48 protein-coding genes and 1 tRNA gene (1 of these 49 running past the window's edge) are annotated in these 57,671 nt (G+C 73.7%); 27 read left to right on the forward strand and 22 right to left on the reverse strand.

The window, feature by feature from the left end:
• The first annotated feature begins 417 nt into the window (after positions 1–417).
• From ACPYO4_RS11255 to ACPYO4_RS11270, 4 genes are all read left to right on the forward strand, one after another.
• Positions 418–3,087, forward strand: a complete 2,670-nt coding sequence (locus tag ACPYO4_RS11255) for a LuxR C-terminal-related transcriptional regulator (protein WP_425709329.1) — start codon at positions 418–420, stop codon at positions 3,085–3,087.
• Positions 3,084–5,762: a LuxR C-terminal-related transcriptional regulator gene (locus ACPYO4_RS11260; RefSeq protein WP_425709330.1), complete on the forward strand. Its 2,679-nt coding sequence runs from the start codon at positions 3,084–3,086 to the stop codon at positions 5,760–5,762. Before ACPYO4_RS11255 ends, ACPYO4_RS11260 begins: the two co-directional genes overlap by 4 nt.
• A 192-nt stretch (positions 5,763–5,954) precedes the next feature.
• On the forward strand, positions 5,955–7,610 hold the full coding sequence (locus tag ACPYO4_RS11265) for a sugar transferase (protein ID WP_425709331.1): 1,656 nt from the start codon (positions 5,955–5,957) through the stop codon (positions 7,608–7,610).
• A gap of 64 nt (positions 7,611–7,674) precedes the next feature.
• Positions 7,675–8,880 carry a DegT/DnrJ/EryC1/StrS family aminotransferase gene (locus ACPYO4_RS11270; RefSeq protein WP_425709332.1) on the forward strand — a complete coding sequence of 402 codons (1,206 nt, stop codon included), beginning with the start codon at positions 7,675–7,677 and terminating at the stop codon, positions 8,878–8,880.
• Between the two features lie 30 nt (positions 8,881–8,910).
• Here the strand turns inward: ACPYO4_RS11270 and ACPYO4_RS11275 are convergent, their stop codons facing one another.
• The gene (locus ACPYO4_RS11275; RefSeq protein WP_425709333.1) at positions 8,911–10,092 is read right to left on the reverse strand and encodes a hypothetical protein; all 1,182 of its coding nucleotides are present in this window, start codon (positions 10,090–10,092) and stop codon (positions 8,911–8,913) included.
• Positions 10,093–10,150: 58 nt separating this feature from the next.
• Between ACPYO4_RS11275 and ACPYO4_RS11280 the strand changes: the two genes are divergently transcribed.
• The gene (locus ACPYO4_RS11280) at positions 10,151–11,005 is read left to right on the forward strand and encodes a glycosyltransferase (RefSeq protein WP_425709334.1); all 855 of its coding nucleotides are present in this window, start codon (positions 10,151–10,153) and stop codon (positions 11,003–11,005) included.
• On the opposite strand, the gene ACPYO4_RS11285 is transcribed toward ACPYO4_RS11280, so the two are convergent.
• Both ACPYO4_RS11285 and ACPYO4_RS11290 read right to left on the reverse strand, forming a co-directional pair.
• The gene (locus ACPYO4_RS11285; RefSeq protein WP_425709335.1) at positions 11,002–12,387 is read right to left on the reverse strand and encodes an O-antigen ligase family protein; all 1,386 of its coding nucleotides are present in this window, start codon (positions 12,385–12,387) and stop codon (positions 11,002–11,004) included. The genes ACPYO4_RS11280 and ACPYO4_RS11285 overlap by 4 nt on opposite strands.
• A 2-nt stretch (positions 12,388–12,389) precedes the next feature.
• Positions 12,390–13,265, reverse strand: a complete 876-nt coding sequence (locus tag ACPYO4_RS11290; protein ID WP_425709336.1) for a hypothetical protein — start codon at positions 13,263–13,265, stop codon at positions 12,390–12,392.
• A 140-nt stretch (positions 13,266–13,405) separates the two neighbouring features.
• On the opposite strand from ACPYO4_RS11290, the gene ACPYO4_RS11295 reads away from it, so the two are divergent.
• A complete protein-coding gene (locus ACPYO4_RS11295; RefSeq protein ID WP_425709337.1) occupies positions 13,406–14,227 on the forward strand; it encodes a glycosyltransferase family A protein in 822 nt (273 codons plus the stop codon).
• A 71-nt stretch (positions 14,228–14,298) separates the two neighbouring features.
• Here ACPYO4_RS11295 and ACPYO4_RS11300 read toward each other — a convergent pair whose 3' ends face one another.
• Positions 14,299–16,122: an ABC transporter ATP-binding protein gene (locus tag ACPYO4_RS11300; protein ID WP_425709338.1), complete on the reverse strand. Its 1,824-nt coding sequence runs from the start codon at positions 16,120–16,122 to the stop codon at positions 14,299–14,301.
• A 154-nt stretch (positions 16,123–16,276) separates the two neighbouring features.
• On the opposite strand from ACPYO4_RS11300, the gene ACPYO4_RS11305 reads away from it, so the two are divergent.
• From ACPYO4_RS11305 to ACPYO4_RS11315, 3 genes are read left to right on the forward strand one after another with little or no spacing between them, the layout of a single operon-like run.
• Complete coding sequence (locus tag ACPYO4_RS11305; protein ID WP_425709339.1) at positions 16,277–18,565, forward strand: hypothetical protein; 2,289 nt, start codon at positions 16,277–16,279, stop codon at positions 18,563–18,565.
• Positions 18,562–19,488: a glycosyltransferase family 2 protein gene (locus ACPYO4_RS11310; RefSeq protein ID WP_425709340.1), complete on the forward strand. Its 927-nt coding sequence runs from the start codon at positions 18,562–18,564 to the stop codon at positions 19,486–19,488. Before ACPYO4_RS11305 ends, ACPYO4_RS11310 begins: the two co-directional genes overlap by 4 nt.
• A 2-nt stretch (positions 19,489–19,490) precedes the next feature.
• Entirely contained in the window at positions 19,491–20,399 is a 909-nt protein-coding gene (locus tag ACPYO4_RS11315) for a glycosyltransferase (RefSeq protein WP_425709341.1), read from the forward strand.
• Positions 20,400–20,407: 8 nt separating this feature from the next.
• Here the strand turns inward: ACPYO4_RS11315 and ACPYO4_RS11320 are convergent, their stop codons facing one another.
• A complete protein-coding gene (locus tag ACPYO4_RS11320; protein WP_425709342.1) occupies positions 20,408–21,265 on the reverse strand; it encodes a glycosyltransferase family 2 protein in 858 nt (285 codons plus the stop codon).
• Positions 21,266–21,384: 119 nt separating this feature from the next.
• Here ACPYO4_RS11320 and ACPYO4_RS11325 point away from each other — a divergent pair, with 119 nt between their 5' ends.
• Positions 21,385–22,284 (forward strand): right-handed parallel beta-helix repeat-containing protein, encoded by a 900-nt coding sequence (locus tag ACPYO4_RS11325; RefSeq protein WP_425709343.1) that lies wholly within the window; start codon positions 21,385–21,387, stop codon positions 22,282–22,284.
• 39 nt (positions 22,285–22,323) lie between these two features.
• Positions 22,324–23,559, forward strand: coding sequence for a glycosyltransferase family 4 protein (locus ACPYO4_RS11330; RefSeq protein ID WP_425709344.1), 1,236 nt, complete (start codon positions 22,324–22,326; stop codon positions 23,557–23,559).
• A 67-nt stretch (positions 23,560–23,626) separates the two neighbouring features.
• Here ACPYO4_RS11330 and ACPYO4_RS11335 read toward each other — a convergent pair whose 3' ends face one another.
• Positions 23,627–24,205, reverse strand: a complete 579-nt coding sequence (locus tag ACPYO4_RS11335; RefSeq protein WP_425709345.1) for a hypothetical protein — start codon at positions 24,203–24,205, stop codon at positions 23,627–23,629.
• Positions 24,206–24,354: 149 nt separating this feature from the next.
• On the opposite strand from ACPYO4_RS11335, the gene ACPYO4_RS11340 reads away from it, so the two are divergent.
• On the forward strand, positions 24,355–25,002 hold the full coding sequence (locus ACPYO4_RS11340) for an NADPH-dependent FMN reductase (RefSeq protein ID WP_425709346.1): 648 nt from the start codon (positions 24,355–24,357) through the stop codon (positions 25,000–25,002).
• A complete protein-coding gene (locus ACPYO4_RS11345; RefSeq protein WP_425709347.1) occupies positions 24,999–26,633 on the forward strand; it encodes an MFS transporter in 1,635 nt (544 codons plus the stop codon). Before ACPYO4_RS11340 ends, ACPYO4_RS11345 begins: the two co-directional genes overlap by 4 nt.
• Before the next feature lie 122 nt (positions 26,634–26,755).
• Here ACPYO4_RS11345 and ACPYO4_RS11350 read toward each other — a convergent pair whose 3' ends face one another.
• From ACPYO4_RS11350 to ACPYO4_RS11365, 4 genes are all read right to left on the reverse strand, one after another.
• On the reverse strand, positions 26,756–29,980 hold the full coding sequence (locus ACPYO4_RS11350; RefSeq protein ID WP_425709348.1) for a BTAD domain-containing putative transcriptional regulator: 3,225 nt from the start codon (positions 29,978–29,980) through the stop codon (positions 26,756–26,758).
• 37 nt (positions 29,981–30,017) lie between these two features.
• Positions 30,018–30,302 carry a hypothetical protein gene (locus ACPYO4_RS11355; protein WP_425709349.1) on the reverse strand — a complete coding sequence of 95 codons (285 nt, stop codon included), beginning with the start codon at positions 30,300–30,302 and terminating at the stop codon, positions 30,018–30,020.
• Positions 30,299–30,862 (reverse strand): hypothetical protein, encoded by a 564-nt coding sequence (locus ACPYO4_RS11360; protein WP_425709350.1) that lies wholly within the window; start codon positions 30,860–30,862, stop codon positions 30,299–30,301. The genes ACPYO4_RS11355 and ACPYO4_RS11360 overlap by 4 nt, the downstream gene beginning before the upstream one ends.
• Before the next feature lie 130 nt (positions 30,863–30,992).
• A complete protein-coding gene (locus ACPYO4_RS11365; protein WP_425709351.1) occupies positions 30,993–31,898 on the reverse strand; it encodes a LysR family transcriptional regulator in 906 nt (301 codons plus the stop codon).
• On the opposite strand from ACPYO4_RS11365, the gene ACPYO4_RS11370 reads away from it, so the two are divergent.
• Positions 31,813–32,733, forward strand: a complete 921-nt coding sequence (locus tag ACPYO4_RS11370) for an alpha/beta fold hydrolase (RefSeq protein ID WP_425709352.1) — start codon at positions 31,813–31,815, stop codon at positions 32,731–32,733. The two genes, ACPYO4_RS11365 and ACPYO4_RS11370, sit on opposite strands and share 86 nt — an antisense overlap.
• 88 nt (positions 32,734–32,821) lie before the next feature.
• Here ACPYO4_RS11370 and ACPYO4_RS11375 read toward each other — a convergent pair whose 3' ends face one another.
• From ACPYO4_RS11375 to ACPYO4_RS11395, 5 genes are all read right to left on the reverse strand, one after another.
• Positions 32,822–33,892: a tartrate dehydrogenase gene (locus ACPYO4_RS11375; RefSeq protein WP_425709353.1), complete on the reverse strand. Its 1,071-nt coding sequence runs from the start codon at positions 33,890–33,892 to the stop codon at positions 32,822–32,824.
• Positions 33,893–34,036: 144 nt separating this feature from the next.
• The gene (locus tag ACPYO4_RS11380) at positions 34,037–34,555 is read right to left on the reverse strand and encodes a MarR family winged helix-turn-helix transcriptional regulator (protein ID WP_425709354.1); all 519 of its coding nucleotides are present in this window, start codon (positions 34,553–34,555) and stop codon (positions 34,037–34,039) included.
• A 360-nt stretch (positions 34,556–34,915) separates the two neighbouring features.
• Entirely contained in the window at positions 34,916–36,118 is a 1,203-nt protein-coding gene (locus ACPYO4_RS11385; protein WP_425709355.1) for an ABC transporter permease, read from the reverse strand.
• Complete coding sequence (locus ACPYO4_RS11390) at positions 36,115–37,125, reverse strand: ABC transporter ATP-binding protein (RefSeq protein ID WP_425709356.1); 1,011 nt, start codon at positions 37,123–37,125, stop codon at positions 36,115–36,117. The genes ACPYO4_RS11385 and ACPYO4_RS11390 overlap by 4 nt, the downstream gene beginning before the upstream one ends.
• Positions 37,126–37,340: 215 nt before the next feature.
• The gene (locus ACPYO4_RS11395) at positions 37,341–37,943 is read right to left on the reverse strand and encodes a TetR/AcrR family transcriptional regulator (RefSeq protein ID WP_425709423.1); all 603 of its coding nucleotides are present in this window, start codon (positions 37,941–37,943) and stop codon (positions 37,341–37,343) included.
• Positions 37,944–38,065: 122 nt separating this feature from the next.
• Here ACPYO4_RS11395 and ACPYO4_RS11400 point away from each other — a divergent pair.
• The 3 genes from ACPYO4_RS11400 to ACPYO4_RS11410 all read left to right on the forward strand — a co-directional run bounded on the left by ACPYO4_RS11400 (position 38,066) and on the right by ACPYO4_RS11410 (position 40,742).
• Positions 38,066–38,137: transfer RNA gene (locus ACPYO4_RS11400), tRNA-Gln, on the forward strand.
• A 77-nt stretch (positions 38,138–38,214) separates the two neighbouring features.
• Positions 38,215–39,771: a bifunctional UDP-N-acetylglucosamine diphosphorylase/glucosamine-1-phosphate N-acetyltransferase GlmU gene (glmU, locus tag ACPYO4_RS11405; RefSeq protein WP_425709357.1), complete on the forward strand. Its 1,557-nt coding sequence runs from the start codon at positions 38,215–38,217 to the stop codon at positions 39,769–39,771.
• Positions 39,768–40,742, forward strand: coding sequence for a ribose-phosphate diphosphokinase (locus tag ACPYO4_RS11410; protein ID WP_425709358.1), 975 nt, complete (start codon positions 39,768–39,770; stop codon positions 40,740–40,742). Before glmU ends, ACPYO4_RS11410 begins: the two co-directional genes overlap by 4 nt.
• A 159-nt stretch (positions 40,743–40,901) precedes the next feature.
• Here the strand turns inward: ACPYO4_RS11410 and ACPYO4_RS11415 are convergent, their stop codons facing one another.
• A complete protein-coding gene (locus ACPYO4_RS11415; protein ID WP_425709359.1) occupies positions 40,902–41,660 on the reverse strand; it encodes a dienelactone hydrolase family protein in 759 nt (252 codons plus the stop codon).
• Positions 41,661–41,967: 307 nt separating this feature from the next.
• On the opposite strand from ACPYO4_RS11415, the gene ACPYO4_RS11420 reads away from it, so the two are divergent.
• The 10 genes from ACPYO4_RS11420 to ACPYO4_RS11465 all read left to right on the forward strand — a co-directional run bounded on the left by ACPYO4_RS11420 (position 41,968) and on the right by ACPYO4_RS11465 (position 52,826).
• Entirely contained in the window at positions 41,968–42,630 is a 663-nt protein-coding gene (locus ACPYO4_RS11420; protein ID WP_425709360.1) for a 50S ribosomal protein L25/general stress protein Ctc, read from the forward strand.
• Positions 42,631–42,717: 87 nt separating this feature from the next.
• A complete protein-coding gene (pth, locus tag ACPYO4_RS11425) occupies positions 42,718–43,320 on the forward strand; it encodes an aminoacyl-tRNA hydrolase (protein ID WP_425709361.1) in 603 nt (200 codons plus the stop codon).
• Between the two features lie 105 nt (positions 43,321–43,425).
• Positions 43,426–47,085 (forward strand): transcription-repair coupling factor, encoded by a 3,660-nt coding sequence (gene mfd / locus ACPYO4_RS11430; protein WP_425709362.1) that lies wholly within the window; start codon positions 43,426–43,428, stop codon positions 47,083–47,085.
• A 26-nt stretch (positions 47,086–47,111) separates the two neighbouring features.
• A complete protein-coding gene (locus ACPYO4_RS11435) occupies positions 47,112–47,579 on the forward strand; it encodes a hypothetical protein (protein WP_425709363.1) in 468 nt (155 codons plus the stop codon).
• A 51-nt stretch (positions 47,580–47,630) separates the two neighbouring features.
• Positions 47,631–48,167 (forward strand): hypothetical protein, encoded by a 537-nt coding sequence (locus ACPYO4_RS11440; protein WP_425709364.1) that lies wholly within the window; start codon positions 47,631–47,633, stop codon positions 48,165–48,167.
• A gap of 217 nt (positions 48,168–48,384) precedes the next feature.
• Entirely contained in the window at positions 48,385–49,665 is a 1,281-nt protein-coding gene (gene eno, locus ACPYO4_RS11445) for a phosphopyruvate hydratase (protein WP_425709365.1), read from the forward strand.
• Positions 49,666–49,878: 213 nt separating this feature from the next.
• On the forward strand, positions 49,879–50,643 hold the full coding sequence (locus ACPYO4_RS11450; protein ID WP_425709366.1) for an FtsB family cell division protein: 765 nt from the start codon (positions 49,879–49,881) through the stop codon (positions 50,641–50,643).
• Position 50,644: 1 nt separating this feature from the next.
• A complete protein-coding gene (locus ACPYO4_RS11455) occupies positions 50,645–51,160 on the forward strand; it encodes a DUF501 domain-containing protein (protein WP_425709367.1) in 516 nt (171 codons plus the stop codon).
• Between the two features lie 34 nt (positions 51,161–51,194).
• Positions 51,195–52,142 (forward strand): exopolyphosphatase, encoded by a 948-nt coding sequence (locus ACPYO4_RS11460; RefSeq protein ID WP_425709368.1) that lies wholly within the window; start codon positions 51,195–51,197, stop codon positions 52,140–52,142.
• Between the two features lie 186 nt (positions 52,143–52,328).
• Positions 52,329–52,826 carry a hemerythrin domain-containing protein gene (locus ACPYO4_RS11465; protein ID WP_425709369.1) on the forward strand — a complete coding sequence of 166 codons (498 nt, stop codon included), beginning with the start codon at positions 52,329–52,331 and terminating at the stop codon, positions 52,824–52,826.
• Between the two features lie 35 nt (positions 52,827–52,861).
• Here ACPYO4_RS11465 and ACPYO4_RS11470 read toward each other — a convergent pair whose 3' ends face one another.
• The 6 genes in view from ACPYO4_RS11470 to ACPYO4_RS11495 are tightly spaced (each overlapping or abutting the next) and all read right to left on the reverse strand, a layout consistent with a single transcriptional unit that may run on beyond the window.
• Entirely contained in the window at positions 52,862–53,269 is a 408-nt protein-coding gene (locus ACPYO4_RS11470) for a cation:proton antiporter (protein WP_425709370.1), read from the reverse strand.
• Positions 53,266–53,523, reverse strand: a complete 258-nt coding sequence (locus ACPYO4_RS11475; protein WP_425709371.1) for a monovalent cation/H+ antiporter complex subunit F — start codon at positions 53,521–53,523, stop codon at positions 53,266–53,268. Before ACPYO4_RS11475 ends, ACPYO4_RS11470 begins: the two co-directional genes overlap by 4 nt.
• Positions 53,520–53,882: a Na+/H+ antiporter subunit E gene (locus ACPYO4_RS11480; protein ID WP_425709372.1), complete on the reverse strand. Its 363-nt coding sequence runs from the start codon at positions 53,880–53,882 to the stop codon at positions 53,520–53,522. The genes ACPYO4_RS11475 and ACPYO4_RS11480 overlap by 4 nt, the downstream gene beginning before the upstream one ends.
• The gene (locus ACPYO4_RS11485) at positions 53,879–55,525 is read right to left on the reverse strand and encodes a monovalent cation/H+ antiporter subunit D family protein (protein WP_425709373.1); all 1,647 of its coding nucleotides are present in this window, start codon (positions 55,523–55,525) and stop codon (positions 53,879–53,881) included. Before ACPYO4_RS11485 ends, ACPYO4_RS11480 begins: the two co-directional genes overlap by 4 nt.
• Entirely contained in the window at positions 55,522–56,001 is a 480-nt protein-coding gene (locus tag ACPYO4_RS11490) for a cation:proton antiporter subunit C (RefSeq protein WP_425709374.1), read from the reverse strand. The genes ACPYO4_RS11485 and ACPYO4_RS11490 overlap by 4 nt, the downstream gene beginning before the upstream one ends.
• A protein-coding gene (locus tag ACPYO4_RS11495; protein WP_425709375.1) for a DUF4040 family protein crosses the window boundary here: on the reverse strand, positions 55,998–57,671 show its 3' portion. It continues 1,170 nt past the right edge of the window; 1,674 of the gene's 2,844 nt are visible here — the last part of the coding sequence; its start codon lies beyond the right edge, outside the window; the stop codon is at positions 55,998–56,000. The genes ACPYO4_RS11490 and ACPYO4_RS11495 overlap by 4 nt, the downstream gene beginning before the upstream one ends.

The following is a 57,671-nucleotide window of genomic DNA, read 5'->3' on the forward strand; positions in this document are numbered from 1 at the left end:
TGTCGCGTTGACACCGGTGGGTCTCGGAGGTTTCCTGTCGATGGCACCTCCGGCTGGTCGGAGTGGTCCGAGGACGATCGTCAGGCTGTCGACGACGACGCTCCCGGCGCCCGCCGTCCCGACGGACGGCGGAGCGACCGGGCGCCCGGCGGGAGCCCCCGGACCGCGAGCTTCCGACCCGTCGGAGGGCAGGATCGTCGGGTTCGGCGGTGGGCGTCCCTCGGGGGCTCGCACCGACCGGTCGTGCCGATGCTGCCGGCCGCGGACTCCCCCACCGCGGGTGCGTGCCTCCCCTCGGAGACGCAAGGAGCACATCGACATGAAGCTTTCATTCCTCCTCGCCCCTGACGTGCCGCCTCTGTCGCAGACCCTGCGGCGGATCGCGAGCCTGACACGTCGGCCGAGAGGCGAGGAGTCATGCCGCTCGCACATGCATGGCTGAATCCTGACTCGGACGGCATCTGGAGCGACGACCCGCGATCCGCGGTGGACGAGGTCCTGCGCGCGGTGCAGGTCGAGCGCGTCGGCGCGGTGCTCGTCGGCACGCCGGAGGACCGTCGGGCGGTGACGCAGGCGGCCGTCGACGAGCTGCGCGCCGAGCGCCCGGTCCATCACCTGCACGGCAGCGCGTTCGTCGCCGACCTGCCGTACGGGGCGCTGTCGATCCTCCAGGCGCGCTCGGGCGTGGGTCCGGAACCGACCTGGTACCGCATGGCCAAGGTGCTCGGCGAGTACCTGGCACCGGTCGGCGAGGAGCCGGCCGTGGTCATCCTCTCCCAGCCCCGCGAGATGGACCCGAGCTCCGTGACGGTGCTCGCTCAGCTGGCGCACCAGCGTCGGGTGGTCCTCCTGGTGCAGTGCGACCGGATGATCGACGTGCCGCCCGACCTCGCGGTCCTCGCGCGCTCGGGCGACCTCGCTCAGGTCGCCGTGCGTCCGCTCACGCCCGCCGGGACGCGGGCGCTGCTCGTGGACCACCTCGGCGGGGAGGTCTCGCGCGTGGCGGCGACCGTGCTGTGGCGCTACGGCGGGGGACATCTCGGCCGGCTGCGCAGCATCGCCGACGACTGCGTCGGGTCCGGCAGGCTCCGGGAGGTCGACGGTCGCTGGGTGCTGACCGACGGTCCGCTCCACGGCGGACGGGGCGTGCCCGGCGAGGACGTCGTCCTCAGGCGGATGCCCGACGAGCGCCGTGCGCTGCTGGAGCTGCTGGCGACGCGCGGCCCGGTCGAGACCGGCGAGCTCATCAGGAACGGTCACGGCTCTGACCTGGACTCGCTGCAGGCGCAGGGCATCGTCACGGTCCGGCGCACGCCCGCCGGGACGGTGGCGGCGGTCGAGCCCGTGTGGCGCGACCGTGTCGTCTCCGCACTGGACCCGGAGAGCAGGTCCCGGCTCGAGCGCGAGGCGTCGGAGCAGGACGGGCCGGCCCGGCTGCTCGAACGGGCCGAGGACCGGCTGGCCTCGGCCGATGCGGCGGGTGCCCTGCGCCTGCTGGACCGGGCACGGGTGCCGGGCCGCCCGCCGGGAGGGGCCGGCACGCCGGAGGGCGCCGGCACGCCGGGGGGAGCCCGCACGCCGGGGTCCGCCGCTGCGGCCGGGCCCGACGACGTGCACGGACACCTGGTCTGGGCCCGGGCGCGGGCGCTCCTGGCCCTCGGGGAGGTCGGCCGCGCGCAGGACGAGGTCGACGCCGCCGCGGACGACGACTCGCCGTGCCTGCTCGTCCTGTCCGCGACGATCGCGGCGCTGGTCGGGGACCGCTCGAGGACCGAGGACCGACTGCGGCGGACCGCGGACCCGCACCCCGGGGTCCGCCTCGATCCCGGTCGCCCGGGCCGCAACCAGGAGTCCGTGCGACTGCGTGGCGAGGCGACCCGCGCCGAGATCCTCTCGCTCACGGACGACCAGGACGGTGCGCGGGCGGCCGCGGCACGGGTCCACGCGGAGCTGTCCACCTACCGTCGCCGCGGGGTCCTCGACAGCGTGATGGGTCCCTACGACCGGGCGGCGATCGCCGCGTCGCTGCTCGAGACCGCGCTGAGGTGCGGCGACCTCGCGACCGCCCGGGGCCTGGCCGACGCGATCCTTCTCGCCCGGCACGGCAACCCCCAGGCGGTCCTCGACGCCGAGCTCGGGCTCGTGGTCCTCGACCTGCTCTCCGGCCGTCCGGACGAGGCCGAGGCGTCGGCCACCGGTCTCGTCGAGCAGGCAGCCGCGGTCCACGACCCGCAGGGCCGGGCGGTGGCCCAGGCCCTGGTCGACTGCTGCCGTTCACTCAACCCGCGCGCGGACCAGGGTCCCGCGCCTCGCCGGCCGGCCGGCCGCGCGACCGAGCCGCCGGACACGCACCGGGCGGTGCCGCTCACCTGGGGCCGGTTCGGCTGGTTCGCCGAGCTCGCGCGCGCGGTGGCGGGTACGCCTGCCCCGGGCGACGACGCCGCGCCCTCCCGTGTCGACGACGTCGCGTCCGCCCGGGTCGACGACGCGCCCGCGCGGCTGGGCCGGCTCGCCGACCGGGCGGGCCACGAGGGTCTCGCCGTGGTCGAGATGTACGCCCTGCTCTCCTCCGCGCTGCTCGGGGACGCCACGGTGGCCGGACGGCTGGGGAGCGCCGTCGCCCGCACCCGGGCGGTGGTGTCCGGTCCCGGCGCCGAGCTCGCCGTGGGGGTCCGCGAGAACGATCCGGGGCGCACCCGCGCCGCCCTGACCGCGATGGCCGCCATCGGGTACCTCGCCTGGAGCTACGGCGCGCCGACGTCGGTGGTCGCCACCCTGCCGGCGGCCGACGCCCGGCGGCTCGCCGAGGTCGTCGCCAGGACCCGCCCGTTTGGCGCCGAGCGCGGCGGGTCCGACGAGCCCGGATGGCTGCGGTCCCTCACGCCGCGCGAGCGCGAGATCGCCGTCATGGTCGTCGACGGGCTGTCGAACGCCTCGATCGCCCGACACCACCGCATCTCGGTCCGGACCGTCGAGGGGCACCTCGGTCAGGTCTACGCCAAGCTGCACGTCCGCGGCCGATGGGGCCTGAGCCGGCTCGCGACGGACCGGCCGGTCCTCGAGGAGGCCGGGGCACAGCGGACATGACGGCACTCGACCACACGCTGTGGGACGCCCACATCGGCGTGCTGCACGAACGGCTGAACGACGTCGACCGGGCCGGCGTCGTCGTCGTCGGCGCGCCCGGGTCCGGGACGACGTCCCTGGTGCAGGTGCTCCTGCGGGACGGGGGCGGACCGACCGCGCTGACCGTGCAGTGCGGTCCCGCGCTCGTGGACGTCCCCTACGGCGCGCTGTCCCCGTACCTCACCGACCTCGAGGTCGTGCAGGGACCGGTCGACGTGCTGGCGGCCGTGCAGCGGCACCTGGACGGGATCGCGTCCCCCGCGCAGGACGGGAGCCGGCTCCGACCCGTCATCGTCGTGGAGGACTGCCAGTTCCTGGACGCGGCCAGCGCGTTCGTCCTCGCGCTCCTGGCCCAGAACCGCGAGGCCGTCCTGCTCGCCACCAGCGTGGGCCTGCGCGGGGAGTCCGGCCTGGGCGCGCTGGTGGACACGGGCCTGCTCGCCGCCGTGACGATGCCCGCCCTGGGGCTCGCGGAGACCAGCGCGCTGTGTGCGTCCGTCGTCGGGGCCCGACCCACCGGCGGCGCGGCCGCGACGATCCTCGGCATGACGGGCGGGATGCCCGGGCTCGTCGTCGCGTTCCTGGCGTCGGCGGACGAGCAGGGCATCCTCGTGGGTGCCGACGGCGAGACCTGGACGAACGGGGGCCCGGACCGGTGGACGCTGCTCCGACCGGCCCCCTCGGTCGACGAACGGCTCGTCGGCGTCGTCGAGGGGATGCAGTCCGAGCTCACCGACCAGCAGCAGACGGCGGTGACCATGCTGGCGCTCGTCGGACGCATGCCGGCCGCCGAGCTGCGCGCGGCGGTGGGGGACCAGGTCCAGGACCTGTGGGACACGCACGTGGTCCGCGGCACCCCCGAGGGGGACGTGGAGCTGAGCGCGGAGCTGTACGGCGAGGTCATGCGCTCGATCACGCCGCCCGGACGGGGTGCCGAGCTCATGGCGCGGCGGCCGGCCTCGGTCGCGGGGCCCCCGCGACGGCAGCCCGCGCGATCCGTGGCCCGGGCCGTCGAGAGCGGGCTGCCCGTGCCCGACGAGGACCGCGTCGCGGCCGGCTACGAGCTCCTCGCGAGCCGGGACCTCGCCACCGCCTGGTTCCTGGCCGCGCGGCCGGCGGACGCCGCGCACGAGGAGAGCGTGGTGCTGCGTGCGGAGGTCATGCTCGCCGCCGGCCGAGCGATGTCCGGTCGGACCGACCTCGTCGAGGTGGCCGACCGCACGCAGGACGTGCACGTGTTGTCCGAGGTGCTGGCCGCGCTGGCGATGGACCGGGCCCAGGAGGGGGCGTCGACGACCCCGTGGGCCGCGCTGAGCGAGGTCTGGCTCGAGCGGCAGGACCGCGCGCTCCGGGCCGGGCGCACGGCGCCCGCCGCGACCGGCTCGCTCGCGGCGTGGTGGTCGGCGCTGGACCGCGTCGACGTCGCCGACGAGTCGGCCCGGCTTCTCGACCTGAGCTCCGCGGTCGCCACGGACCCTGAGGCCCCGACGGTGATGCGTTGCGTCGCGCACTGGGTACGAGGATGCCTGCTCACGCGGGCGGGGCGCCTCGTCGACGCCGCGGACGACGCCGCGCAGGCCGACGCGCTGGTGGCGGGGGACGCACGGGTGTCGGCGCTCCTGGGCGTGCACGCGGTCGTGCACCTGGTGGAGGCGCTGCTGCTCGTCGGGGACGTCGACGGTGCCGCCCGGGTCGTGGCCGACCGGCGCGGCGGGTCGGCGTACCGGAGCCACGCCTGGGCCGGCACCCTGCAGTCCCTCGACGGGTTCGTCGAGCTCGCTCGCGGCCGCGTGCGGCCGGGTGGCCACGTGCTCCGCGACGCGGCGTCGGACCTCGACCAGTGGGACCCGGTCCGCCTCCGGCCCCTGGTCACCGCCCTCGAGGGAGCCTCCGCCGCCCCGCCCGTCGGCGCACCCGCGGGCGGCACGTCGCTCGTGGACCGCGTCCGGGACGCGGGGCCCCACGGTCGGACCGAGCGCCGGCTGCTCGCGTCCGGCGTCGCCGAGGTCGTCGACGACGCCGGGCGGGAGCACGCGCCCGGGAAACCCCCGGCGTGGGCGCGGATCGTCGCTGACGCGGAGGTCGCCGCGCACCCCGCCGTCGCGCTGGAGATCCTGCTCGTCGCGTCCGCCGTCCGGGACCCCGACACCGCGGACGACGAGCTGGTCGCGGCCATCCACCGGGCGGGCCTCCTGCTCGACGGGCCACGGGCCGACCTCGTCGTGCGTGCCCACGACCCGGCGATCGCCGGGGACCCCGTGCGCCTGTCCCAGGTGGCTGAGCAGGCCATGACCGAGGGCTTCCCGGTGGTCGCGGCGGACGCGTGGGCACGCGTGGTCCGGCTCCACGACCGGGCGAACGACCTGCGGCGGCGCGGCGAGGCGTTGCGGCACCTGCACGGGGTCGTCGGAGAGCTCGGCGGGGTGCCCGGCCGGTACGTGCGGTCGGCGCTGGACCTGGGGGCGCTGACGCCCCGGGAGCTCGAGATCGTCCGGCTCACGCTCGAGGGACGTCGGAGCGGCGAGATCGCCAGGACCCTCGTGGTCTCGCCCCGGACCGTGGAGGGGCACCTCTACCGGGCCTTCGCCAAGCTGGGCATCAGCGACCGCACCGAGCTCCGGGACGTCTGGCCCTGACCCGTCCAGGTGGTCGGTGCGCATCGACCACGTGGTTCCACGTGGTCCCCGGGGGGGGCGAGCGAGTACCGCCCACCGATGTACGGGCGACCGGCCGTTCCTAGCGTCGAGGACGGACCGACGGACCCGCCGTCGGAGACCCGGCGCAGCGCCCCCCACGCGCGCCGGTGCTGCCACCCCCCGGAGGCCCCCGTGCACTCGCAGTCGACGACGACCCACGACCGACCGAGGTCGGCGCGCACCGGGACGCTCGGCGCCCTCGGCGCCCGCGTCCTCGAGGTACCCACGCCCGCCACCGTCCCGCACACGGACGCGGGACCCGCGCCCGAGGTCCTGAGCCCGGCCCCTGCGGCCATGAGCCCCCTGCGGCCCGACGTCGCACCGGACCCGCCCGACGTCCACCGCCGCGTCGACTGGTCGCGGCGCTACCGACGACGGGTGCACGCCACCGACCTCGGCGTCATCCTCCTGGCCGTCGCCTGGGGGACGTGGGCATCGGGCGACGTCGCCGCCGGGGCCACGGTCGCCCTCGGAGTCGGGCTCGTCCTGGTCTGGAGCCTGGCCCTGCAGCTGTTCCGCACGCGGTCCCCGCGCCGGATGGCGGTCGGGGCCGAGGAGTACAAGCGCGTCGTCGGTGCGACCGCCGCCACGGCCGGCATCGCCTGCTCGGTCACGGTCCTGCTCGGCGCGGACCTCTCCGCGCACGCGCGCCCGCACCTGACGCTCAGCCTGCCCGTCGGGCTGGCCGCCCTCGTGGTGGGCCGCTGGGTGTGGCGGACGTGGCTGCACCGGCTGCGCCTGCGCGGCGTCGCGCTGTCGGACGTCGTCGTCGTCGGTCAGCCGGCCGACGTGGCGTACGTGACCCGTCAGATCGCCCGCCGCTCCGCCGTCTGCTACCGCGTGGTCGGCGTCGTCCTCGACGTCCCCACCGACCCGCCGGCGGGGCCGGCACCCGAGGACGCCGGGACCGGCGACCCCGACCGGGACGGCCCGCCGGCGCCCCCGACCTTCTACGGCGTCGAGCGCGTCCCGCAGGCGGTGACCGAGCTGGGGGCCGACTCGGTGGTCGTCGCCGGCCCGCTGCGTGCAGGCACGAGCGCCATCCGCACGCTCGGCTGGTCCCTGGAGCGGACCCGGACCGAGCTCGTCCTCGTGTCCTCCCTGGTCAACGTCGCCGGTCCGCGCATCACCATGCGCCCCGTCGAGGGCCTGCCGCTCCTGCACGTGGACCAGCCCCGGTTCGAGGGCGGCCGCCACGTGGTCAAGCGGGGGCTCGACATCCTTGGTGCGGGCGCGGGCCTGCTGATCGCCTCGCCGCTGCTCCTCGCCGTCGCCCTGATGGTCAGGTGGGACTCGCCCGGCGGAGCGTTCTTCTCCCAGACGCGGACCGGCCGGTACGGGCGGCCGTTCCGGATGGGCAAGTTCCGCACCATGGTCGCCACCGCCGAGCAGGACAAGGCGGCGCTCGCGGCCCGGAACGAGGGCGCCGGCCCGCTGTTCAAGCTGAAGGACGACCCCCGGGTCACCCGCGTGGGTGCCGTGCTGCGCCGGCACTCGCTCGACGAGCTCCCGCAGCTGTGGAACGTCCTGCGCGGCGACATGTCGCTCGTCGGCCCCCGCCCCCCGCTGCCGGAGGAGGTGGCCACCTACGAGGGCCACACCGGCCGTCGGCTCTACATCAAGCCGGGCCTCACGGGGCTCTGGCAGATCAACGGCCGGTCGAACCTCGACTGGGAGGAGAGCGTCCGCCTGGACCTTTACTACGTCGAGAACTGGTCGGTCACCGGCGATCTCATGATCATGTGGCGCACCGTCAAGGTCATGGTCAGACCCGACGGCGCGTACTGATGAGCATCTCGGCAGACGGCGTCGGCGGCGACCGTCGGCGCACAGCACAGGGGGAGGGGTTCCGATGGAACAGACGGCGACGACGGTGGACCGGATCGGCGTGACCCGGCCGTGGCTGGGTGCCGAGGAGGTCGCGGCCGTCACCGACGTCCTGGCCTCCAGGTGGCTCGCCCAGGGGCCGCGGACGGCCGACTTCGAGGGCGCGTTCAGCCGGGCGCAGCGCGTGCCGCACGCGGTCGCGACGTCGTCGGGCACCGCGGCCCTGCACCTCGCCCTCACGGTGGCGGACGTGGGACACGGCGACGACGTCGTCGTCCCGTCGTTGTCGTTCATCGCCACCGCGAACGCCCCGACCTACGTGGGGGCCCGGCCGGTCTTCGCCGACGTCGACCCGACGACCGGCAACGTCACCGCGCGGACCGTGGAGGCGGCGCTGACCCCGGCGACGACCGCGGTGATCGTCGCCGACCAGGGCGGCGTCCCGGTCGACCTCGGCCCGCTGCGCGAGCTGTGCGACCGATACTCCCTCGTGCTGGTGGAGGACGCGGCCTGCGGGGCCGGCTCGACCTACGCCGGTGCGCCGGTGGGTGTCGGGGCCGACGTCACCACCTGGTCCTTCCACTCGCGAACGCTCGTCACGACCGGTGAGGGCGGGATGCTCACCACGTCCCATCCCGAGTGGGCGGCGCGGGCGCGCAGGCTGCGCGAGCACGCCATGGACGTCTCGGCCGCCGACCGGCACGCCGGCGTGCCGGCCGCCGACGCGAGCTATGCCGAGGTCGGCTTCAACTACCGCATGACGGACCTGCAGGCCGCCGTCGGTCTCGTCCAGCTCGAGCGCCTGCCGGAGATGGTGCGACGACGCCGGTCCCTGGCGGCCGACTACCGCAGCGTCCTCGACAGCCTGCCGGACCTGCGCTGCGTGGCCGACCCCCCGTACGGGACCACGAACTACCAGTCCTTCTGGGTCGAGGTGCTGCCCGGCTTCCCGATGGGGCGCGACGACCTGCTGGCATGGCTGGCCGCCGACGGCATCTCGGCCCGGCGCGGTGTCATGGCGACGCACCGCGAGCCGGCGTACGCGAGGCGCACGGTCCCCGCGCCCCCTCTGCCGGTCACGGAGCGGCTGACGGACTCGACCGTGGTCCTGCCGATGTTCCACACCATGACCGCGGGCGAGCTCGGGCGGGTGCTCGACAGCGTGGTGGCGGCGGCCAGGTCGGCGGGCCGGTCGTGGTCACCGGACGACCGGACGAACGGCGCGCTCTGATGTTCCGCGTCACGCGGGTCCGGGCCCTGCTCAGGCCGTGCGACCCTCGTTGGAACCCGATGCGGGGCCGGCGCCCGGGGCCGAGGAGGGGCCGGGTGCGGATCTCGAGTCGGCCGGGTACGACCCGGTGTAGGTCGCCGGTACTCCCGACCACAGGGCCGACCAGCGATAGGCCAGGATGTCGTCGAAGGCGGCTCGGTCGAAGGTTCCTGACGTGCTCGCCCGTCGGTAGCTGACCATGGCCACCCGGAGCGCCAGCAGGCTCCGCCGAATTTCGTCGTCCAGCCGGTTCTGCGCAGTGCCGCCGGGGGCGAGCGCGTGAAGATCGTCGTCCAGGTCTCCGGCGAGGAACCGGTCCAGCACGTGTCCTCTCGCCATGACCACCACCCCGACCGGGTAGTAGAAGACCGGGTCCAGGCGGATCCTGCCCAGGTCGATGAGTACGGGGGTCCGGTCGGACCGGATGATCAGGTTCTTCACGTTGGCATCGGTGGCGGAGGGGACGAGCGGCCAGGCGCGCGACCACGCCTCGATCCTGGATGAGGAGAGCAGCTCGGCCACCTCGCCCGGCGGGCTGCCCCGCGCGACGGCGGCCCGCGTCGTCGCGACGGGGTCACGCGAGTCGCCCTCTCCCTCGTGCGTGCCCAGCTCGGCGTACCGGCGCACCAGGTCGCGGACCACCCCGAGCTGATGGTCGGGCTCGAGATCGAGGAAGTGGTCGCCGTGGACGAACTCCTCGACGAGCAGACGGCCGCCGTCCCGCACCTCGAATGCGGGCGTCACCACGTGCGTCTCGAAGCGGCGTCGGAGGCTGACGTAGTCGTCGTCGATCCGGCGCGACCCGTAGGTGCGCGCGACCCGACCGTGCTCGGGCGCCAGGAGCACCAGGCCCCCGTCGTCGGCCGACACGACGATCGAGAAGCTCCCCCCGCGGCCCCGCCCCACCCGGAGGACAAGGGGCGGGAGGAGGCGGTGGGCCGCGTTGACGATCAGCGCGCGCGGCGTGCCGGAGCGTGCGTCGAGCTTGCTCTGTCGCAGGTGACGAGGCAGGACGGCGCGCCAGTGACGCCAGATGCTCTCACCCGCGCGGAGGTAGAGCCCGGGCCGCAGCAGGTGCTCCGCGGTCCGGGCCAGCTCACGGGTCCGTCGCCGCGCGCCGCGCGTACGAGAGAGCCGTTCCATCCTCGTGGCCCAGCCGGCACGCAGCATCATGGGGGACCCCTTCCTGCGTCTTTGCCCGACGATGGGCAGAGTCTGGCAGCATGGTGACATGAAGGGCCACACCGTCCCGGCCGCCTCGGTGATCGTCCCTGCTCACGACGAGGAACGGTCGATCGGGCGTCTGCTGACCGGGCTGACCGCGTCGGCTGACGGGCGCCGGCTCGAGGTCGTCGTGGTCTGCAACGGGTGCACCGACGCGACGGCGGAGCGGGCGGCTGACTTCCCGGGCGTGACGGTCGTCGAGATCCCGCAGCCGTCGAAGCACCTCGCGATGCGTGCGGGCAGCGAGGTCGCCTCGGTCTACCCCCGCGTCTACGTGGACGCCGACGTCGAGATCGGGGCCGACGCCGTGCTGCGGCTCGCCGACGCGGTACGCACGGGACCGCTCCTGGCGCGCGCCCCCGGGCGGCGCGTCCCGCTGGACGGCGTCGGCCTGCTGGCGCGCTCGTACTACGAGGTCTGGCAGGAGCTGCCCCAGGTGCGCGAGGGGCTCTTCGGACGCGGCGTCATCGCGCTGTCCGAGGAGGGGCACCGGCGATATGCGGAGCTCCCGCCCGCGATGTCGGACGACCTCGTGATCTCCGAGCTCTGCGCCCCGCACGAGCGTGGGGTGGACGAGTCCGTGACGGTGGTCGTCCGGCCGCCGAGAACGGTCCGGGACCTGCTGCGCCGCCGCATCCGGGTGCGCACGGGCAACGCGCAGGCCGACGCCGGTCGGCTCCGGCGCGCCGACTCGCGCACGCGGCCGGCCGAGCTCCTGCGCCTGGTCCGGCGCAGGCCGGCGCTCGCACCCAGGGTGCCGGTCTTCGTGGCCGTCACCGGGCTCGCCGCGTGGCGGGCGCGGGCCGCAGTCCGGCGGGGCGACTTCAACACGTGGTTGCGGGACGAGAGTAGCCGTGCCTAGCGACTCGCGGTCGGGGAGGACATCGCTGCCCGGAACCGCTCCGCGGGCATGGGCAGCGGGTGGCCGCTGGCCACGCCGTGGCGCCAGATCGCCCCGGCGACGCCCGTGAGCACGAACGTCATGACCGTCACCTGCTCGAAGCTGAACAGGTCGAAGAACGTGCCGGAGATGGCGATCGCGACGATCGACGCCAGCACGGCCTGGCCCCGCGAGGAGTACTCCGGGTGGGATGCGCGCCGTACGGCGCCCCGCGCACTCGCCATCGCGAGCAGGAAGAAGGCGATGGTGGCGGCCAGCAGGGGGACGCCCCCCTCGACGAGCGCCATCAGGTACTGGTTGTCGAGGAAGAAGTACTCCTCGGGCCGGAAGGTGCCCAGGCCGTGGCCGAGGACGGGTTGCTCCCTCCACAGCTCGTTGACGAGGGCGTAGTCCTCGGTCCGGCCGGTGATGCTGTCGTCGGTGGACGCGCCCCCGAAGATCGCCACCACGGTTCCGAGCAGCCCCGGCACGGCGGCCCGGAAGACGGCGAGCCCCGCGAGCGCCAGGACGAGCACGGTGAGCCGCTGCCGGTTGTCGAGGCTGACCGCGTAGATCCCGACGGCGAGGATCGCCACCAGTACTCCTGAGCGCGAGACGGACAGCGGGATGCTGACGACGAGGACGGCGACGGCGATCGCCGCGAGCACCCGGGCCTGACGGGTCGCCGCGAACCTGGCCATATGCATGCCGAGCGGCAGGGCGGCCCCGCTGATGACCCCGAGCTCGATCGCGTGGCCGGCGGCACCGCTGATCCGCGTGAACCCCCCTCGTGATCCGCCGCCGCTGGGATCGTCGCTCTGCAGAGGAGGTACCTGCAGCAGCCCGGCCCAGTCGAAGGGCACCACGAACTGGGCGATCGCGATGAGGCCGCCGATGGTCGCCCCCACCAGGAGTCCGGCCAGGAGGAGGTCGGCCCGGCGCGAGTCCGCCAGCGTCGAGATGCCCACGGCGAGGATGGCGAGGGGGAACAGCACCAGCGCGAAGCGCAGCGTCCCGGCCGCCTCCAGCTCGCTGAGGTCCCGGACGAACGCGCCGCCGAGCCCGGCGAGCAGACCGATGATCAGCAGCCAGGTGCCGGCCTCGGCGGGTGCGACCCGCCCGGGTGCCAGGGGGCTCCGACGGGGGCGCCGCGCGATCCAGCCGAGGACGACCATGCTCGCGATCCAGAAGACGAGCAGGCGAGCCGGCCACCCGTTGGACCTGAGCGGTCCGGCCAGGACGAGCGAGCCCGGGATCACCAGCGCGACGACGGGAAGGGCCAGCAGGGCACCCCACGGTCCTTGTGGGCGCCTCTCACGAGACGACCGCCGGGCGGAGGTCGGCGGCTCCTGGTGGACCGTCACGGTCAGTCCTTCGGTGTGGTGGGTGCCTTGCCGGAGCGCGACCGCCGCCGCGCTCCGGTCTTGGCACGGTTGGTGCGCGCTCCGGTGCGCGCTGCGGTGGGCGCTGCGGTGGGCGCTCCGGACCGGGCTCCGGTCCGGGCGCGGCCGGTGCGCGTCTGCTCGTGCGCGTCGTCGTCCCGCAGGTGGTCGCCACCGTCCGGCGCGCCGTCGTTCTCGCCCTGCTCCGTCGCGGCCCGGCGCCGCCGGAGCCGGGCCGCCAGGAGGGCGTCGAGTCCGACGACGACGACGGCGGTGAGCCCGCCCCCGAGGGCGGCGATGGCCCCTGCGCCTCGCAGTCGGCTCGGGGTGACGTCCTCGACCGGGCCCGCCGGCACCGCCGGGGCGATGCGGTACCGGGTGACCTCGGGTGCGCCGGCCTCGGCCTGGAACTCGTCCAGCACGACGGATGCTTCGGCGACGACCGTCTCCAGGAGGTCGTGGACGGCCTCCTCGCTGGGGGCGGTGGCCTCGATGTGGATCATCGGCTGCTCGCTCGAGCTGTTGGCCTCGAACTCCTGCTCCAGGCTCTCGTCCAGGCCGAGGCGCTCCTCGAAGGCGGAGCTGTTGATGTTGCGGGCCAGGACGGCCACGGCGAAGCGTGAGCCGCCCTGTCCGGAGTACGGGTTGTCGGGCTCCGACGGGTCCTCGGTCTCGTCGACCGGCGACCCCACCTCTGGTTCCTCCGGCAGGCTCGGCAGCACCACGACTGACCGGGTGGACATGTAGAGGGGTTCGACCGCCGCGTAGGACCGATAGGCGAAGAAGGCGACGAGGAGCAGCAACGGGATCGTGAGGTACCAGCGTCGGATCATCGCCCCGGCTATCGAGAACAGGTCCATACGAGCGATGCTCCTAAGATGGGTGACTCCGCCGACGGAGGCTCGGTCCCCACACGAGGGGGAGACGGGTGACTCCGCCGGTGGAGCCTCGATCTCCCTACGAGAGGGCCGGGCCGATGCGATCAGACGTCGATGTGCTGATGATTACCTACAATAGCCCGGAGCATGTTCGGCGGACCCTGCCCCATCTGCTCGATACGTGCGACGAGAGTACCCGCGTGTGGCTCTGGCACAACGGGGACCACGAGGAGACGCTCGAGGTGGTGCGGTCGTTCGCCGCCGACCCGCGGGTCCACCGTTTCCACCACAGCCGCGAGAACGTCCGGCTCCGCCCGCCGACCAACTGGCTGTGGCAGGAGAGCGACGGAGCCTTCGTCTCGAAGGTCGACGACGACTGCATGCCCGAGCCGGGGTGGATCCAGCAGCTGCGGGACGCCCATCGTGCCGACCCGCAGTTCGGGGCGATCGGCTGCTGGCGCTTCCGGGACGAGGACTTCGTGCCGGAGCTGGCCGAGCGCAAGATCCAGACGTTCGCTTCAGGTGTCAGCCTGCTGCGCAACCACTGGGTCCAGGGCAGCGGCTACCTGCTGCCCCGTGCGCTCGTCGAGCGGCACGGTCCGATCAGGGACGGCCAGTCCTTCACCCGTTACTGCATCGAGCTCGCGAGGCACGGCGCCGTCAACGGCTGGCTCTACCCCTTCGTCCGGGAGGAGAACCTGGACGACCCCCGCTCGCCGCACACCCTCTTCCCCGACGACGAGAGCTTCCACCGTCGCATGCCACTGACCGCGCAGGCGCTCGGCATCTCCACGGTGGCGGAGTGGGCCCAGCAGGAGCACGAGTCGGCTGTCGCTGTCCAGGCCGCGTCGCTGGACTTGCGGGAGTACTCGGGGTGGCGGTTCAGGCGGCGCAACCTCGTCAAGCGGGTGCAACGACGGCTGCGGGGCCGGGGGTCGTGGTGACCGGCCAGGCGTAGCCGCGGGGGTGGGCGGCCGCGCCCGTCCGGGCCGGTCGGCTCCGCCGCGGGGCCCGGTCAGCTCTGCCGACCGCCCGACAGCCGGGTCACCTCCTGGTAGAAGGCGCTGCTGGACGCCAGGACCGAGGGCGCGTCCATGCTCTGCAACCGGCCGTCGACGAGGACCATCACCCGGTCGCACATCGACAGTGCCGAGGGGCGGTGGCTGACCAGGATGATCGTCACCGACCCGCGCAGCTGGCTCAGCGAGTCGTTGACCAGGGCCTCGGACCGCACGTCCAGCGCGCTGGTCGCCTCGTCCAGGATCAGCACCTCGGGCGATCCGGCCAGGGCGCGGGCCAGGCACAGCCGCTGACGCTGACCGCCGGAGACGGCGGAGGCGCGCTGGCCCACCACGGTGTCGTAGCCCTGCGGCCAGGACATGATCTCCTCGTGGATGTTGGCCCGTGCGGCGGCCGCCTCGACGTCCTCGGTGGTCAGGTGCGGGCGGAAGAAGCGGATGTTGTCCGCGACCGTCCCCCAGACGAGCTGGGGGGCCTGGGGCACGTAGGCCACCCGCTGCCGCCACTGGTCGCGCCGGAAGTCGCGCACGTCGGTCCCGTTGACCTCGACCCGACCGCCGGTGGGCTCGCGCAGCCGCAGCAGGAGCTGCACGACGGTCGACTTCCCGGCCCCGGAGGGTCCGGCGACGCCGATGGCCTCGCCGCGGCCCGCGGTGAAGCTGAGGTCGGTCAGCGTGGGCCGGTCGGACCGGTAGCTGTGGTGCACCTGGTCGAACCCGATCGTGCGGATCTCGGGCAGGTCGTTCTCGCCGTCCTGCTGGGGGTTCGCCTCGTACCTGTGCAGCGCCCGGGCGAGCCGCTCCATGAAGGGGATGCGTTCGTCGAGGCTGGTGACCGCGGTCTGGACCTGCTGCGCGTAGGTGAGCGTGCGGAACAGGATGAGCACGACGGCCCCGAGGGTGGCGATCTGCCCCACCCCGGTCAGGGAGACGGCGAAAAGCGCCAGGATGAGCAGGAGCAGGGCCGCGCTCTGGAAGACCGCGGGCACCGCCGCGGACAGGAACCGGGTGCGCAGCAGGGGCCGGCGCACGTTGTCGATCGTCTCGTAGACCCCGGACCGGTAGGTGTCCGAGGCGCCGAAGACCTCGGTCTCCTCGGCCACGAGGACGATCTCCTGGACGCCCTTCGAGTACTCGATGTTCTCCCCGCTGAGCGCCTTGGCGTGCCGCCTCAGCCGGCGCGCCAGCGGGCGCAGGGCGAGGAAGAGGACCAGGGAGCTCGCACTGAGGGCGAGGGCCGCGGTCAGGTTGAGGACCAGGGCGGAGACCAGCATCGTGCCGAAGGTGAACAGCGCCGAGAAGCCGTTGCCGATGTTGACGATGGCCAGGCTGGTCGAGGTGATGTGGGCGTTCATCAACGACTGGAAGTGCCCGTCACGCTCCGACGCCTTGATCGGCCAGGCAGCCTGGGTGAACGCGTCGAACAGCCGGCGTCGCAGGTCGGCGGTCGCGTTGGCCCCGAGCCGGGCGGGGATGTAGGCCAGCAGCAGCTGCAGCCCGGCGCGCACCAGCGCCAGCCCCACGCCGGCGAGCAACGTGACCTCGACGCCCGACGAGAGCGTGATCGGCCCGAGGCCGAGCGTGACCTCGGACTCGCCGGTGGACAGCGCCGCCGCCACCGCGGCGATGAGAGCGAGGAGGCCCGCCTCGCTGAGCCCGGCCAGCACCGACACGGCGACCAGGGCCGTGAGCAGGAGCCCGGACCCACGGAAGAAGGGCGACAGCTCACGCCACGCACGTCGGGCGCGCCGCGCCACGACGAGCCGCCCGCCGCCGCCCCGGTCCGAGGGCTGCGCAGGTTGTGGGGGAGAGCTCGTCACGGGGTGCCTCCTGGGGGGACGGAACGCCCATCGGAAGGTGAGCGTAGCCCTCCCGCCACCTCCGGGCGGCCGTCCCGGCCGGACGCTCCCGCCTGACGCCGCGTGAACGCCGCAAGGGCCTCTCGAGGGTGGTCGGCTGTCGTAGAGTGCGTCCGTGACGCTCGAGCGGCTCGTGACGCCGGCGTCCCGGGTGCTGGACGTCGGGGTCCATGACGAAGGAGTCGCGGACGCCCTCGCCGCCGTCGGGGCGCATCGCTACCTCGGACTGGTGCTGCCGCAGGACCAGGCCTTCCTCGACGACGTCCCCGACCGGTACGCCGGTCGCTTCCATCGTGTCGTCGCGCCGGAGCAGGCCTTCCGCCACGACACCGACCTGCTGATCCTGCGGGCACCCGTCGCCCGTGCGGTGTGGGGCCTGAGGGACCTCTCCCACGTGGGTCGGATCGCCGTCGAGCTGACCTCGCCGTCGGCCCGGGTGGAGACCTGGGGTGCGCTCGCCGTTTCGCGGCTCCTGCGCCGGGTGCGCCTGCTGGGGGTCCGCACGTGCGGGGAGAGCCGGTTCCTGGTCTACGAGGCCCAGCCGGTCCGACGGCCCCGACCACGGCACTACCTCTCCGAGGCCGTCGGCGTGCCCGGGCTCATCCGGCGGCTTCAGCAGGAGGGGCTGGACTATGTCGTCCTGCGCTGGTTCGACCAGCTGCCGGACCTGGCCCCGGGCGAGGACCTCGACCTGATGGTCGCGGACCGGCACCTGCACCGGCTGCACGAGATCCTCGCCGAGGAGCCCGGCACCATCCCGGTCGACATCTACAGCGAGACCGGCCTGGAGGGGGCCGACTACCGGGGGATGGCCTACTACCCGCCCCGGCTGGCCACGCGGATGCTGGAACGGGCGGACACGCACGTCAGCGGGGCGAGGGTGCCGTCCGCGGAGGATCACCTCCACTCGCTGGCCTACCACGCGGTCTACCACAAGGGCCCCGCCTCGGGCCTGGCCTCCGCGCTCGTCGCCCAGGAGCCGCGGCCCGACCACGACTACGCGGCGACGCTCGCAGAGGTCGCGGCCTCCCTCGGCCGGGACTTCCCCACGGGGCTGGAGGACGTGGACGCGGTGCTCGAGGAGCAGGGTTGGCGGCCACCGCTGGACACGCTGCGCAGGCTCGCCGAGGACAATCCCTGGGTCCGGCGGCGGTTCTTCCCCACGGCCGACCAGCAGCCGGCGGAGCTGCCGGAGCCGACGGTGTTCTTCGTCCGTGAGCGCACGCTCTCGGTCCTGGACGAGGCCGAGGTGCTCGGTGTGATCGAGTCCCTGGAGTTCGAGATCCTCGCGGTGCGCGAGCTGTCCGGGGCGGCCCGTCAGGCCTCGGTGGAGCTGGTGCGCGGGGGGAACTGGGGGCGCGGGCCCTACCCCCTCAGCGGCGGGGACCCGGTCCTCGTCGTCGTCGCCGTGCACTACGGCCCCCGACCGCCGAACAGCTCGCTGCTGGCGCGGTACCCACGGCTGACCAACGGCGACGTGCTGCAGGTCAAGGTCGACATGCGGGAGCTGGTGGAGGCGCGCGTCGGTGCCGCGCAGTCGTTCAACCCCGTGCACTCCTCGGACGACGAGTTCGAGACCTGGGAGTACCTCTCCCTCGCCCTGCCCGAGGAGACGGCCGAGCTCAGGGCGCAGGTGGCCCGCCGCCGCGACGACTACCGGACTGGCGTGCCGGTGGTGGATGTGCTGCGTCGAGGGCGCCGCGCGAAGGTGGAGGTGGTCGAGCGTGAGGACGGCCGGCGGGTGCTGCGCAAGACCTTCGCCCCGCACGGAGCGCGACACCTGGAGCGCGAGGTCGCGACCATGCGCGAGCTGGGCCCGGTGGTCGCCGCCGTCCCCACCCTGCTGGACGTCGGCCCCAACTGGTTCGAGACCGAGCTGTTCGACAACGGCCTCGCCGACCTGCCGGACCGTCCGGACGGCCGGCTCGTGCCGCTGCGGGTCGCCCACGACATGATGCGGGTGCTCCGCGAGGTCCACGCGCGCGGCTTCGACCTGATCGATGCGAAGCCGCAGAACTTCCTCCTCGAACCCGGCGGCGAGCTGCGGCTCGTCGACTACGAGTTCAGCCACCGCTACGACGGGCAGGCTCCCGACTTCGACCAGATCTACGGCTTCGTCGGACCGCCGCAGGACTTCACCGGTGACGTGCCCGTCGGCGAGATGTCCTACGAAGCCGGCTGGCAGCCGTTCCTCGGCCTGCCCCGGGCCTCCCTGCTGGGCGACCCGACCTGGCGCCAGCACCTGCACCGTGCCACCTTCCGTGCCCGACGTCTGACCCGGCTGCCGGTCAGGGTGGCGTCCACCGGGCTGCGTCGGGGGCGGTCGTGGCTGGGGGCCGGGCGGGCCCGGGCCGGGGCCTCCTACCGCCGGTGGGCCCGCGAGCGGGCCAGGGGCGCGCTGTGAGCGCCCGGCTCGACGTCGTCATCGTCACCTACCGCAGCGCGGACGACATCCGTACCTGCCTGGCGTCGGTCGAGCCCGCCCTGGAGAGGTTCCCGGACGCCCGCATCATCGTCGTGGACAACGGGTCCGACGACGACGTCGCGGACGCCGTCTCCGGGATCTCGGACCGGCTGACCCTGATCCTGCGGGACGACAACGACGGCTTCGCCGTGGGCTGCCACGCCGGGGCCGAGGCGTCGACGGCGTCCGCCCTGCTCTTCCTCAACCCCGACGCGGTCGTGGACGCTTCCGCGATCGACACCCTGGTCCGGACGTCCGACAGCCATCCGGGGGCCGGCATCGTCGGGGGGAGGTCCGTGCTGCCGGACGGCGGGACGGACCACCAGTCCTGGATGGGACGGCCGACGATGTGGTCGGCTCTGTGCTTCGCCTCCGGTGCGTCGAGCGTCTTTCCCGGCTCCCGTGTCCTCGACCCCGAGTCCGGCCGCGACTGGCTGGAGACCTCTCGGGCGGTCCCCGTCGTCAGCGGCGGGATGATGCTCGTGGAGCGCGAGGTGTGGGACGCGCTGGACGGCTTCGACCGGAGCTACTTCCTCTACGGCGAGGACGTCGACCTCTGCCTGCGGGCCCGCCGGGCGGGCTGGTCGCCCCGGGTCACGCGGGAGGCGATCTACAGCCACGAGGTCGGTTCCTCCTCGGCCGGCTCCAACCGCCTCCCCCTCGTCCTGCGCGGACGGGCGACCACCTACCGCCGGCACTACCCCCGCCCCCTCGGGGCGCTGGCCGCACAGCTGCTGGTCGCCGGCACCGGCCTGCGCGCCGTGGGGGCGAGGTTCCGTCCCGCCGGTGGTCGGCGAGCTCATCCCGCGCAGCACTGGCAGGAGAGCTGGCGACGTCGTCGAGAATGGCGAGAGGGCTGGTGAGCATGAGTACGCACCCGACCGTGAGCGTGGTCGTTCCCGTCTACAACGACGTCCCGGCCCTGCGTCGCTGCCTGGCGGCGCTGCAGCGTCAGGACTACCCCGCCGACCGCGTCCAGGTGCTGGTGGTCGACAACGCCTCGAGCGAGGACGTGTCCGCCGCCGTGCCGGAGGACCCCCGGTTCCGGCTGCTCCACGAGGCCCGCCGTGGCTCCTACGCCGCGCGCAACACCGGGGTGCTCGAGGCGACCGGCGAGGTCCTCGCCTTCACCGACAGCGACTGCGTGCCCCGCCCCGACTGGCTGCGTCTCGGCGTCGCAGCGCTGCACGCCGATCCCCGCCCCGACGCGATCGGAGGCGCCATCGAGATCTTCTTCCCGCACGGGCCGCACCGGCGCACCGGTCCGGAGCACTTCGAGGCCCACAACGAGTTCCAGCAGCGCAGGTACGTCGAGGAGTGGTCGTTCGCCGCGACCGCCAACGTGTTCGTCACCCGGGAGGTCTTCGACCGGGTGGGACCCTTCGATGCCAGACTGAAGTCGGGAGGGGACACCGACTGGGGGACCCGCCTGGTCGGCAGCGGTGGCCGCCTGGTGTTCGCACCGCAGGTGGTGGTGGACCATCCTGCCCGGAGCACCTGGCGGGAGCTGGGGCGCAAGTCGGTACGGGTCGCGAACGGCATCGCCGACCGGACCCAGCACCTCGGTCGCGGGGCGCTGGCGCGCCGGGCCTGGCGGGAGGCGCGGGGCGGGATGTCGATCTGGCTGCGCGTCTGGGGCGGGTCCCGACCGGCCCCGACCGACGCCCCGGGCCGGGTGCGGTACGCCGCCGCGTTCAGCTACGTGCGGGCGTTGCGCGTGGGCGTGCACCTGCGGAGGATGGCGCGCCGGCCCGGGCCACCGGCTCAGAGGTAGGGCGCGGATCAGAGGTAGAGCACGCGGTGCCGGACGCTGCCGTCGACCCGACCCGCGGCGCCGGCGGCCTGCTCCACCCACCACCAGCGCAGCCGGGGGGAGAACGGGACCCCGGGGAGCGCGACGGCCAGGCGGGCCCAGCGACCGGCCACCCCGACCAGGCGGGGTTGCGGCATGCCCTGCGGGCCGTAGTCACGGAACAGGCGCCCGCGGGACTGGTTGGCCTTGAAGGCCTTCACCGCCACCGACCGGAGCGTGGAGCGGTGCCGGTAGTGGACCACGGCGTCGGGGGCGTAGCCGAGGCTGAACCCCGCCAGCTGCAGCCGCCAGCAGAACTCGGTGTCGTCCGAGCCGTACGTGTAGTCCTCGGCGAAACCGCCGACCGCCTCGAAGGCGGAGCGACGGACTGCCAGGTTCGCGCTGATCGACCTCGGGAGGAACCCGGCGACGACCGGGAGACGGTCGGGATGCCGGGGCATGTAGCCGGGCCGCTCGCCGTTGAGCAGGTCGTTCTCGATGCCGCCGCCGACCGCGTCGTGCTGGTCCAGGGCGGCGATCATGGCGCTCACCCACCCCGGGGACACCTGGTCGTCCGCGTCGCAGAACAGGAGCAGGTCGGCCGAGGCCTCGGCGGCCCCCCGGTTCCGCGCCGCGCTCGTGCCGGGGCGCTCGGCCGTGACGACCCTCAGCGGGAGGGTGGCGGCGAAGGACTCACAGACCTCGACGGTCTGGTCGGTGGAGCCGTTGTCGACGACGACGACCTCCCAGTCGGCGTCGATCTCCTGGCGGGCGAGCGCACCGAGCTGCGTGCCGATCGTCCCGGCCTCGTTCAGTGCCGGGATGATCACACTGGCCACAGGGTCCACGACGGCGAACGTAGCAGCCTCCGGTCGGCGGACCGTTGACCCCGGACTTGCGGCACGCTTGACTAGGTGGTAGGTCCAGCGCGTCCGGGCCGACCGAGGTCCGACCCCAGGGAGCCGACATGGCTGCTTCGCATCGACGAACGGGTGGGCTTCTGGCCGTCACCACCGCCCTGTTCCTGGCCGCGTGCTCGTCGTCCGACGCGCCGGTGGAGCCGCAGGCCGTGCCCGACTCCGCAGAGGACGTCGCTGTCGACGCCGAGCCGGAGATCCCGCCGCCGACGCGGGCCGACTTCCCCGACGAGACGACGACCGGTGTGCCCGAGGGGATCGAGCTGGAGGAGTCCGGATCACTCACGATCGACGAGGACGGAGCGGTCGTCGAGGGCCTGGAGATCACGGGGACGGTGACGGTCGAGGCCGACGACGTGACGATCCGCAACACCCGGATCCTCAACACCGGACACTTCCCGATCCGGGTCTCCGGCGGCAGCAATCTCGTGGTCGAGGACTCCGAGATCGACGGCCAGGGTCGCGCTGATGCCGCCGTCGCGTTCAGCAGCTACACCCTGCGCCGGGTGCACATCCACAACGTCGCCGAGGGGCCGCGCATCGCCGGCAGCAACGTGACCATCGAGGACTCGCTCATCCACCAGCTGGTCCAGGTCGGCGACAACCATACCGACGTGATTCAGGTCGTCTCCGGTAGCGGCATCGTCATCCGGGGCAATGCGCTCGAGGTCTACAACCCGGAGCAGGACGTGCTCGGCAACGCGGCCTTCATGTTCGGGGAGGACGACGGACCGGTGACCGACTGCCTCGTCGAGGGCAACTACCTCAACGGCGGCAACTACACCGTCAACGGGGGAGGGGGCGGGACCGACGGCGCGGCGTGCACCTTCCGCGACAACGTGCTCGGACCGGACCACAACTACGGAGCCGTCGCCAACCTGGGGCCCCAGAGCGACTGGGACGACTCGAACCTCTGGATCGACACCCACGATCCTGTGCGCGGCGGCTGAAGGGCTGCCGCCGGCCGCCCCGGTGCGTCACAATTCCGTATGGGAGTTCACGAGGCGAAGAAGCGCGTGCTCATCATCGTCCAGAACCTGCCGGTCCCGCTGGACCGCAGGGTGTGGCTCGAGTGCCAGGCGCTGCGCGACCACGGCTACACCGTGAGCGTCATCTGCCCGAAGGGGCCGGGGGACCCGGCACGGCACGACGTGGACGGCGTGGCGCTGTACAAGTACCGGCCGGCGCCCGAGGCGAAGGGGGCCGCGGGGTTCGCGTACGAGTTCGCCTACTCCTGGCTCCGGACGGCCTGGCTGAGCCTGCGGGTCCGTCGCGAGCGCGGCTTCGACGTCCTGCAGGCGTGCAACCCGCCGGACACCTACTGGTTGCTCGCCCACCTGTGGAAGATGCGCGGGGTCCGGTTCGTCTTCGACCACCACGACCTGAACCCGGAGCTGTTCCTCTCGCGGTTCGGCAGCCCGAGGTCGGTGGCTGGTCGGATGCAGCTCGCCGCGCTCAGGTGGCTCGAGCGCAGGACGTTCCGCACGGCCGACCACGTGATCTCGACCAACGAGTCCTACGCGGAGATAGCCCGACGTCGCGGCGACGTGCCGCAGGACCGGGTGAGCGTCGTGCGCAGCGGTCCCGACACGACGCGGATGCGGCCGACCGCTCCGACGGTCGACGTGCGCCGCGGCGCGGACCACCTGCTCGTCTACCTCGGGATCATGGGGCCGCAGGACGACGTCGACGTCGTCCTGCACCTCATGGACGAGCTGGTCCACCGCCGAGGTCGGACGACGGTGCGGGCCGCGCTCCTCGGCTTCGGGGACAGCCTCGACGACCTCCGCCGGCTCAGTACGGAGCTCAACCTGGATCCGTACGTGGAGTTCACCGGGCGGGTGGGGCCCGAGGAGATCGGGCAGTACCTCAGCCAGGCCGACGTCGGGATCGGGCCGGACGGGGCGACCCCGCTCAACGAGCTGTCCACGATGAACAAGACGATGGAGTACATGGCCTTCGCCCTGCCCTCGGTCGCCTTCGACCTCAAGGAGACCCGGGTCAGCGGTGCCGACGCGGTGCTCTACGTCCCGGACGGCGACCTCCCTGCGATGGCGGACGCGGTGGAGCGGCTGCTCGACGACGATCGGCTCAGGTCGGAGATGGGCGCGCGTGGCCGCGAGCGGGCCGTCGCGGTGCTGGACTGGCGGCCGCAGCGGGAGTCCTACCTGCGTGCCATCGACCGGGTCGCCGGCCGGGAGCCCTCGACGGTGCCGACCGCCTAGGAGGCTGCCGACCCAGGTGCTGCCCGGGTGAGGGGCGTGGGCACCGCTCGTCACGACCGCCACCCGCTCAGGGGCGGTGCTCCCACGGGTCGACCTGCCCAGCGAGCGAAGGCCGGCCGTCCCCGTCCCACGCCCGGACTGCGGCCCTCGAGATCTCCTCGTCGGTGAGCCAGCGGGCTCCCCTCTCGTCCAGGTGGTAGCCGAGGAACAGGTGCCGTGCCCGCCACGGACGCGCCGCACAGCCGTCGTCGTTCGCCATGACCTCCCGGGGGTCCGAGGCTGCGCTGCCCCAGACCTGCAGGACGGTCGCGCCCGGCTCGAGCAGACCCTCGAGCTGGTCCAGGACGGCCTGCCGGTGGGGCGAGTGCACCCAGACGATCGCGCCCAGGATCGCGCCGGACGCGACGCCTCGGCCGAGCAGCTCGGTACGGATCGCGTCGCCGAGCGCCTCGGGCCGGCGCCAGTCCGCCTCGACGGGAACGTACTCACCGGGGCCGTCCCCGACCGGAGCCCCGCGCGCGGGGCGGCGTGCCACCGCCAGCACCCCGTGCCCGCGCCCGATCAGCTCGTGGCCCGCCCGGCGGAGCATCCCGGTGCCCCCGACGACCAGGACGTACCGGCCGTCCGGGCCGCGTCCGTTCAGCATCTGCTGTCCTCCTCGTCCCCGGTGAGCTCGACCGTAACCGTGGGGCAGGAGCCCTCCGGCCGGGCCGCAGCCTTCCCGCAACCCTGAGACAACCCTCCGTGGCCAGGGTCGATGTCGACCGAGACACCCGAACCAGGAGGAGGCGCTCCATGGCTGTCCAGCTCGACCACGATCAGCACTCCCGCACCCGATCCGCGACGGCGGCGCACACCGATACGACCACGCAGGTCGCCGTCGTCGTCGGCAGCGTCCGCACCGACCGCTTCTGCACGGTGCCTGCCGGCTGGATCACGGAGCACGTACGCAGGCGGGAGGGGCTCGAGGTCGACCTCATCGACCTGGCCGACCACGACCTGCCCGTCGACGTCGGCTCGACGGCCCCGGAGGTGCCCGAGACCGTGGGCCGCCTCGGAGAGAGGCTGGCGCTCGCCGACGCGTTCATCGTCGTGACGCCGGTGTACAACCGCTCCTACCCCGCGTCGCTGAAGAACGCCATCGACCGCTTCTACACCGAGTGGCAGCTCAAGCCCGTCGGCTTCGTCTCGTACGGAGGAATCACGGGCGGCCTGCAGGCCGTCGACGCGCTGCGCGGGGTGTTCACCGAGTTCCATGCCGTGACCCTGCGGGACTCGATCGCCTTCGCGAACTTCTGGGAGGCGTTCGATCACGACGGCTTGCCGCTCGACGCCGCGGGGACCGACCGGCTCGCCGCAGGCCTCCTCGACCAGCTCGCCTGGTGGGCCACCACGCTGCGCGAGGCGCGGACGGCCCGCCCCTACCCGTTCGATACCGCGTGAGGTCGGCACCGGCGGGCACCACGTGGCGGCACTGGGCCGCGCTCGTCATGCTCGGCCTGCCGGTGGTCATGATGGCCACCGACTTCACCGCCCTCTTCCTCGCGCTGCCGGCGGTGAGCGCGGACCTGGCGCCGAGCTCGACGCAGTCGCTGTGGCTGGTGCACATCGGCGAGCTGGTCGCGGCGGGCACGCTCGTCACCATGGGCTGGCTCACCGGCCGCCTCGGCCCCCGCGTGCTCGTGCTGATGGCACTCGGGCTCTACGGCGCGGCGTCGGCGCTGGCCGCCTACGCCCCGACCGTGGAGGTGCTGCTCGTCGCCCGGGCCCTCATCGGGGTGGCGACGGCGGCGACGACCCCCGCGGTGTTCGCCATGGTGCGCTCGATGTTCACCAGCGCCGAGCATCGTGGCATCGCCTTCGCCGTCGTGATGGGCGCCTTCCCCGTGGGCGGAGCACTCGGGCCACCGTTCACCGGCGCGCTCCTGGAGTACTTCTCGTGGGGCTCGGTGTTCCTCGTCAACGTCCCGGTGGCCGTCGTCGCTCTGGTCGGCGGGCTGTGGCTCTTCCCCGGCGGCCACGAGCGGACCACCGACCGGATCGACATCACCAGCGTCGTGATGTCCATGGCTGCAGTCATGCTGGTCGTCTACGGCCTGCAGGAGATCGCCGACCGGGGCGTCACCGCCACCCACGCCGCGGCCGTCGGCGGGGGACTGGTCCTCGGTGCGCTCTTCGTCCGGAGGCAGCGGCGCCTGACCGACCCGCTGCTCGACCTCGGTCTGTTCGCGGTTCGGCTGCTGCGTCGGTTGGCGATCGCCTTCCTGCTCATCCAGGTGGCGTTCTTGACGATCGATCTCGTGCTGGTGCAGCACCTGCAGATCGTGCTCGGGATACCGACCGGCACGCTCGGGCTGATGCTCGCGGCCCCGGGGGTCGCGGCGATCGTCGCGACGGCCGTGACGCCGTTGCTCACCCGCAGGTTCACGCCGTCGGCGGTGATGGTCGCCGGTATCGGCACCGGCCTTGTGGGGCTGGGGTTCATCCTGGTCGCCCTGACCGTGGTTCCGTCGCCCGCGGCGTTCACCGCGGCGCTGTCGATCGTCGCCTTCGGCTCGAGTCCGCCCATGGTGCTGGGGGCACAGCTGATGGTCACGTCCGTGCCGATGCGGAAGTCCGGTCCGGCCGCCGCGCTCCAGGACGTCAGCGCGAGCCTGGGCGCCGCGACCGGGATCGGGGCCCTGGGCAGTCTGGCGCTCGGCATCTTCGGTCGCAGCCTGAGATCCGGGGCGCCCGAGGGCCTGTCCCCGGCGCACCTGGACGCGGCGACCGAGGGCCCCGGTGTTGCGGTCGCCGTCGCCGACGGGATCGGTGGCGCGCTCGGCGGCGACCTGCACGCGGTGACCGAGGACGCCTGGGCCCACGGCACGACGGGGTCGGTGGTGGCGGCACTCGTCGTGGCCGCCGTCCTGCTGGTGCTGGTCGCGCGGGGACTGCGCGGGGTGCGCCTCCCTGCGGAGGACGAGCCCGACGGCCTGCCGGTGGCGCCACCGAGCGAGCGCGGCGATGCCCCGCCGCCGGCCGCGCCGGCCGTCCGATCACCGGTGGCCACGGACGACACGGGTGGCGACTGACGGCGAGGCGGCGCGTCGGCGGGGCGTGGCTGGCTCGGCTCGCCGTCCGCCGGGCACCGTTCGTCGTCCGCCGGGGACCGTTCGTCGTCCGCCGGGCACCGTTCGTCGGGCGTCAGGTCACGTCAGAAGATCGCCGTGAGCTGCCGGCCGGTGTCGATGGTCCGCCCCCGTGCGGCGGCGGCCTCCACCTGGTCCGCGGGAATCTGTTCGACGAGGCGTGCGTGTGTCCGAGACAGGTCCCGCGTCGCCGGCGCGGAGAGGGGTACGCCGCTCCGGTCCCGATGGGCGGCGGCCGTGCCGAGAAGCTCGGCGGCGAACGCGGCGTCGCCGCTCTCGGCGCGCACGGCGGCCGCCAGCTCCAGGACGCCGGCCACCACCGGGACGTCGGTCGAGGGTGGCAGCAGGTCACGCACGGTCGCGAGGTCCTGCTCGGCACGAGCGAGGTCCGCCTGCTGCACCGCGAGGAAGCCGCTCTCGAGATGCGAGCCGACGGCGTGCGTGATGTCGACGCCGCCCCGGGACAGCCAGCGCTCCAACGCGGTACGGGCAGCCGGCAGGTCCCCCTCGTAGCGAGCGAGCATCGCGGCGGCGCCGTCCGCGAAGAGGGAACCGCGCTGGTACACCGTGTCGGCGGCGAACGTCCTGGCCCGGGCGAGGTGTGCGTGTGCCGTGGTCACGTCCCCGGAGCGCAGGGCGGCCGTCGCCGTGGCGCTGAAGTACTCGGACGCCTGGCCCCAGAGTCCGTGGTCGAGGGAGAGGCGCAGCGCCTCGCGGGCGGCCTCACCGGCCCGGACGTGGTCGCCGCGAGCCTCTGCTGCACGGTGGTCGAGGGCCACGACCTGCGACAGCCCGTACCCGTCGCCGAGCTCACGCAGCACGGCCCCGGCATCGCGCCCGTCGGGCAGGCCGCGTGGCTCGTCGAACGAGCTGGCGACGAGGAACCAGTCGCGCTGGCTCGCGGCGACTGCCATGTCCCACTCCTCGCCGGCGTCGGCGAGGACGCCGATGGCCTCGTCGACGTGCCGCTCGCCGTCTGCGCGCAGGCCCAGGGACAGCAGGGTGATGCCGGCGAACCACTGCGCTCGCGCCCGGGCCGGCCCGTGGCCGGAGAAGAGCTCGAGCGCCTCGGCCACCATGCGGGCCTCCTCGCCGGGGTGGCGGCTCAACTGCATGGAGGTCGCGTAGGACATGGCGGCGGCGTAGCCGTCGTCCCGTGGTCCGGGCAGGTCGACGGCCCTGAGCAGGTCGTCGCGCAGGCGGGTGTGACGCCCGGCGAGCCAGTGGTGCCAGAACGTCGCCACGCCGATGGCCACGGCGCTGGCACCGTCGCGACGTCGCGTGGCCTCGTCGAAGGCATGGCGCAGCTGTGTCCTGTCGGCGTCGATCAGGGCGAGCCAGCGCTGCTGGTCCGGGCCCCGGAGCCGGCGGTCGACCTCGCACGCGAGCGTCAGGTAGTGGTCCAGATGGCGACGGGCGACGCCGTCGCGCTCGCCGGCCTCGTCGAGCTTCTCTCCCGCGAAGGCCGAGATGGACTCCAGCAGCCCGTACCGCATGCCCGTGGGTGTCGGCGTCGCTCTGACCATGCTGGAGTCGACCAGGCCGATCAGGACGTCGACGACCTGCGCGACGTCGCCCGACCGGCCGGCCGCCGGGCCGGCGGTCCCGGGGGCGGCACCTCCGCAGATCGACTCGGCCGCCTCGAGCGTGACCGTTCCGGGATGGACGGCGAGCCGGCGCAGCACCGTCCGCTCCGCGTCGTCGAGGAGGGACCAGCTCCAGCCGATCGTCCCGCGCAGCGTCTGCTGCCGCCGGGGCACGCCTCCGCCGGGACGACGCAGGAGCTGGAGCCGGTCGCTGAGCCTCTCGAGCAGCTCGTGCACGGTGATTCCCCGGATCCGGCTCGCGGCCAGCTCCAGCGCGAGCGGGAGGCCGTCGAGGCGACGGCACAGCTCGGTGATGACGACCCCCGCATCCTCGTCCACCACGAGGCCCGGGTCGCCGGCCCGGGCGCGTGCGACGAAGAACCGCGCCGCGTCGCTCAGCACCTCGCCGTCGCCCGGCTCGGTGCTCAGGGTCGCGACGTCGTACCGCCGCTCCGCGGGAAGACCGAGGGGCCGCCGGCTGGTGGTGAGGACCTGCACCTGCGGGGCGCGCGCCAGGATCTCGCCGGCGAATGCGGCGGCCTCGTCCACGACGTGCTCGCAGTTGTCGAGCACCAGCAGCCCGGAGCGCGCCCCGAGTGCGGCCACGACGAGATCGATGGCGCCGCCGCCGGCCTCGCGCCCGGACAGGTCGAGCACGGTCGCTGCCAGCATGGCGAGCCGCTCTCCCGTGGGCGGCTCCCCGTCGCCGGAGCGGGACAGCTCGGTGAGGTCGACGAACCAGGCGTCGCCGTCGGTGTGCGCCTGGTGTCTGCGCGCCCCGTGCAGCGCGAGGCGGGTCTTGCCCACGCCGCCGATCCCGGTCAGGGTGACCAGACGGGCGGTGGCCAGCAGCGAGGCGATCCGACGGGTCTCCTCGCGCCGACCGATGAGAGGCTCCGTCTCGGCGGGCAGGTGCGAACGGGATGCCCGTGGGGCGGCTGCCGCCGGCGACGTCGCCAGCGAAGGGTCGTGGCGCAGGATGCGCTGGTGCAGCGTGCGGATCTGCGGCCCCGGATCCAGGCCGAGCTCGACGCTGAGGTGGTGGCGCAGCGCCTCGAAGGCACCGAGCGCCTCCTCCTGCCTCCCTGCCTGGTACAGCGCGCGCATCAGCGCGGCGACCAGGCGCTCCCGCGCGGGGTGGGTCGCCACGGTGCTCGTCGCCACGTCGATGCCCTGCTCGGGCGTACCGGTCTCGGTCAGCGCCTCCACGAGCAGCTCGACGGCGTCCGCGCGGGTGCTCGAGAGCTCGGCCACCACGGGCGCCAGCCAGAGGTCGTCGGCGAGATCTCCGTACGGTTCGCCGCGCCACAGCGCCAGGGCCTCGCGGACCTCGGCCACCTGACGGCGGGACGGACCCAGGTGGCGGGCGCGCTCGATCGCGCGACGGAACCTGCCGGCGTCGACCGCGTCGGGGTCGAGGTCGAGGACGTAGCCCGCCGGGGTGTGCCGCAGGCGACGGCGGCCGTCGGTCTCGGCCCGGTCCAGTGCGGTACGGAGGCGGGAGAGCTTGGATCGCAGGGCCTTGGGCGGGGCGGCCGGGAGGCGGTCACCCCAGAGCCGGTCGATCAGCGTGTCGGCGGTGATCGGTCGCCCCTCGGAGGCGACCAGCGCCGCGAGGACGGTCCGCAGCTGGCGCTCGGTCAGCTCGACGGCCCGGCCGGCATCGGTGCGGAGCCGAATCGGGCCCAGCACGTCGACCTGCATGTGGCGACTCTACGGGCCCTCAGGCCCTGTGCCGGGCTCAGTGCCAGCCGTCGAGAAGGAAGTAGCAGCCGACGGTCGTCACGACGAAGAAGGCGAACATGACAATGGTCAACCAGGCGTTGACCTCGGGGACGTCGTCCGGGTCGTCGTCGAGATGCTCGAGGTCGTCGAGGTCCGGGTGGTCGACGTCCTCGCGCCGCTCGAGGTCGTCCGGTCGGTCGGGGTCGTCGCGCGGGTCACGGCCGGGCGCCCCGTCGCCGATCTCCTCGGACGTCACGGGGACGGCGTCGTGCCGCCGGCCCGCCTCGCGCCGCGCGCTCATGCCGACACCAGGTGCGAGACGTCGGCGACCAGCCCGACCGCCAGGACGAGGAACACGACGGCGATGAACCACGTGTACATCCACCGCCCCTTGTGGTCCGTCGCCCAGAACCTGCGCAGCGCGGCGATGCCGGAGACGACCGCCACCGCGCACAACGCGATGCCGACCGGTGCCGCGAGGACGCCGGCGATGCTCAGCAGGGGGACGAGCACCGGGATGAGCACGTAGGTGACGACGCAGCGGATCGCCGACACGAACAGTGACAGCCGCAGGCGCCGGTGCGCCGCCGCGTCGAGGTTGCGGTTCGTGCGTCGCACGCGGAGCAGGCGGCGCATGAAGCGGTCCGCCGCGGTCTCGCGGGAGTCCACGGGGTACGCGGGCGTGGTTCCCGACGGCGCAGCGCCCGCGGGCGTGGCCACCGGCGATGACGACGCCGCTCGCGAAGGTCCGACTCCCGACGACGCCGCTCGCGCGGGCCTGGGCAACGGGGCGGTCGCCTGGACGTCCGGCGCGACGGCGGGGGCACCCGTGGCGGTGCCCGCCTCGATCCCGGTGCTCACGCGCTGTCCCCTCTCGACGTCTCGGTGCTGCCCGCCAGCGTACCGCCCGCTCGGGGACCGGTCGGGCGGCGGTGGCCACGGTCGTCCACGCACGTTCGTCCGCCGTCCGCCGTCCGCCGTCCGCCGTCGGTCAGCCGGCCAGGGGCGCGCACCGGCTCGCGAGCCCCCGGCGCAGGTGCTCGACGGCGGCGCGCACGCGCGCCGGTGCACGGCCACCGGCGGCGTGCAGCGCGACGACGTTCGCCTCCGGCGTCGGGACGTCTGCCAGCACCTGGATCAGGGCCCCGCTGCGCACGTGCTCAGCGACGTCCCAGGTGGACCGCATGGCCAACCCGGCGCCGTCGAGGCACCACTGCGTGACGGCGAGCCCGTCGGTGCAGGTGAGCGGCCCGCTCACCGGGACGACCACCTCGCGCCCGTCGAGCTCGAACTCCCAGCCGTCGCGCTCGCCCTCGTGGACCACGAGGCACGCGTGACGGGCGAGGTCGTCGACCGTGGCCGGGGTGCCGTGCGCAGCCAGGTAGTCGGGGGAGGCGACGACGATGCGCCGGTTCGGCAGAAGCGGCGCCAGCTCGAGCGTGGAGTCCGGGACGCGGCCGACCCGGACAGCGAGATCGAAGCCCGGCAGCGAGGCTCCCAGGGGCAGGCTGGACAGCTCGAGGCGGATCTCCAGCCCCGGGTGGAGCGTGTGGAGCTCGCGCAGCAGCGGAGCGAGGTGCGCGCGACCGAGCCCCACGGTGCTGATGACGCGCAGCGGTCCCGCGAGCGTGGCCGTGTCCGGGTGCAGCGACTCCTCGAGGTCGCGGACGGCCTGCAGGAGCTCGGCGCCGCGCTCGGCGTAGCGCCGCCCCTCGGCAGTGGGCTCCAGGCCGCGTGCGCGCCGGTGCGCCAGCGGCGTACCGAGCCGCTCCTCGAGCCCGCGGAGTCGCCGGCTCACGGCCGAGACGGACATGCCCCAGTGGCGGGCCGCCGCGGTCATCGTCCCGGCCGAGGCCAGGACGGCGAAGAACTCGAGATCGTCGACGTCCGCCGCCACGTCCGACCCCTTTGCCTCGTGCGCAAGCACCGTGTGCGGAGACCGCGCTGTCGTATCGCTGGAGGCAACCCTAACCTCGAGGTTGCGGGCGGTGCCCGTGCCGAGTCCACGAGCGAAGGAGCCCCGCGGTGTTCGCCGACTTCTCACCCCTGGACCTCACCCGGGCCCCGACCACGCGGCGTACAGCAATGGGGAGATGGCGCGCGACGCCGTCGAGCTGATGTCCGCGCTCGGGCACAAGCGCTTCGCGGTAGCCGGTCACGACCGCGGCGCACCCGTGGCCGCCCGGCTCGTCGTGGACCACCGGGGACGGGTGAGCGCTGCGATGCTGCTCGACGTCGCGCCTACGCTCGACATGTACGAGGCCACCGACCGCGACCTCGCGAGCGCGTACCGGCACTGGTTCTTCCTCATCCAGCCCGCCCCGATGCCGGAGGCGCTGGTCGGCGCCAACCCCCGCGGCTACGTCGAGGGTGTGATGGGCGCCCGGCACGCCGGCCTCGGGCCGTTCCCGCCGGAGGTCCTCGACGAGTACGTCGCGTGCCTCGACGGCGAGAGCAACGCGTCCGGGCCCGCCAACGACTCCCGCGCGGCGAACGGCATCGACCTCGAGCACGACCGCGCGGACCGGAAGGCCGGGCGCCGGACCTCCGTGCCGCTACGGGTGCTGTGGGCGAGGCACGGGGTCGTCGGGCGGCTCTTCGGCCCGCTCGCCCTGTGGGACCAGGTCGCCGAGTCGATCTCGGGCCGCGCCGTCGACTGCGGGCACTACCTGCCCGAGGTGGCACCGGTGCAGGTCCTCGCCGAGATGCTGGACTTCTTCGGCCGGACCTGACCAGCTGCAGGAGGTCGCCGAGCTGGACCTCAGCACGGTCGAGCTCGAAGCGGCGCGGTCCAGCTCGGCGCCGGTAGTGCCTGCCGGGTCAGCCCTGCGCGACGCGCTCCGCGATCGCTGAGCCGAGCTGCGCGGTCGTGGCCGTGCCTCCGAGGTCCGGGGTGAGTGTCTCCGCCTCGGCGATGACCCCCTCGAACGCCTCGACCACCGCTGTGCCCGCCTCGGTCTCGCCGAGGTGGTCGAGCATCATCGCGGCGCACCAGATCTGTCCGATGGGGTTGGCGAGGCCCTTCCCGGCGATGTCCGGGGCCGATCCGTGGACCGGTTCGAACAGGGACGGGAACGTGCGCTCGGGGTTGATGTTGGCGCTCGGGGCGATGCCGATGGTGCCGGTCGTGGCGGGGCCGAGGTCGGAGAGGATGTCGCCGAACAGGTTCGACGCGACGACGACGTCGAACCAGTCCGGGTGCAGCACCACCTGGGCGGTGAGGATGTCGATGTGGAACTTGTCGACGTCGACGTCGGGGTAGGACCTCGCCATCTCCGCGACCCGCTCGTCCCAGTACGGCATGGTGATGGAGATGCCGTTGGACTTCGTGGCCGATGTGAGGTGCTTCTTCCGCTGCTGCGACAGCTCGAACGCGTAGCGCAGGATCCGGTCGACGCCGGTACGCGTCATCACGGTCTCCTGGACCACGGTCTCGCGGTCGGTGCCCTCGAACATCTTCCCGCCGATCGACGAGTACTCGCCCTCGGTGTTCTCCCGGACCACGAGGTAGTCGACGTCGCCGGGCGCGCGGCCCGCCAGCGGCGAGGGGATGCCCTCGAGCAGCTTGACGGGGCGGAGGCTGACGTACTGGTCGAAGTGCCGGCGGAACTGGAGCAGCGAGCCCCACAGCGAGACGTGGTCGGGGACGATCTCCGGCCAGCCGACGGCGCCGAAGAAGATCGCGTCGAACGTGCGCAGGGTCTCGAACCAGTCGTCCGGGAGCATCTGTCCGTGCTCCTGGTAGTAGGCGGCGCTGGCGAAGCCGAAGTCCTCGAGCTCGAGCGTGAGGCCGAAGCGCTGGGCCGCCGCGCGCAGGACCTTGACGCCCTCGGGGACGACCTCGGTGCCGATGCCGTCGCCGGGGACGACTGCGATCCGGTAGGTGCTCATGGGGTCCTCGTCGCTGCCGGTCCGGCGGGGCCGGGTGCCGCGCCGCTGTGCCGCCCACGGTAGGGGGACGGCGGCGCCGGCGTCGTGACGCGGGAGGAAAGGCCGGGTTGCGCGCGGCGCAATCGCGCGCACGCGGGCCTCTCGTCAGTGCCGCTCGGTCCGGTCGGGCTCGAACTGGGCGGTGAGGGAGCGCAGGAGGTCGGCCAGCGCCTCCGCGTCCCGCGGGGAGGTCTGGGCGAGGAGCCCGCGCTCGGCGTCGAGCAGGTCGGTCATCGTCCGGTCGACGCGGGCCAGTCCCTCCTCGGTGAGGCGGACGTGGACGACCCGCTTGTCGGCGTCGTCCTGGGTGCGCTCGACGAGCCCGGCCGCGACCATCTTGTCGATGCGGTGCGTCATCGTCCCGGACGACACGAGCGTCTCGGCCACGAGCCGCGTGGGCGTGAGCCGGTAGGGGGCGCCGGCGCGGCGCAGCGCGGACAGGACGTCGAACTGCCAGATCTCGAGGTCGGGGCCGGCGAGCGCACGCCGTCGGGCGAGGTCGAGGTGGCGGGCGAGCCGGGTGACGCGGGAGAAGACCTCCAGCGGCGCGACGTCGAGGTCCGGCCGCTCCCGACGCCAGGCCGCCACGATGCGGTCGACCTCGTCGGTGCCCCGTTCCTCCATGGCGAGAGATTACTCGACGTCGAGACAACCCCGCCGTCCCACGGGCGAGCGAGCGCTGTCCGGTCGGACGATGCCGGCGGGGCAGACGCGTTGGGCCGCGCTGTGCTGCGTCGTCGCCGAGTCAATCAGCAATCCACCGAGGCAGTCCCCCGGGTCGACTGACTCGAGAGTTACCCGGCTGACTCGCCGACAGGGACCGGCAAGGGGACGACGAAGGGGGGGGCGGACGAGGGGGCGACGGCGACGGCGGACCAGACGCGGGAACGACGACGGCGGGGGCGGCCGCATCCGCGCCCGCCCCCGCCGTCCTGGGTGCCGTCGGCCCCTCGGGCAGCCCCCAGCCCCTCGGCCGCCCCTCCGTCAGCCCTTGAGGGCCTCGCTCAGCTTGAGTCGCCCACCGGTGTGCAGGATGCCGCGACGGTAGACGCGGCCGGCGATCCAGATGAGGAACGGGATCGTCGCTGCAGCGATCGCCACGGCGATCAGCGCCTCGACCGTGCTGGCTCCGAACCCCTGGCGCATCGGCATGATGAACGGCGAGAGGAACGGGATGTAGCCGAGGATCTGCGTGAGCAGCGAGTCCGGCTGGTTCGGGACCAGGTACATGGCCACGTAGAACGGGACGAACTGGGCGAACATCAGCGGCGTCGTCACGGAGCCGATCTCCTCCTGGCGCGAGACCAGCGCGGCGAAGCCGCCGAAGACCACGGTCCAGATCCCGAACCCGACGAGGAACCACACGAACGCCCACACGGTGACGGTGCCGATCGGGATGCTCAGCGAGGGCAGGAGCCCGGCGATCGCCAGGGCGCCGATCATGCCGCCCACGATCACCACCATGTAGACGAGCGTGTACAGGCCGATGCCGAGCACCTTGCCGGTGAGCAGCTGGGTGGGCTTGATCGTCGCGAGCAGGACCTCCACCACGCGGGAGGTCTTCTCCTCGACGACGCCGGTCGCCACCGTGGCCCCCGCCGTGAGGATGGCGAAGAGCATGAGGGAGATCGTCGCGATCCCGGCGGCGTAGGCCTGCCCGTCGAAGTCGGGACTGTTGAACCCGGTGGCCGCGCCCTCGAGGATCTCCACCTGCGGGGCGCTCGCGGCGATCGCACCCTGCACCTCGGCGGGGTCGCCGCCGAGCTCGGTGATCTGCGTGCTCAGCGCCTCGGTCTGCGCTGCGCCGGCGACGGTCCCGAGGAGCTGCTGGTCGGGGTCGGTGCGGGCGTGGACGGTCAGCGCGTCGCCGTCGCGCGAGACGACGATCTCGGCAGGGTCCTCGTCCCGCTCGAGCTCCTCGGCGAAGGTGCCGTCGGCGGTCTCCTGGATGTCGAGGGGGACGTCCTGCGTGCTCGACGTCGTCTGCAGGTAGGGCACCAGCGAGGCGGCGGACTCCTCGACGGCCACGACCGTGCCCGTGTCCTCGCCCTGGCTCGAGTCCCAGATCTTGTAGCCGACGCCCGCGGCGAGGATGACGACGAGCATGACGATCATCGAGATGATCGACGACTTGGCGAGCAGCCGCGTGCGGAGCTCCCGCTTGATGACCAGACCGACCGCGCTCATCGACGCGCCTCCTTCGTCTTCTTCCTGCCCGAGCCTGCGTCCTCGTGCCCGTCGCGCCCGGCGCTGCCGTCCTTCTCCGCGGCGGAGCTGTCGGAGACCACGTCGCGGAAGAGGTCGGCGAGCGCGGGGCGCACCGGACCGAACTCGACCACGGGGCCGTGGCGCAGCGCCTCGGTGATCAGTGCCTGCTCGGCCCCGGCCGATCCCTCGGGGAGCATGACCTGCGCGGCGGACTTGCCGGCCCCCACCTCGATGTTCTCGGCGACGGCGCCGGGGACCGAGCCGGCGATCGGGGCGAGGTCCAGACCCTCGGCGTCGACGACGACCCGCCAGACCGGCTGGCCCACCGTGCGGAGCTCGTCGATCGTGCCGAGCGCGACCATCTTGCCCGCGGCGATGATCCCGACCCGGTGGCACAGGCGCTCGACGAGGTCGAGCTGGTGCGAGGAGAAGATGACGGGGACGCCCGCGGCGGCGCGCTCCTTGAGGACGTCGCTCATCACGTCGACCGCGACGGGGTCGAGGCCGGAGAACGGCTCGTCGAGGACCAGCACCTCGGGCTCGTGGACCAGGGCGGCGGCGAGCTGCACGCGCTGCTGGTTGCCCAGGGAGAGCTTCTCGACGTCGTCGCCCCGCCGGTGGGCCACGCCGAGGCGCTCGGTCCACCTCTCCATCGCGGAGGTCGCCTCCTGCTTCGACATGCCGTGCAGCCGGGCGAGGAAGACGAGCTGCTCGCCGACCTTCATCTTCGGGTAGAGGCCGCGCTCCTCCGGCATGTAGCCGACCCGACGCCGGGCGTCGAGGTCGAGGACGCTGCCGTCGTGCCGGACCTCGCCGGAGTCCGCGGCGAGGACGCCGAGGATGATCCGCATCGCGGTGGTCTTGCCCGCGCCGTTCGATCCGACGAAGCCGAAGATCTCCCCGGCCCGCACGGTGAACGACAGGTCGGTCAGCGCCCGGACGTTGCCGTACGCCTTGCTGAGCCCGTTGAGCTCGAGGTCGCCCACGTGTCCCCCTTCGTCCGCTCTGGCCGACGTCAAGGGGTGCATGTCCCTGCCGGCTGTGGTCGGGGTCAACCGTACGGGGTGTGACCTCGGTGACCGCCTGACGTCCGTCACGAGTCGTCCGTGAGGTTCGTCCTCGCAGCCGCGGGTCCGGCCCGGCCATGCGTGGGGGCGGACCACGGACAGGCGGTCCGTGGAGAGGCGGTCCGTGGCGGCACTCAGCGCCCGGCGTCGTGGATGCGCGGCTCGCGCCGCAACCCCTCGAGGCCGTGCCACGCGAGGTTGACCACGTGCGCGGCGACGTCCTGCTTGCCCGGCGACCGGTTGTCGAGCCACCACTGGCCGGTCAGCGCGATGAGGCCGACCAGCATCTGCGCGTACAGCGGCGCCGCGCTCGTGTCGAAGCCGCGCGCCTTGAACTGCGCGGCGAGCAGGTGCTCGACGTGCGTGGCGACGTCGCCGATGAGCGAGGAGAACGTGCCGGTCGCCTGGGCGACGGGGGAGTCCCGCACGAGGATCCGGAACCCGTCGGTGTGCTCCTCGATGTAGTCCAGCAGCGCGAGCGTGGTGCGCTCGACGATGGTGCGGGGGTGCCCGCCGTCGCGGATGGAGCCGATGAGGACGCTCTCGAGGAGCTGGACCTCGCGGTCGACCACGACGGCGTAGATCCCCTCCTTGCCACCGAAGTGCTCGTAGACCACCGGGCGGGAGACCGCGGCGCGCTGCGCGATCTCCTCGACCGATGTCGAGTCGAAGCCCTTCTCGGCGAACAGGGTGCGGGCGACGGCGACGAGCTGCTCGCGCCGTTGTCCGGCCGTCATCCGGGTGCGCTGCCGTCTCGTCTCGTTCGCCACGCCCGCCATTGTGCCCGCGCGGTCCCGGTCGCCCCGGGCTTTGGCAGGATGGGACAGCGCTCCGACCACCCCGCGGTGGTCGGTGGCGGTCCGCCCTGGTGTAACGGCAGCACGCAGGCCTTTGGTGCCTTGAGGTCCGGGTTCGAGTCCTGGGGGCGGAGCCTCGGCGGTACAGTGGCCGCGCCCCGCGGCGAGTCGCGGCGGCACCCCAAGGACGTCGTACCCGAGGAGAACCCGCGTGACTTCCACCCGTCCGGCTGCCGTCGTCGTGCTCGCTGCCGGGGCGGGGACCAGGATGCGCTCGTCGACCCCGAAGGTCCTGCACGCCGTCGGCGGTCGCACGCTGCTCGGTCACGCGCTCGCGGCCGCCCGCGCGGTCGACCCGGAGCGTCTCGCCGTCGTCGTGCGTCACGAGCGCGAGCGTGTCGCCGCGTTCGTCGGCGAGTCCGACCCGGCCGCCCTCCTCGTCGACCAGGACGAGATCCCCGGCACCGGTCGCGCTGTCCAGTGCGCACTCGAGGCCCTCGACCGGGCCGCTGCGTCGGACGGACCGCTCCTCGTCATGGCGGGGGACACCCCCCTGCTCGACGGCGAGACCCTCGCCGCTCTCCTCGACGCGCACACCGGCGCTGGCAACGCGATCACGGTCCTCACCGCGCGGATCGACGACCCGTTCGGCTACGGCCGGATCCTGCGGGAGGGCGACCGGGTGGTCGGCGTCGTCGAGGAGCGCGACGCGACCGACGCGCAGCGTGAGATCACCGAGATCAACACCTCGACCTACGTCTTCGAGGCGTCCGTGCTGCGCGAGGCGCTCGCCGGCCTCGGCTCCGACAACGACCAGGGCGAGGTCTATCTCACGGACGTCGTCGCGGCCGCCCACGGCCGCGGCCTTCCGGTGCGGGCGCTCACGGTGGACGACCCGGCCACGGTCGAGGGCGTCAACGACCGCGTCCAGCTCGCTGCCATCGCCGCCCGGCTCAACGACCGCCTGCTGGCGCGCTGGATGCGCGCCGGGGTGACGATCGTCGACCCGGGAACCACGTGGATCGACGTCGACGTCGACCTCGGCCGCGACGTGACGATCCTGCCCGGCACGCAGCTGCACGGGACCACGGTGGTCGCTGAGGGCGCGACCGTCGGCCCCGAGACCACCCTCACCGACTGCGAGATCGGTGCGGGCGCGACGGTCGTGCGCACGCACGCCGAGCTTGCGGTGGTCCGCGACGGCGCGAGCGTGGGGCCGTTCGCCTACCTGCGGCCCGGCACGGTCGTCGGCGAGGAGGCGAAGGTCGGCACGTTCGTCGAGCTGAAGAACTCCACGCTCGGGCGCGGAGCGAAGGTCCCGCACCTGAGCTACGTCGGGGACGCGGACATCGGCGAGGGCACGAACATCGGGGCCGCCTCGGTCTTCGTCAACTACGACGGCGTGCACAAGCACCGCTCGCGCATCGGGGCGCACGCTCGCACCGGCGCGGACAACATGTTCGTCGCGCCGGTCAGCGTGGGCGACGGTGCGTACACCGGCGCGGGCACGATCGTCCGCCACGACGTCCCCGCCGGCGCGCTCGCGCTCAACGACTTCGGCCAGAAGGTCCGCGAGGGCTGGGTCGAGGAGCGTCGGCCGGGCACGAAGGCCGCCGAGGCCGCCGCCGCGGCGCGCGCGGGCGCGAGCGGTACCGCCGGTGGCGGGGCGAGCGGTGAGGGCCCGCGCGGTGAGAGCATCGGTGCGGGACCGGAGACCACCGGGACCCAGGACGGCGCATCGGCGCCCGGCGAAGGGAGCGCGCGATGACCGGCATCCACGCGAGCGGTGAGAAGCGACTGGTGTTCGTGGGGGGCCGCGCGCACCCCGAGCTCGCCGACCACGTCGCCCGGGAGCTCGGCATCGACCCGTTGCCGACGACCGCCTACGACTTCGCGAACGGCGAGATCTACGTGCGGTTCGACGAGTCCGTGCGCGGCACCGACGCCTTCGTCCTGCAGTCCCACACCACGCCGATCAACCAGTGGCTCATGGAGCAGCTGATCATGGTCGACACGCTCAAGCGGGCCTCGGCCAAGCGCATCACGGTGGTCGCGCCGTTCTACCCCTACGCCCGGCAGGACAAGAAGCACCGCGGGCGGGAGCCGATCTCGGCGCGTCTGGTCGCCGACCTGTACAAGACCGCCGGCGCCGACCGGCTGATGAGCGTGGACCTGCACGCGTCGCAGACGCAGGGCTTCTTCGACGGACCGGTCGACCACCTCTTCGCCATGCCGATCCTCGTGGACTACGTGCGCGGGCGGATCGACCTCTCCAGCGCCGCCGTCGTGTCGCCGGACGCCGGTCGCATCCGGGTCGCCGAGCAGTGGGCGGAGAAGCTCGGCGGCGTGCCGCTGGCGTTCGTCCACAAGACCCGTGACATCACACGGCCGAACCAGGCCGTGGCGAACCGGGTGGTCGGCGACATCGAGGGGCGCACGGCCGTGCTCGTCGACGACCTCATCGACACGGGCGGCACGATCGCCGAGGCCGTCAAGGTCTGCCTCGCCTCGGGGGCGAAGGACGTCATCGTCGCCGCCACGCACGGTGTGCTGTCCGACCCGGCGACGCAGCGGCTGTCCGACTGCGGCGCGCGCGAGATCGTCGTCACCGACACCCTGCCGATCGCCAAGGACTTCCCGCAGCTCACTGTGCTCCCGATCGCCCCGCTGCTGGCCCGGGCGATCCGTGAGGTGTTCGACGACGGGTCGGTCACCTCGCTGTTCGAGGGACGCTCCTAGGTCGGATCTGCACGTGCGGCTTCCCTGCCGCCCGACCTCGCGGCACACTCCTCGCCGAGCTCGACTGTTGTGGTCCGAGCATGACCTCTGCGCGGTCGATCTGGACCCGTTCCGGTCCAGCTCGACGGGCTGCCGGGGCGGTGCCGCTGGTAGTCCCGGTCAGCTCCGCCCGGCAGCCAAGGTCCCGGCGAGCCAGTCCGTCGTCGTCGCCCACGCGTCGGCCGACGCCCGCGCGTGGTGGAACTCCGGGAGCGGGTTGTCGAACGCGTGCCCGGCGCCGGGATGCCGCACGAGCCGGACGCCGTCGCGCGCCACGGCGGCCTCGATGAGGTCGACCTGCTCCACCGGGATGAAGGTGTCCTCGGTGCCCCAGTGGTGCAAGGACGGCGCGGTGACCTCCGGCGCGCGGTCGAGCAGCGCCGGCAGCGCCGAGCCGTAGTACGCCACGAGGGCGTCGACGGCGTCGACCTCCCGCGACGCGGCGTCGAACGCGACCCCGCCGCCCCAGCAGAACCCGAGCAGCCCGACGGACCCGTCCCCCACGAGCCCGCGCAGGTGCGCGAGCGCCTCCCGGGTGTCCGACACGGCGCCCGCCCAGTCCGTGGCGCCCGCCAGCTCCATCGCCCGCGCCAGCTCGGCCTGCCCGCCGCCCTCGACGACCTCGTCGCCCGAGCGCCAGAACAGGTGCGGCACAAGCACCGTGTAGCCCAGCGCGGCGAGGTCGGCGGCCCGGTCGAGCACGTACCCGGTCACCCCGAAGATCTCCTGCACGACGACGATGCCCGCCCGCGCAGGTCCCGCACCGGGGGAGGGGCGCGACCCGGCGTCGGCCCCGCCCGACCCGGCGTCGGGCCGCAGCAGGTCGGCGGGCATCGGCCCTGCGTCGGTGGTCACGTGCACGCGCTCCGTCGTCGTCATGTCTCCTCCTCGGTACGCCGGGACCCCCGCGGGACCGGGGTGCCCGTGCGCCGGCGCGCCGGGACCCCCGCGGCGCCGACAGGGCCCAGTGTGCCGCAGGCCGCAGCGCGGGGGCCTGTCGCCCGCCCGACGAGCCGCTAGACTCCTGTGGTTGCCTCGGCGAGGGACGACGGACGGGCTGGTGCCCGCATCCGGACCGCTGGTCCGGTCGTCCGTGATTCGACGCGGCGGAGCCACGCGCGTCCGTCCGCCGTCCCGCGCCGAGGCCCGCCGCCCCGTCCCGCCACGAACCCCCTTTGGAGCACGCATGGCCGACAAGACCGTCATCACCGCCGCCGTCCGGACCGAGTTCGGCAAGGGCGCGGCCCGCCGCACCCGCCGCGAGGGCCGCATCCCCGTCGTCCTGTACGGCCACGGCACCGAGCCGCAGCACCTCTCGCTGCCGGCGCACGACACGTTCCTCGCGCTGCGCGGCAACGCCAACGCCCTGCTCACCCTCGACATCGAGGGCAGCGAGCAGCTCGCGCTGACCAAGGACGTCCAGGTGGACCCGGTCAAGCGCTCCATCGAGCACGTCGACCTCCTCATCGTCCGCAAGGGCGAGAAGGTCACCGTCGACATCGCCGTGCACACCGAGGGCGAGACCTTCCCCGGCACGATCCACACCGTCGAGAGCCAGACGCTCACCGTCACGGCCGACGCGACCGCCATCCCGGAGAGCGTCGTCGTCGACATCGAGGGTCTCGAGGACGGGCACACCGTCCGCGTGGAGGACCTCCCGGCGATCCCCGGCGCCACGTTCGAGGACGACCCGGAGACCCCGGTCGTCGTCGTCACGGTGCCGCGCGTCGACGAGTCCGACCTCGAGACCCCGGCCGCCGAGGGCGACGAGGAGACCGAGGGCGAGCAGACCGAGGGCGGCTCCGACGAGTCCGCCGAGGGCGAGTCCTCCTCCGACGGCGAGGACTGACCCCTTTCCGCCCCGGCCCACGCGGGCCGGGGCGGCCCTATCCGTGGGCCGGCGCGCGCCGGCCCCTGCGCAAGGAGATGAGCGCGCGTGGCTGACAGCGACCTGTGGCTCGTCGTCGGGCTCGGCAATCCCGGTCCGCGCTACGCGGGCAACCGGCACAACGTGGGCCAGATGATCGTCGAGCTCCTCGCGCGCCGCGCCGGCGCCGAGCTCACCACCCACAGGTCCCGGGCGAGCGTCGCCGACACGAGGCTGGGTACCGGCCCCGGTGGCGTCCCGGGCCCGCGCGTGATCCTCGCCCGGCCGGGCACGTACATGAACGTCTCGGGCCCGCCGGTCGCCGCGCTCGCGCAGTTCTACTCGATCGAGCCGGGCCGGATCCTCGTGGCGCACGACGAGCTCGACCTCGCCCCCGACTCGCTCCGCCTCAAGGTCGGCGGCGGCGAGGGTGGCCACAACGGCCTGCGCTCGATCACCCGGGCGCTGGGCACCAAGGACTACGCCCGGCTGCGCGTGGGTATCGGCCGCCCCCCGGGCCGGATGGACGCGGCCGACTACGTGCTGCAGAACTTCTCCGCCGCGGAGCACGGCGAGCTCGGAGTCACGCTGGAGATCGCCGGCGACACGGTCGCCGACGTCGTCGCCGAGGGTCTGCAGAGGACCCAGATGCGGCTGCACACGGCGGACTGACGACGCCGCCGCCCGTCGGCGGTCGCGGGCCCGGACCCCCGGGCGGCTGACGCGGTGCCGGTCGTAGACTGCCTCCCGCTCCCCACTTCCTCGACCGGAGGACACGTGTCCCTCACCGGACTGCTTCCCCTGCTGCGCGAGGACCCGGCGATCGCCGCGCTCGTCGCGGCCGCCTCGGCCCCCGTCCTCGAGCCGCACCGCGCGACCACCGCACCCGTCGGTATCCGCCCCGCGCTGGCGGCGGAGCTCGCCGCCACCGGTCGCCCGGTCGTGCTCGTCACCGCCACCGGCCGCGACGCCGACGACCTCGCCGCCGGTGTGCGCGAGTTCCTCCCCGCCGACGACGTCGCGACCTTCCCGGCCTGGGAGACGCTCCCGCACGAGCGGCTCTCACCGCGCTCGGACACCGTGGCCCGGCGCCTGGCCACGCTGCGCCGACTCGTCCATCCCGGCCCCGAGCCGCGCACCGCCCGGCCCAGCGTGGTCACCGTGCCGGTGCGCGCCCTGCTGCAGCCCGTCGTGCGCGGGCTCGCCGACCTCGAGCCCGTGCGGGTGCAGGTCGGGGACACGGTCGGCCTGGACGACCTCGTGCGCGCCCTCGAGGCCGCCGCCTACACGCGCACCGACATGGTCGAGCGGCGCGGGGAGTACGCCGTGCGCGGCGGCATCGTCGACGTCTTCCCCCCGACCGACCCACACCCGCTGCGCCTCGAGCTCTTCGGCGACGACGTCGAGGAGATCCGCCGCTTCTCGGTGGCGGACCAGCGCAGCCTCGAGGTCGCGGAGGAGGGGCTGTGGGCGCCGCCCTGCCGCGAGCTGCTGCTCACGCCCGAGGTCCGCGAGCGTGCCCGGTCCCTCGTCGCCACCGTCCCGTCGGCCGCGCCGATGCTCGAGCGCATCGCCGAGGGCGTCGCCGTCGAGGGCATGGAGGCGCTGAGCCCGGTGCTCGCGGACGGTCTCGAGCCCCTCCTCGACCTCCTGCCGGAGCGGGCGCTGGTCGTCCTCGTCGACCCCGAGCGGATCCGTCGCCGGGCCGCCGACCTCGCCGCCACCACCGAGGAGTTCCTCGCCGCGGCCTGGACCTCGGCCGCGTCCGGCGCCGAGGTGCCGCTCGACCTGCGGGCCGCGGCGTTCGCGGAGCTCGCCGAGGCCCGCGCGCTCGCCCTGACGAGGGGGCAGGGCTGGTGGAGCGTCAGCTCGCTGCCCACCGACGACGCGCTCGACGACGAGACCCTCGCCGCGCCGGTGCGCCCCGCCGAGGAGACCACCGGCGGCGCTACGGGCTCCGGCGCGGCGACCGTCGCTGACGCCACGGCCGGCCCCGACGACGACACCCGCAGCGTCGCCGCGCGCGAGACCCGGCGCTACCGCGGTGACGTCGCCGGCGCGCTGCAGGACCTCGCCGCGCTCGTCCACGACGAGTGGCGCATCCTGCTGACCACCCAGGGCGCCGGCCCGGCCCGGCGCCTGCGCGACTCGCTCGCCGAGGCCGACGTCCCCGCGCGTCTGGTCGGCGACCTGCCCGAGGCCCCCGAGCCGGGGCTCGTGACGATCACCCACCCGGGACTCGACCGTGGTTTCGTCGTCGAGGCCCGGCGGCTCGCCGTCCTCACCGAGTCCGACCTCACCGGCCGGCCCGGCAGCTCGACGCGCGAGATGCGCAAGATGCCGGCCCGCCGCCGCACCGCGGTCGACCCGCTGTCGCTGCGTCCGGGCGACCTCGTCGTGCACTCCCAGCACGGGGTGGGCCGCTTCGTCGAGCTCGTCTCCCGCACCGTCGGCAAGGGCGAGACCGCGACCACGCGCGAGTACCTCGTCATCGAGTACGCGCCGTCGAAGCGGGGTCAGCCCGGCGACCGGCTCTTCGCCCCGACCGACTCCCTCGACCAGGTCTCCCGGTACGTCGGGGGAGAGGCGCCCGCGCTCAACAAGATGGGCGGCTCGGACTGGGCGGCGGCCAAGCGCAAGGCCCGCAAGGCCGTCCGCGAGATCGCCGGCGAGCTCGTGCGCCTCTACGCCGCGCGGCAGGCGACGGTCGGCCACACCTTCGGTCCGGACACCCCGTGGCAGCGCGAGCTCGAGGACGCCTTCCCGTACACGGAGACCCCCGACCAGCTCGGCGCGATCGACGACGTCAAGGCCGACATGGAGAAGGCCATGCCGATGGACCGCCTCATCTCCGGCGACGTCGGCTACGGCAAGACGGAGATCGCCGTGCGCGCCGCCTTCAAGGCCGTCCAGGACGGCAAGCAGGTGGCGGTCCTCGTCCCCACGACGCTGCTCGTCAACCAGCATCTCGACACGTTCTCCGAGCGGTACGCGGGCTTCCCGGTGCGGGTCGCGGCCCTGTCGCGGTTCCAGAGCGCGGCCGAGGCCAAGGAGGTCCGCGACGGGCTGCTGGCCGGGTCGATCGACGTCGTCATCGGGACCCACACCCTGCTCACCGGCCAGGTGCGGTTCAAGGAGCTCGGACTGGTGGTCATCGACGAGGAGCAGCGCTTCGGCGTCGAGCACAAGGAGACGCTCACCCAGCTGCGGACGAACGTCGACGTGCTGGCGATGTCCGCCACGCCGATCCCGCGCACCCTCGAGATGGCGGTCACCGGCATCCGGGAGATGTCGACCCTCGCCACCCCGCCCGAGGAGCGGCACCCGATCCTCACCTACGTCGGGCCGCAGGAGGACAAGCAGGTCGGCGCCGCGATCCGCCGCGAGCTCCTGCGCGAGGGCCAGGTGTTCTACGTCCACAACAAGGTCCGCTCGATCAACGCGACCGCGCAGCACCTCGCCGAGCTCGTCCCGGAGGCGCGGATCGGGGTCGCGCACGGCCAGATGAACGAGCACCAGCTCGAGGCCGTCATCCAGGACTTCTGGGAGCGGTCCATCGACGTCCTGGTCTGCACGACGATCATCGAGACCGGCCTGGACATCGCCAACGCGAACACCCTGATCGTCGAGCGCGCCGACACGTTCGGCCTCTCCCAGCTCCACCAGCTGCGCGGCCGCGTGGGTCGCGGGCGGGAGCGCGCCTACGGGTACTTCCTCTACGACCCGGACAAGCCGCTGACCGAGACCGCCCACGACCGCCTCGCCACCATCGCCTCGCACACCGAGCTGGGCGCCGGCATCCAGGTGGCGATGAAGGACCTGGAGATCCGCGGGGCCGGGAACCTGCTCGGCTCCGACCAGTCCGGGCACATCGAGGGCGTCGGCTTCGACATGTACGTCCGGATGATCTCGGAGGCCGTGGCCGCCTGGCGCGACGGGAAGGTCGAGCCCGAGCGGGTCGACGTCCGCGTCGAGCTGCCCGTCGACGCCCACGTGCCCACGGACTACGTCGACACCGAGCGCCTGCGACTCGAGGTCTACGCGAAGATCGCCGCCGCCGACGACGACGAGACCCTGGACTCGGTCCGCGCCGAGCTCGTCGACCGGTACGGGCCCGTGCCGCCGAGCGTCGAGCGGCTGTTCGCCGTCGCACGGCTCCGCGCGCACGCCCGCGCGGCCGGCGTGCAGGAGATCACCGCCCAGGGGAAGAACGTGCGGTTCTTCCCGGTCGAGCTCGCCGAGTCGCAGTCCCTGCGGCTCACCCGCGTCCATCGCGGGACCGTCCTCAAGCCTGCCGTGCGCACCGCGCTCGTGCCGTGGCCGCTCACGCAGCCCGTGGGTGGTCGGCCGCTCAGCGACGTCGACCTCCTCGAGTGGGTCGAGCAGGTCGTCGCGCTCATCGGCACGCCGGTCCAGGCCGCCGCCGCAGGAGCATGACCGCCGGACGGTGCGATGCTGGGTCCGTGCGGACCTCCCGTGAGTGCGCCGGTCGCCCGGCTCTCGTCCCGCCCCTGGGCGCCGCCCTGCTGACCGCCGTCCTGCTGGTCGCCGCACCGGCGGGCGACGACGCGGCCGGTGCGGCGCACGCCGCCGGGGCGGGTCCGGTCGCCGCCTCCCCTGCCGCCACCGCGACGAGCGAGCCCGACGGGTCCGGATCGACGAGCGAGCCCGACGAAGCAGCCTCCGACGACGCCGGTTCCGGCGGGTCGGCGCCGGCCGAGGCGGGCAGCGGCGGGCTGCTCGACGGCTCCGCCGCGTCGGACGGCTCGTCGAAGCCGCCCTTCGAGGTCGTCAGCGCCGCCGAGCTGCCGCTGGGCCTGCAACCCTGGCTCGTCCGCGTCGCCACGGTGACCACGCTCGCGCTGGCGGGCATCGGCGTCGTGCTGGCCGCGACGTCGGGGCCGCGCCGACCGCGTCGCCGACGCGGATAGCATGGGGGTCGCCCACGGCCGTGCCGGGGGCGTGGACGATCAGGAGGAACTGTGGCTCGCACCATCCGACCGGCGGTCCTGCCGGCTCTCGCGCTCGGCGCTCTGCTCGCCGGCTGCTCGGCCAATCCCGGTACCGCGGCCGTCATCGACGGCGAGGAGCTGTCGGAGCGGGAGGCCCAGTCCGTCGCGGGCGAGCTCTCGGGAGTGTTCGGGCAGCCCCTGACCACCGTCGACGCGGTCCTCAACTACGCCTACTCCGAGACGTTCGTCCGGGTCGCGGCCGAGAACGGCCTCACGGTCTCCGACGCCGACGTCCAGGACCAGCTCGCGACGCTGACCGAGCAGAGCGGCTACACGCCCGACGGCGAGTACCTGCCCCAGACGCTGGACATCGTCGAGTCCCTCATGGTGGGCGGGCAGCTGCAGAACGACCCCGAGCTGTCCGCGCAGCTCTCCGAGCAGCTGGGCGAGGTCGACATCGAGCTCAACCCTCGGTACGGCACCATCGAGACCGGGCAGTACGCGGCGCCCGCGCACCCGTGGCTGCAGGCCGCGCCGTCGGACGCGGAGATGCCGGTCGCGCCGTGACCGGTCGGGGAGAGCGGCCCTGATCCCGCTGCAGGGCCGGACCTGATCTCGCTGCCCGACGGCTGCCGGCCCGGCCGGTGCGCGGCGCGCATCGGTGACGTTCGTCGCCGGACCCGTGCACCCTCTCCCGCCGGGACGGACGGCCCTGTCCGCGGCGCGCCCGGGTACTAGCGTGGAGCCCGACATCATCCGGGCATCCCCGACACAAGGAGAACCTGTGGCCACCATCCTCGAAGTAGCGGCACGCGAGATCCTCGACTCCCGGGGCAACCCGACGGTCGAGGTCGAGATCGGGCTGGACGACGGAATCGTCGCCCGCGCCGCCGTCCCCTCCGGCGCGTCGACCGGCGCGTTCGAGGCCGTCGAGCTTCGTGACGCCGGCGACAAGCGCTACGGCGGCAAGGGCGTGCAGCAGGCGCGCGACAACGTGCTGGAGATCCTCGCCCCCGAGATCCTCGGCCTCGAGGCCTCCGAGCAGCGCCTCATCGACCAGACCCTCCTCGACCTCGATGGCTCGGCCAACAAGGGCAAGGTCGGCGCCAACGCGATCCTCGGCGTCTCCCTCGCCGTCGCCAAGGCCGCGGCCGAGTCCGCGGGCCTGCCGCTCTACCGCTACATCGGCGGCCCGAACGCGCACCTGCTGCCGGTCCCGATGATGAACATCCTCAACGGTGGTTCCCACGCCGACTCCAACGTGGACATCCAGGAGTTCATGATCGCGCCGATCGGCGCGGGCACGTTCGCTGACGCCCTGCGCCAGGGTGCGGAGGTCTACCACGCGCTGAAGTCCGTGCTCAAGCAGCGCGGGCTGGCCACCGGCCTGGGCGACGAGGGTGGCTTCGCGCCGAACCTCGGCTCCAACCGCGAGGCGCTCGACCTCATCCTCGAGGCCGTCTCCACGACCGGCCTCTCGGCCGGCACGGACATCGCCCTCGCGCTCGACGTCGCCTCCACGGAGTTCTTCTCCGACGGCGCCTACCAGTTCGAGGGGAAGTCGACCTCGAGCGACGAGATGGTGGCCTACTACCAGCAGCTCGTGGCGGACTACCCGCTCGTGTCCATCGAGGACCCGCTGAGCGAGGACGAGTGGGGCGCGTGGAGCAGCCTCGTGGCTGCGGTCGGGGACAAGGTGCAGATCGTCGGCGACGACCTGTTCGTCACCAACCCCGAGCGCCTGGCCCGCGGCATCGCCGAGAAGGCGGCCAACTCGCTGCTCGTCAAGGTCAACCAGATCGGCTCGCTCACCGAGACGCTCGACGCCGTCGCGCTCGCGCAGCGCAGCGGCTTCACGGCGATGGTGTCGCACCGCTCGGGCGAGACCGAGGACGTGACGATCGCCGACCTGTCGGTGGCCGTGAACTCCGGTCAGATCAAGACCGGGGCGCCGGCGCGCGGCGAGCGCGTGGCGAAGTACAACCAGCTGCTCCGCATCGAGGAGGAGCTGGACGAGGCGGCGGAGTACGCCGGCCGCGGCGCCTTCCCCCGCCACCAGGCCTGACCGGACCGTCTCCTCGCCGAGAGTGCGGTCGGGCCGCCCCGACCGCACTCTCGGCAGGTCTCGCCGGCATCGTCGGCGCGTCCTGACCGCACTGTCGGCAGGTCCTTGCAGCACCGTCGAGGGTGCCGACGGCAGGCCGGGTCCGTCCGGTAGCGGGCGACTCGCGACCCGGCGGTCCACCACCTTGCGGGACGCGTGGGGGACGATGACGCGGTGAGTCGTCCGCCCGCAGCACCGCGCAAGCCCGGAGCGCCCCGATCGTCGTCGGCGCGCGGCGCCCGCTCGCGCCCCGGAACGCGCACCGCGTCCGGCACCACGCACGCCGGTCGCCCGGCGACGGGGCGCGGCCGCACCACCACCAACGGGTCCGCAGCGGGCGGCTCGCGCGGTACCTCGCGACCTGCTGCCGGCGGGGCCGGCGGAGGGCCGCGCGGCAACCGCCGCCTCGCGATCGCCACCGCCGACGGCGAACGTCCGATCCTCTCCCTGCGCGCCCTCGCCCTCGTGCTCGTGCTGCTGGTCGCCTTCGCCATCGTCGCGCCGACCGCCCGCCACGCCCTCGTGCAGGCCGAGCAGCTGCGCAGCGCGGAGGACGCGCTCGCGCGCGCCGAGGACGAGGAGCAGCGCCTCACGGACGAGCTCGCCCTGTGGGACGACCCCGCCTACGTCCAGTCGCAGGCACGCGCGCGCCTCGGGTACACGATGCCGGGGCAGACGCCGTTCGTCGTCGTCGACCCCGAGTCGGTGACCGGCGGACGATCGCAGGAGGAGGTCGAGGAGGCTGCGCGCGAGGACGCCATCGCCGCGTCGCGCCCCTGGTACCTCAACCTCCAGGAGTCCGTCGAGGAGGCCGGCGCGATCCCTGGCGAGACGCCGGGCGAGGAGGCCGAGCGCGAGGGTGATCTCCCCGAGCCCGACCTGCCGCCGGAGTCGCCGAGCCAGCAGGAGCTGCCGTCCTCGGACCCGCTGGCGGACTGACGTGCCGGACCGTCCCGTGCCGCCGGATGCCGTCGACCCGGCCGATCTCGACGCGCTGCGCGACCAGCTCGGCCGGGTGCCCCGCGGTGTCGTCTCCATCGCCGCGCGGTGCCGGCACGGACGTCCGACGGTCGTGCGCACCGCGCCCCGGCTCGAGGACGGCACGCCGTTCCCCACCACCTTCTACCTCACGTGCCCGCCCGCGGCCCGGGCAGTCTCCACGCTCGAGGCCGAGCACCTCATGGCGGACATGCAGGCCCGCCTCGCCGACGACGCCGAGCTCGCCTCCGCCTACGCGGCCGCGCACGAGGACTACCTCGCCCGACGCGGCGAGCTCGGCCACGTCGAGGAGATCGCCGGTATCTCCGCCGGCGGCATGCCCGAGCGGGTCAAGTGCCTGCACGCGCTGCTCGCCCACTCGCTCGCGGTCGGCCGGGGCGTCAACCCCTTCGGCGACGAGACGCTCGACGTGCTCGCCGCGCGCGGCATGTGGAGTCCCGCGACCTGCACCTGCTGAGCACGGTGTCGGCGGCGCGTGACAGCATGACCCGGTGACACGAGCGGCAGCGATCGACTGCGGGACCAACTCCATCCGCCTCCTCGTCGCGGACGTACCGGGCGCGGGCGGCGCGGCACTCGACGACGTGGTCCGCGAGATGCGGGTCGTCCGCCTCGGCCAGGGTGTCGACCGGACCGGCCGGCTCTCCGACGAGGCCCTCGCGCGGACCTTCGACGCCGCCCGCGACTACGCGCGGCTGTGCGAGCGGCACGGCGCCGAGCGGATCCGGTTCGTCGCCACCTCCGCGACGCGGGACGCCGAGAACCGACAGGACTTCGTCGACGGGATCCGCGGGATCCTCGGCGTCGAGCCCGAGGTCGTCACCGGCGAGGCCGAGGCGGCGCTGTCGTTCGCGGGTGCGACGTCGGTGCTGCCGGAGGGCACGCCCGGACCGGTCGTGGTGGTGGACATCGGAGGCGGGAGCACCGAGCTCGTCGTCGGCGACCCGCGCTCGCCCGTTCCCGAGGCCTCCGTCTCGCTCGACATGGGGTGCGTCCGCCTCACCGAGCGGCACCTCGCGGGCGACCCGCCGAGCGCCGAGCAGGAGGCAGCCGCCCGCGCCGACGTGCGCCGGCTGCTCGAGTCGGCCGCGCTCCCGCTCGACGACGTCCGCTCGCTCGTCGGGGTCGCCGGGTCCGTCACGACCGTCACCGCCCACGCGCTGGTACTGGACGCCTACGACCCCGCGCGCATCCACGGCTCCGTCCTTCCCGAGGACGCGGTGCTGGCCGCCTGCGACTCGCTGCTGTCCGCGACCCGCGAGGAGCGCGCCGCCATGCCGTTCATGCACCCCGGTCGCATCGACGTCATCGGTGGGGGAGCCCTCGTGTGGAGCGAGGTCGTGCGCTACGTGTCCGAGCGGACCTCGGGGACCGGGACCGCGGGCGTCGTCACCTCCGAGCACGACATCCTCGACGGGATCGCGATCGCCCTCGCCTGACGCGTCGCGCTTCCCGGCGAGTGAGGGGCTTTCTGCCCGACGCGGTGAGCGGGGTTCTGTCCGACGAGTGAGGGTTCTCGGCTAACCTGCCCCGAGCGTCGCGTGCCGGTGGCAGACCGTGCCAGGCATGGAGGCGCCGGACACGAAGGAGGCCGACGATGTCGTCGTCGATCCCTTCGCCCTCACGTGACTGAGGGCGGGACCACCTCTCGCGACGCCGAGGACGAGAAGGCCAGGCTCGTCGCCTGGGGACGCGAGCTGCGAGCGGTGCACGACAGGCTCCGCGAGGCGCTGCGGGTGACCCGGGGGGCCGTCGCCCACGGCGAGGAGGCGGCGCCCGCCACGCGGGAGCTGCTGCTGTTCTGCCACGGCTTCTGCACCGCGCTGACGGGCCACCACGAGGGTGAGGACCGTTCGCTGTTTCCCGCGATCGCCGCCGCCCGGCCCGACCTCCGGGACACGCTGCGGCGGCTGGAGCAGGACCACTCGATGATGGGGTACCTCATCGCCGGTCTGCAGGCAGCGGTGGAGCGCCCCGCGTCGCCCGCCGAGCTGGACCGGCACCTCGAGGGCCTCGCCGCGATCATGGAGTCCCACTTCCGATACGAGGAGCGCCGGCTGCTCCCGGTGCTCGACACGCTCGCGCTGCGGGCGGACCCGCGCGAGGTCCTGGGGCCGCTCTGAGAGGTCGCGGCACCGTCCCGGGACGCGGGCGCGCGTCAGGATGCGGGACGGTCCGGGCGCGCGGCGTCGTCGGTGTCCGTGCCCGGGCCGGCCCCGTGGGTCTCGGCCCGGCGTCCCGTCTCGTCCGCGAGCTCGTCGAAGCTCTTGCGCAGGAGGGGGACACCGGTGAGGTACGCGGAGCGGGCCACGACCATGGTGCCCACCGACGACGTCGCCAGGTGCAGGCCGACGACGAGGATCGCCAGCACGAGGTTGCGCCACGACGGCGCGACGAGCACGCACCCGACCACCACGAGGATGATGCCGAAGCCGCCGGCCGTCCCGACGGCCGAGATCCGGGTGTACACGTCGGGGAACCGGACGATGCCGAGCCCGGCCGTCGCGAAGACGAGCGCCCCGACGACCACCACGACGTTGCCCACCACCGCCGCCATCTCCGTCATCGCTGCCCCCTCGTCAGTGCACGTCCGAGCGAGATCGCGCTGAGGAACGCCACGAGCGCGACGACGAGGAGGAGGTCGAAGGCGTAGGTCATGGCGGTGAGCACCCCGCCGAGCACGACCAGACCGATGACCCCGAAGGTCAGCAGGTCGGCACCGACGGCCCGGTCCGCGTCGCTCGGGCCGACGAGCATCCGATAGGTGGCCACGAGCGCGGTCACCCCGACGATGACGATGGCGATGACGATGCCGGTCACGGAGCCTCCTCCTGACGTCGCACCGCGCGCAGGAGGTGGGACTCCATGTCGCGCAGCTCGACGCACATCTCCTCGGCGGTCGCGCTGTACAGACCGTGCACGTACAGGACACGCGTGTCTCCCGGCCCTGCGCGCTCGGTGCCGATCGTCAGGGTGCCCGGGGTCAGGGTGATGAGCGCGGCGAGCAGCGTGACCTCCAGATCCGTTCGGCACCTGGTGGCGAACCGGGCGATGCCCGGGGTCGAGTCCTGCCCCGGGGTGAGATTGTCCTTGAGCACGGCCACGTTGGACGTGACCAGCTGCCACGCGTACCACAGGGCGAACCACAGGATGCGGAAGGGCCAGGTCAGCCAGCTCATCGACCGAGCACCGCCTCGACGTACGCGGAGGTGTCGAGCAGGCCCTGGGCGGCTGTCTCCGAGAGGTCGAGGAGGACCTCACCACCGAGCCCGAGGGCGACCGTGATGGCAGCGAGGACCACGGCCGGGGCGGCCAGGGCGGCACCGATGCGTCGTCCGTCGTCGGTCGTGGCGGCGTTTCGCGCCTCTGTGGTGGTCGCCTCGGTCGCTGTGCCTGCCGTTGCCGTCGCCGCCCTTGTCCCCGGCGCTGTCACAGTCCCCGGCGTCGAGCGGCCATGGGTGCCCGTGGGCCCGGTGGGGGTCCCGTCCGCCTCCTCGGCGGTGCTCCGCCCGGCGGTGTCGGGTGCTCGGTCCCAGAACACGCCCGACCAGATCTTCAGCATCGACAGCAGCGTGACGAGGCTGACGACGAGCATGACGACGACGGCCCCGATCTGACCGGCACCCACCGATGCGGTGATGAGCGAGAGCTTGGCCACGAACCCGGAGAACGGCGGGATGCCGGCGAGCGAGAGCGCTGCGACGAAGAAGGCGATCGCGAGCACGGGCTCCCGCCGCGCCATCCCGCTCAGCGCGCCGATCCGCCCCGTGCCGTGGCGGACCTCGATCGCTCCGGTCGACAGGAAGAGGGAGGCCTTCACGATCATGTGGTGCAGCAGGTAGAAGATCCCGGCGGTGAGCCCGCCGAGGGTGAACAGGGCGACCCCGAGGAGGATGTAGCCGATCTGGCTGACCATGTGGAAGGCGAGGATGGAGCGCGTGGTCGTCTCGCCCACGGCGCCGAGCACGCCGAGCACCATCGTGGCGGAGAACAGCACCACGCCGATCCACAGGTACTGCGCGTCGCCGTCGAAGAGGACGGCGTAGATCCGGTAGATCGCGTAGATCGCGACCTTCGTGTTGAGTCCGGAGAACAGCGCGGTGACGGCCGGCGAGGTCCCCGGGTACGCCTTGGAGAGCCAGCCGTGCACCGGGACGACGGCGGCCTTGATGCTCAGCGCGAACAGGCACACGGCGCCCGCGGCCGCCACGAAGGGGTTCTCCGCGGCGGCCCCCTGCAGCTCCGCGAGGTTGACGGTGCCGGCCACGCCGTACACGAGGCCGACGCCGGCGACGAAGAGCGTGGACGTGAGCATGTTGACCGTGACGAAGAGGCGGGCGCCGGCGATCTGCCGCCGGGTGGCGGAGCCCGGGCGCGCCAGCACGTACAGGCCGTACGCCGGCAGCACCATGACCTCGATGAAGACGAACATGTTGAACAGGTCGCCCGTGAGCAGGATGCCGTTGACGCCCGCCGTGAGCACGAGGACCAGCGGTCCGAAGAAGCGCGAGCCCGCGCGCCCGGACGCGTGGGCGAAGGCGGTGCACGCGACGGTGAGGATGCCGGTGACGACCAGCATGAGCGCGGAGAACATGTCGGCGACGAACGGGATGGCGATCCCCGTCTCCCACATCCCGACCCCGTGGGCGATCGCCCCGCCGTCGCGGAGTCCCGCCACGAGCGCAACGGCCCCGGCGAGGGACGCCACCAGGACCGTGAAGGTCGTCGCGGCCTGGAGACGTCGGCGGTCGCCGACGATCACGAGCAGCCCGCCGACGAGGAGCGGGACGGCGACGAACAGCGGCAGCGCGGCGGCGTTCACGAGGTCACCGCCCTCTCGTCGTGGGACCGGTCGGACGTCCGGCGTGCGGCGTCGTCCTGCTCCACGGGGCGGGCCGCGACACGGTCCTGGTCCCGGTCGGCGTCGCCGCCGGAGCCCGGGTCCACCGCGCCGACGTGCTCGGGGTCCGTGTCGTCGTCGTCCTGGCCGGCGCCGTCGTCCGTGTCGTCGTCCTCGCCGCCGGCCACGGCCAGGACGAGCATGACGACGGTGATCGAGAAGGCGATGACGATCGCGGTGAGGACGAACGCCTGGGGGAGCGGGTCGGCGGCCGTGGACGGGTCGTCCGGGGTGCCGAACGGCAGGCCCCGACGTGAGGTCCCGCCCGCCGCGATGAGGACCAGGTTGGCGGCGTGGCCGAGCAGGACGAAGCCCAGGACGACGCGCAGCAGCTCGCGCTGCATCATGAGATAGACGGCGCCGGCGACGAGCACCGCGGCGGTGATGGCGACGGTCATCGTGCGTTCTCCTTCGCTGCATCGGCGGGCTCCGCCGGAGGGCCGTGCGCCGGGCGTCGTGCATCCTCCGAGCCCGGCCGGCCCAGGAGGTTGAAAGAGGCCAGGACGACTCCGAGGACGGCGAGGTAGACGCCGATGTCGAAGATGAGCGACGACATGAGCTTGTACCCGAGGACCTCGACCGACAGCGGGGCCAGGAACGAGCCGTCGAGGTATCCGGCGAGTCCCGAACCTGCGCCGATCACGATGCCGAGGCCCGTGAGCAGCAGGTAGGGCCAGCGGATCGGTGCCGACCGGTCCGAGGGGGCGGCGAGGTAGAGGAGCGCACACCCTGCGCCGCCGACGAGGGCCGCGATGAACCCGCCCCCGGGCTCCTGGTGGCCACGCAGGAGGAGGACGGCGGACAGGACCACGGCGAGCGGGCCGACGAGGCGTGCCACGGTCCGGACGAACACGGTGTTCTCCCGCGCGTCGGCGATCGGGGAGCGGGCGTCGATCGGGGACGGGCGGATGGGCGTGAGGCGACGGGATCTCACCACGACGGCGACCACCAGGCCGGCGACTCCGAGCACCGTGAGCTCGCCGAGGGTGTCGAGGGCACGGAAGTCGACGAGGATCGTGTTGACGATGTTGGCGCCGCCGGTCGTCGCCTCGCCCTCGGTCAGGTAGTAGGTGCTCGCCGTCGACGGCTCGCGGCGACCCGTGAGGACGAAGACCCCGGCGAACGTGGCGAGGCCGGCCCCGACGGCGACGACGGCGGCCGGGACGCGCCGGCGGAGCGGGGACCTGCGGAAGTGCTCGGGCAGCCGGCGGAGCAGGAGCACCATGACGCAGACGGTGAGGATCTCGACGAGCAGCTGGGTCAGGGCGACGTCGGCGGCGCCGAGGACGACGAACCACAGGCTGACGGTGAAGCCGGCGACGCCGGTGACGACGACGGCGGAGACTCGGGAGCGCGCCCGCACCGCCGCCACCACGCCGGCGACGACGAGGGCGACGAGCACCCAGTCCAGCGGCCTGGTGGGGTCGCCCACGAGGGCCGGCAGGCCGTCGGTCCGCAGGAGCATCCAGGCTGCGATCACGGCGAGGGAGGCGGCCGGCAGCGCCAGGTGCCGGCGCGGGCTCATCGGATCGGTGAGGCGACCGATCGCGGTGCCGAGGGCGATGGTGCCGCGCCGCATCGCGTCGACCAGGTCGAGCCCGGAGACCGGGAGGGCGAGCGGGCCGGTCAGCCGGTCGACCCGACGGCGCGCGAGCACGAGGACGGTGCCGAGGGTGAGCACCGCGGCGGACACGCCGAGTGCGGGCGTCAGGCCGTGCCACAGGGCCAGGTGGACGTCGACCTCGGAGCCGACGGCCCCGCTCGCGCCGGCGGTGCCGAGGGTGTCCAGGAGCGCCGGCGCCAGGCCGAGCACGAGAGTCACCAGCGCACCGAGCACGGGAGCGGCGAGGAATGCGGGGTGGCCGTCGTGCACCTGTGCGGGCGGCGTCTGCGGGCTCTGCGTGGTTCGGGTCGGGCGGTGCTCCTCCCGGGCGTCGCGCCCGGTGCCACGCCCCGCGGCGCCCAGCACGAGACGGGCCGAGTAGGCGAACGTGAGGACGGAGGTCGCGGCGGCCGCCGTCGTCACGAGGATCGGGACCCAGCCGGGACCGGGGGCCGCGAGGAACGC

Origin of the sequence: Georgenia sp. Z1491 (genome assembly GCF_049856175.1) — a bacterium.
GTDB lineage: Bacteria > Actinomycetota > Actinomycetes > Actinomycetales > Actinomycetaceae > JB111.

Bases quoted from the DNA above. Each gene is read 5' to 3' on its own strand.
- ACPYO4_RS11325 (WP_425709343.1), top strand. From the start codon at position 21,385: ATGGCTGCTTCGCATCGACGAACGGGTGGGCTTCTGGCCGTCACCACC.
- ACPYO4_RS11375 (WP_425709353.1), bottom strand. From the start codon at position 33,892: ATGAGCACCTACCGGATCGCAGTCGTCCCCGGCGACGGCATCGGCACC.
- ACPYO4_RS11275 (WP_425709333.1), bottom strand. From the start codon at position 10,092: ATGATGCTGCGTGCCGGCTGGGCCACGAGGATGGAACGGCTCTCTCGT.
- ACPYO4_RS11355 (WP_425709349.1), bottom strand. From the start codon at position 30,302: ATGAGCGCGCGGCGCGAGGCGGGCCGGCGGCACGACGCCGTCCCCGTG.
- ACPYO4_RS11335 (WP_425709345.1), bottom strand. From the start codon at position 24,205: ATGCTGAACGGACGCGGCCCGGACGGCCGGTACGTCCTGGTCGTCGGG.
- ACPYO4_RS11410 (WP_425709358.1), top strand. From the start codon at position 39,768: ATGACCGGCATCCACGCGAGCGGTGAGAAGCGACTGGTGTTCGTGGGG.
- ACPYO4_RS11290 (WP_425709336.1), bottom strand. From the start codon at position 13,265: ATGGACCTGTTCTCGATAGCCGGGGCGATGATCCGACGCTGGTACCTC.
- ACPYO4_RS11420 (WP_425709360.1), top strand. From the start codon at position 41,968: ATGGCCGACAAGACCGTCATCACCGCCGCCGTCCGGACCGAGTTCGGC.
- ACPYO4_RS11255 (WP_425709329.1), top strand. From the start codon at position 418: ATGCCGCTCGCACATGCATGGCTGAATCCTGACTCGGACGGCATCTGG.
- ACPYO4_RS11350 (WP_425709348.1), bottom strand. From the start codon at position 29,980: ATGCAGGTCGACGTGCTGGGCCCGATTCGGCTCCGCACCGATGCCGGC.
- ACPYO4_RS11490 (WP_425709374.1), bottom strand. From the start codon at position 56,001: ATGACCGTCGCCATCACCGCCGCGGTGCTCGTCGCCGGCGCCGTCTAT.
- ACPYO4_RS11380 (WP_425709354.1), bottom strand. From the start codon at position 34,555: ATGGAGGAACGGGGCACCGACGAGGTCGACCGCATCGTGGCGGCCTGG.
- ACPYO4_RS11295 (WP_425709337.1), top strand. From the start codon at position 13,406: ATGATTACCTACAATAGCCCGGAGCATGTTCGGCGGACCCTGCCCCAT.
- ACPYO4_RS11470 (WP_425709370.1), bottom strand. From the start codon at position 53,269: ATGACGGAGATGGCGGCGGTGGTGGGCAACGTCGTGGTGGTCGTCGGG.
- ACPYO4_RS11480 (WP_425709372.1), bottom strand. From the start codon at position 53,882: ATGAGCTGGCTGACCTGGCCCTTCCGCATCCTGTGGTTCGCCCTGTGG.
- ACPYO4_RS11270 (WP_425709332.1), top strand. From the start codon at position 7,675: ATGGAACAGACGGCGACGACGGTGGACCGGATCGGCGTGACCCGGCCG.
- ACPYO4_RS11415 (WP_425709359.1), bottom strand. From the start codon at position 41,660: ATGACGACGACGGAGCGCGTGCACGTGACCACCGACGCAGGGCCGATG.
- ACPYO4_RS11395 (WP_425709423.1), bottom strand. From the start codon at position 37,943: ATGACGGCCGGACAACGGCGCGAGCAGCTCGTCGCCGTCGCCCGCACC.
- ACPYO4_RS11260 (WP_425709330.1), top strand. From the start codon at position 3,084: ATGACGGCACTCGACCACACGCTGTGGGACGCCCACATCGGCGTGCTG.
- ACPYO4_RS11315 (WP_425709341.1), top strand. From the start codon at position 19,491: ATGAGTACGCACCCGACCGTGAGCGTGGTCGTTCCCGTCTACAACGAC.
- ACPYO4_RS11280 (WP_425709334.1), top strand. From the start codon at position 10,151: ATGAAGGGCCACACCGTCCCGGCCGCCTCGGTGATCGTCCCTGCTCAC.
- ACPYO4_RS11385 (WP_425709355.1), bottom strand. From the start codon at position 36,118: ATGAGCGCGGTCGGTCTGGTCATCAAGCGGGAGCTCCGCACGCGGCTG.
- ACPYO4_RS11330 (WP_425709344.1), top strand. From the start codon at position 22,324: ATGGGAGTTCACGAGGCGAAGAAGCGCGTGCTCATCATCGTCCAGAAC.
- ACPYO4_RS11370 (WP_425709352.1), top strand. From the start codon at position 31,813: ATGCCCCAGTGGCGGGCCGCCGCGGTCATCGTCCCGGCCGAGGCCAGG.
- ACPYO4_RS11340 (WP_425709346.1), top strand. From the start codon at position 24,355: ATGGCTGTCCAGCTCGACCACGATCAGCACTCCCGCACCCGATCCGCG.